This window comes from Streptomyces humicola (genome assembly GCF_024436035.1).
GTDB lineage: Bacteria > Actinomycetota > Actinomycetes > Streptomycetales > Streptomycetaceae > Streptantibioticus_B > Streptantibioticus_B humicola.
On the sequence record NZ_JANFNG010000039.1, the window covers coordinates 1 to 54,861 of the forward strand.

Below are 54,861 nucleotides of genomic sequence, written 5' to 3' on the forward strand. Positions count from 1 at the left end.
CCCACGTGACCCGCCCAGTCACGGCAACGGGCGGGCGGCGGGAAAAACACCCCACGCAAGCCAAGACAACGGAGGGGAACACGCGAACCGACCCAGAACGCCCAGCGCAGCGCCACCGCAACGGACGGGCGGCCGGAAAAACCTACGTAAGCCGCACGCGCGAGAAATAGGCGAACCGCGCCCAGCGAAAAACAACGTCAGGCGAGGAAATCGCGCGCGATCCGCTCAGCCACACGTTCCAGCAACGCCCCGGCATTAGCCATACACAACGCGGGATCGGGTTCGAGCTCAAGCAACGGGTACCCCCGGCGGATGCCGGCCCCGCCGAGCGTCCCCGGCGTCAGCGCCAGCCGCCCGCAGACGGCGACGACGTCGACCCCCTTGGCCCGAGCGGCCTGAGCGACCCCCGCCGGGGCCTTGCCGTGGAGGGTCTGTTCGTCCAGCGAACCCTCGCCCGTGATGACGAAATCGGCCCGTTCCAGGGCTTCCGCGAATCCCAGCAGTTCGAAAAGAACCTCGACGCCGGGACGGAAGCTCGCCCGCAGACCGACCATCGCGCCGTAGCCGATGCCGCCGGCGGCGCCCGCGCCCGGGGCTTCGGCGGCGTCGAGCGCGGCCGGGCCGAGCGCCTCGCCCAGCACCTGCGCGTACCGGCCCAACGCGGCGTCGAGCGCGGCGACGTCAGCCTCGCTCGCGCCCTTCTGTGGGCCGTAGACGGCCGGCGCGCCCTTTGGGCCGCGCAGCGGGTTGTCGACGTCGCTGGCGAGGATCACCTCGGTCTCGGCGAGCCTCGGGTCGAGCCCGGACAGGTCGGCGGCGGCGATCGACGCCAGCGCCCCGCCCCCGGGACCGACAGGTGCGCCTTCCGCGTCGGTGAACCGCGCGCCGAGCGCGGCCAGCATCCCGGCCCCGCCGTCGGTCGTGGCGCTGCCGCCGACGCCGAGCACGATGGTGCGGGCGCCCGCGTCGAGGACGGCACGCAGGAGCTCACCGGTGCCGTACGTGGTCGCGGTGAGCGGCGCGAAGACGCCCTTGGGCAGATGGCGCAGGCCGGAGGCCTCGGCCATTTCCACGACGGCGGTGGCCTCGCGGAGGGCGTAAGCGGCGGTGACCTGATCGCCCAGCGGCCCGGTCACCTGCGCCGTCCGGCGTTCGAACCCGGCCGCGACGGCTGCGTCCACGGTGCCGTCGCCACCGTCGGCGACCGGCAGCGACTCCACCCGCAGCGCGGGGGCGACCCGGCGCAGACCGACGGTGACGTGCTCGGCGACCTCTACGGCCGTGAGCGAGCCTTTGAACTTGTCCGCCGCGATCAGCACGCTGCGAATTTCTGTCACCTTGCACTCCTGATGGACATGTCGCGCCGTTCGGACCCTATCTGCCCGATCGTCCGTTCACCATGGGTGAGATCGACCCGCCACTGACCGTAACGGCGCGGTCACGGACATAGTGGGGCGACATGACCACCGCGGGGACCGACAAGAAACACAGTCGCCCGCCGGCTGGGTCCTCGGGAATTTCGGCTGGCTGTTCGTGATCGCCGCCGATGTCTTCCTCGCGCTGTGCGTGGTGATCGCTTTCAGCCGTTTCGGCCGGATCAAGCTCGGCCCCGACGTCAGCGAGCCGGAATTCAAGAGCAGGCCACGCAGCGGACGGCCCACGGCACAATGAGGATGTGCCGCAGTATGCCGAGATCGAGCTCGCCGACAACACCTCCGTACGACTGGAGTTGACGCCCGTCGGCGATCCGCCGGAGGGTATCGCCGGGCCGTTCCACACCGGGCACGGCCCCGCCGTGGTCGCGCACCTCGCCGAGGACGCGCTGCGCGCGATGCTGCGTCCGCTCGGACCACTGCTGCAGCAGGTGCACGATTCGATCACCATCGCCGACCATCCGCCGAACCAGATCACGGTCCAGTTCGGCGTCGTCGTCGGTGACGATCTCAGCCTCGGGATCGTCGGCGCCAACGGTCAGGCGTGCATGACCGTTTCGGCGACGTGGGGGACCCCCTTCGGCGCGGCCCCGCAGCCCGGTGTGGTGCCCGCGGCTCAGCGCCCCACCGCATAGCCCTGCATGCCGCGCGGGTTGGCGGCCGCGGAGAGCACGCCGGTCTGCGGGTCGCGGGCGACCGCGCACAGCCGGCCCTCGGACCACGGCTCGGCGAGGATGACGTCATGGCCGCGGGCGCGCAGCGCGGCGATCGCCCGTGCGCCGATGCGGGATTCGACAGTGACGCTGCCGGGCCGCATCGTGCGCGGGTAGAAGGAGCCGGGGAAGCTGTCGTTGTGCCAGTTCGGGGCGTCGATCGCGCCCTGCAGGTCGAGGCCGCCGCGGACCTGGGCGCGCAGCGCGACGGCGAGGAAGAAGTGCAGACTCCACTGGTCCTGCTGGTCGCCGCCGGGCGTGCCGAACGCCATGACGGGCACGCCGTCGCGCAGCGCGAGCGACGGGGTGAGAGTGGTTCGCGGACGGCGGCCCGGTGTAAGGGAGTTGGGCAGGCCCTCCTCCAGCCAGGTCATCTGCAGGCGGGTGCCGAGGGGGAAGCCGAGCTGCGGTACCACCGGGTTCGACTGCAACCAGCCTCCGCTGGGCGTCGCGGCGATCATGTTGCCCCAGCGGTCGACGACGTCGAGGTGGCAGGTGTCGCCGCGGGTCAGGCCGTCCTTGGCGACGGTGGGCTCGCCTGCTCCCGCGACGCCCAGCGCGTCCCAGGCGGAGTCGCCCGTTGCCGTGCGCAGGACGTTCTTCGGCAGCTGCGGGGTGCGGCCGCCGGGGGATCCGGGCCGCAGGTCGCCCGAGGCGTGCTCGCCTATGAGGGCGCGGCGGGCGGCGTTGTAGGAGGGCGAGAGCAGCTCGGCGAGGGGGACGGGCGCTGCGTCGCCGTACCAGGCCTCACGGTCGGCCATCGCCAGCTTGCTGCCCTCGATGAGGGTGTGCAGGTAGGGCTCGCTGCCGTATTCGACGTCCGTGAAGTCCTGTGGAAGCAGGGCGAGTTGCTGCAGGAAGACCGGTCCCTGGCTCCATGGGCCGGCCTTGGCGACCGTCCAGCAGTTCCAGTCGTAGGTGACCGGCGTCTCGTAGCCGGCGGACCAGTGGGCGAGGTCGTCGCCGGTCAGCACCCCTTCGTGCCGCTCACCCGAGGTGTCCATCGTGGGACGGGCCGCGGCCTCGGTGAGCGCCTCGGCGACGAAGCCCTCGCGCCAGACGCACCGGGCCGCCTCGATCTGCGTCTCACGTCCGCTCCCGGCCGCCTCGGCCTCGGCGACGACGCGGCGCCAGGTGGCGGCGAGTGTGGGGTTCTTCAGCAGCGCGCCGGGTGCGGGCGCCTTGCCTGCGGGCAGGTACAGCTCGGCCGAGCTGGTCCATTCGGTGGTGAACAGCTCCCGTACCGTCTCCACGGTGGCGCCTATGCGCTCGACGGCCGGATGGCCCGCTTCCGCGTAGCCGATGGCGTAGGAGAGCACCTGGGCGAGCGACTTGGTGCCGTGGTCGCGCAGCAGCAGCATCCATGCGTCGAAGGCACCGGGGACGGCGGCCGCCAACGGACCGGTGCCGGGCACGAGTTCGAGGCCGAGGTCCGTGAAGCGCTCGATGGTGGCACCCGCGGGGGCGGGTCCCTGACCGCAGAGGACCTGCACCTCTCCCCCGGCCGGTGCGAGGATCGCCGGCACCTCTCCGGCGGGTCCGTTCAGGTGCGGTTCGACGACGTGCAGCACGAAGGCGGCGGCGACCGCGGCGTCGAAGGCGTTGCCGCCGTCTTCGAGCACCGCCATCGCCGACTGGGAGGCGAGCCAGTGGGTGGACGAGACCATGCCGAAGGTGCCCTGGAGGGTGGGGCGGGTGGTGAACACGTCGGTCACTCCTTCGTGGGGCGGGCGGTGGCGGCGTCTACGCGGGCACCGCGGATCATGACAAGTCACGCCTTGGGCATGTCGAAGAGCTCCGTCAGCCGCGCGGCCAGCCGCAGATCGCCGTGCGCCCTGAGCTTCCGCAGCAGGAACAGCACGGGTCCTGATGCGTTGCCGGAGGCGAGCCTGAGCAGGTCGGGTGCGGCGAGGGTGACGGTGAGGCGCGGTTCGCGGTCGGTGGTGTGCGGGGTGACGACGAGACAGCCGTCGGCGATGTATGTCTCGTAGACGTCGCACGCATCGCCCTCACCCGTGATGCGCCAGCGCACCAGCGCCGTGCGGTCGCCCGCCGCCTCCGGCCGGAACAACAGCTCCATGCGGCGGAACAACTCGTCGAGAACGCGCCTGCGGTGCGGTCCCGTCATCACCTCGGCCGCCTTGCGCGGCGGTGTGCGCTTCACGATCCGGGCGAACTCGCGCGGCTCGACGGCACCGAGGTCGAGCGCGTCCAGGTCCAGCTCCGGCTCCCGCTCGTCGTCGCTCATCGGGGCGTCCGGTGTTCCCGGCCCAGGCGGTGCAGCACCGCACGTGCCGCGCCGAGACCCGACATCCCGTGCACTCCCGGGCCCGGCGGGGTCGCCTGGGAGCACAGGAAGACCGCAGGATCCGAGGTGGCGTACGCGACGCGGCGCAGCGACGGCCGGATGACGGCGCGCAGCCCGGCCGTCGCGCCGCACGCGATGTCGCCGCCGACGTAGTTGGCGTTGTGCGCGGCGAGCTCGGCAGGCCCGCGCACGGCGCGAGCGAGCACGCGGTCGGCGAAACCGGGCGCGAAGCGTTCGATCTGACGCTCGATGGCGGCGGTGAAGTCACCCCGCCAGCCGTTCGGCACGTGCGCGTACGCCCAGAAGACGTGGCGGCCCTCGGGTGCGCGGGTGGGGTCGAAGAGGCTCGGCTGGGTGGTCAGTACGAAGGGCACGTCGGCGGTGCAGCCGCCGCACACCGCCCGCATGGCGGCGTCGATGTCCTCGTAGGTGGGCGCGAGATGGACGGTGCCGGCGCGCGCGGCCCGCGGGGAGCGCCACGGGACGGGTCCGTCGAGCGCGTAGTCGACCTTGAACGCAGCGGGTCCGTAGCGGTAGTGCCGGTACTCGCCGGCGAGGCCGGCGATGCGCGCGAGGGCGGTGGGAGAGGTGTCGAAGACGTAGGCGCGGGCGGGCGGCAGCTGCGTCAGCGAGGTGACCTCGACGCCGGTGTGGACGGTGCCGCCGAGCTCGGCGAGGTGGGCGGCGAGCGCGTCGGAGATCGCCTGCGAGCCGCCGCGGGCGAACGGCCAACCGCCCTCGTGCCCGGCGAGCAGAAACATCAGCGCCCCGCCGGAGGTGACCAGTCCGGTGAGCGGGCTCACCAGATGGGCCGCCGCACCCGCGAACAACGCCCGCGCCTTGGCCCCGCGGAAGCGCCGCGCGGCAACGGCGAGCGGCAGCCCGCCCACCGCGCCGAACCGGGCGAACAGCAGCGGGCTGTGCGGCAGCCCCGCCCACTGCGGGCGGAAGACGTCCCGGGCGAGCTCGTCCCAGCGGCCGGTGAAGGGCTGAACGAGACGCCGGTACGCGCCGGCGTCACGCGGACCGAGTGATGCCGCGGTCTCCCCGACGGTGGGCGCCAGCACGGCGGCGCTGCCGTCGGGGAACGGGTGGGCCATCGGCAGCTCGGGGTGGACCCACTCCAGGCCGTGCTTGTCGAGTGGCAGCGCCTTGAAGGCGGGTGAGCCGACGCCGAACGGGTGAGCCGTCGAGCACGGGTCGTGCCGGAACCCCGGCAGGGTCAGCTCCTCGGTGCGGGCGCCGCCGCCGACGGTCTCCCCCGCCTCGTACACCTCCACGGACAGACCTGCCCGCGCCAGTTCGACGGCCGCCGTCAGCCCGTTCGGCCCGGCCCCGACCACCACCGCATCAATCGTCACCTCCCTACCGTGCCACGGATCATGACGTCAGTGCGGGGATCACGTTCTCCCCGTAGGCGTCGATGGCCGCCTCGCGGGCGTCGTGCATGGCGTAGAGGGCGAACTGGTCGACGCCGAGCTCGCGCAGCTGCTGCATCCGTTCGATGTGCGCGGCGGGCGGGCCGAGGACGCAGAAACGGTCGACGACGGCGTCGGGCACGAAGGCCGTGTCGGGGTTCCCGGCTCGCCCGTGGTGGGCGTAGTCGTAGCCCTGCCGCTCCTTGATGTACGCGGTGAGCTCCTCGGGGACGAGGTCCGAGTGCTCGCCGTAGCGTGCGGCCAGGTCGGCGACGTGGTTGCCCACCATGCCGCCGAACCAGCGGCACTGCTCGCGCGCGTGGGCGAGCCCGGCCGGGGTGCCGTCGGTGACGTAGGCGGGAGCGGCCACGCAGATCGTGACGGCGGCCGGGTCGCGCCCGGCGTCGGCGGCGGCCCGGCGCACCGCCTTGACCATCCACTCGGTGAGGAAGGTGTCCGCGAGCTGCAGGATGAAGCCGTCGGCCTTCTGCCCGGCGAGGGCGAGCGCCTTCGGCCCGTAGGCAGCCATCCAGACCGGCAGCCGGCCCTCCCTCACCCACGCCAGCCGCACCGGCGTCCCGTCGACGACCGCCTCCCGCCCCTCGGCGAGGTCGCGGATCACGTCGATCGCCTCGCCGAGCCGGGCGAGGGTGTTGGGGCTGCGCCCGGCGACGCGCATCGCCGAGTCGCCGCGGCCGATCCCGCACACCGTGCGGTTGCCGTACATCTCGTTGAGCGTGGCAAAGGTGGAGGCGGTCACCTCCCAGGTGCGCGTGCCGGGGTTGGTGACCATGGGGCCGACCGTGAGCCGGCGGGTGTGCTCCAGGATCCGGCTGTAGATGACGAACGGCTCCTGCCACAGCACGGCGGAGTCGAAGGTCCAGCCGTAGCGGAAGCCGTTGCGCTCGGCGCGGCGCATCAGGCCGACGACCGCGGAACCCGGAGGGTCGGTCTGCAGGACGAGTCCGAATTCCATCGCCCGCCCCTTTCTCAGATTCTCAGATCAGGTTTTCAGATCAGGTACTGGCAGGCGGTGCGCGGCAGGTACTGCCCGTGCCCGGCGTGCCCGGTGTACGTGCGCTGGTCGATGACGAGCTCGCCCCGGGAGAGCACGGTCTCCACCTGCCCGGTGATGCGCCTGCCCTCGTACGCCGAATAGTCGACGTTCATGTGGTGGGTGGCGGCGGAGAGCACCTGCTCGGCGTGCGGGTCGTAGACGACGACGTCGGCGTCGGAGCCGGGGGCGAGGGTGCCCTTGCGCGGGTAGAGGCCGAACATGCGCGCCGGCGTCGCGCAGGCCAGCTCGATCCAGCGGCGGCGGTTGATGTGCCCGTCGACGACGGCCTGGTGGAGGAGGTCCATCCGGTTCTCCACCCCCGGGAGGCCATTGGGAATCTTGGAGAAGTCGCCGCGGCCGAGCTCCTTCTGCTCGCTGAAGCAGAACGGGCAGTGGTCGGTGGAGACGACGGACAGGTCGTCGGTGCGCAGGGCCCGCCAGAGCGCGGCCTGGTGGTGGGCGGGGCGCAGCGGTGTCGAGCAGACGTACTTGGCGCCCTCGAAGCCGGGCCGGGCCAGGTCGTCGGTGGAGAGGAAGAGGTACTGCGGGCAGGTCTCACCGAAGACGTTCAGCCCCATGTCGCGCGCCGTGGCGATCTCGGCGACGGCCTCCTCGGCGGAGACGTGGACGATGTAGAGGGGACAGCCCGCGACGCGGGAGAGCTGGATGGCCCGGTGTGTGGCCTCGGCCTCCAGCAACTCCTTGCGGACCTCGCCGTGGTAGCGGGGGTCAGTGTGCCCGGCGGCGAGCGCCTGCTCCACGAGGACGTCGATGGCGATGCCGTTCTCCGCGTGCATCATGATCAGGGATCCGTCGGCGGCGGCGCGTTGCATCGCGCGCAGGATCTTCCCGTCGTCGCTGTAGAAGACGCCGGGGTAGGCCATGAAGAGCTTGAACGAGGTCACCCCGTGCTCGACGAGCGCGTCCATCTCCTTCAGCGACTCCTCTGTCACATCGGAGAGGATCATGTGGAAGCCGTAGTCGATGGCGCACCGGCCGTCGGCCTTGCCGTGCCAGGCGTCGAGGCCCTCGCGCAGCGACCGTCCGACGCTCTGCACGGCGAAGTCGACGATGGTGGTGGTGCCGCCCCACGCGGCCGCGCGCGTCCCGGTCTCGAAGGTGTCGGAGGCGAAGGTGCCGCCGAACGGCAGCTCCATGTGCGTATGGGCGTCCACCCCGCCCGGGATCACATACTTGCCGGTGGCATCAATGACGCGGTCCGCGGTCCACGCCTGCGCGACCGAGGACTCATGAGCGGCGAGCGCGGCCACCCGCCCGCTGTCGACCAACACGTCGGCGTGAGCCTCTTCGGCGGCCGTGATCACCAGGCCGCCCCGGATGAGAGTGCGTGACATGCGCCCTCCTCAGACCTCGTGGACACATGGTGTGAGGCGTTTCAGCGTAGGCCGCGGGCGGCCTCCCCGGTAGCAGGCCCGCCGAGGTGGCGGGGGTAGGGTCCCCGCATGGCTCTGGAATGGGAACAGGTCGTGGTGGACGCCGCCGACCCGGTCGGGCTGGGACGCTGGTGGACCGAAGCGCTGGGATGGGTCGTCGTCAACGATTCACCTGAGGAGTTCGAGATCCGGCCCGCGCCGGACCGCCTGCCCGGTCTGCTCTTCGTCCCGGTCGACGCCCCCAAGACCGTCAAGAACCGCCTCCACCTGGACTTCCGCCCGGACGACCACACCGCGGAGGTCGCCCGTTTCCTCGCCCTGGGCGCCCGTCCCGTCGACATCGGCCAAGGCGAACAGCCCTGGACGGTGCTGGCCGACCCGGAGGACAACGAGTTCTGCGTCCTGGGCGCCCGCCATGCCTGGCCATGGCCTGCTGCATAGCACTCAGTCGCGAGTCACGTTGCCGGTATCGGGCGCGGGGTGATGACCGCTGATGACGTGCTGCACGTCGTCGGTCTGCTCGGTACGGCCGGGTCGGAGGTCTGGATCTGTGGCGGCTGGGGCATCGACGAATACCTGTGAAGGCGGCGTGGGCGTGGGAGCGACAACGTACGCCATCCCCATCCCGATGCCCGCTCTGAACCAGAACTGACCTGCCCGGGCGAGCGGCAGCGGCGGGTGCCCCGGACGAGGGCACCCGTTCGCCTCAGCCCTCTTCGAGCTGTTTGGCCGCGTCCTGCAGCGCCGCCTCGATGATTTCGGCGCCCTGCTCGGCCTCGGCGACGGTGAGCGTCAGTGGAGGCGCAATGCGGAGGACGTTCGCCGGGCGCCCGCCCTTGCCGATGAGCAGGCCCCGTTCACGCGCAGCCTCCAGGACGAGCTTCGCGGCCTGCGGCGACGGCTCGCCCGTGGACGGTGCGACGAGTTCGACGCCGATCATCAGCCCGCGCCCGCGTACCTCCCGTACGACGGGCGAGGTGGCGGCGACCGAGCGCAGCCGGGACATCAGCAGGCCGCCGACGCGGCGCGCGTTGCCCTGCAGGTCGTGTTCGAGCAGGTAGGTGAGGTTGGCCAGGGCGCCGGCAGTGGTGACCGGGCTGCCGCCGAAGGTGGAGATGGAGTCGGCGCGCAGGCAGTTCATCACCTCCGCGCGGGCGACGACACCGCCCATCGCCAGGCCGTTGCCGATGCCCTTGGCGAAGGTGAGGATGTCGGGCGGACCGGCCTGGGCGTGCGCCTGCCAGCCCCAGAAGTGCTCGCCGGTACGGCCCCAGCCGGTCTGCACCTCGTCGGTGATCCACAGAATGCCGCGGCGGTCGAGCACCTCGCGGAAGGCGGCGAGGAGCCCGTCGGGAGGGGAGGTGAACCCGCCGACGCCCTGGATCGGTTCGGCGATCAGCGCGGCGACCGTCCCGTTGGCCTGACCGAGCATGTCGTCGAGGTCGGCCACGCAGGCCGCGATGAACTGGTCGTCCGTCAGGTGGGCGTAGGGGCCGCGGCTGCGCACCCCGCCGTGGACGTAAAGCGTCTGCAGCGGGGAGAGGCTCGTCGGCGACCAGGCGGTGTTGCCGGTGACGGCGATGGAGCTGAAGGAGCGGCCGTGGTAGCTGTTGCGCAGCGCCAGGATCTGGTTGGAGCGGCGGTAGGTGGTGGCGAGCAGCAGCGCCGTGTCGTTGGCCTCGGTGCCCGAGGCGGTGAAGAAGACCCGGGCGTCGGGGATGCCGCTCAAGTGGGCGATGCGCTCGGCGAGTTCGACGGCGGTGTGGTTGAGGTAGAGCGTCGAGGAGTGCAGGATCTTCCCGGCCTGCTCGCTGACGGCCGCCGTGACCTCGGGGAGGGCATGGGCGGTCATGGTGGTCAGGATGCCGCCGAAGAAGTCGAGGTATTCGTTGCCTTCGGCGTCCCACACTCGGCGGCCCTCGCCGCGGACGATCTCGATGGGGCGCTCGTAGTACGTGGCCAGCCAGTCGGGCATCACGGCGCGGTGGCGTGCGTACAGCGCGGCGTGCGCCGGGCCGCCGGTGCTTTGGGGTGCGTTGGTCATGTGGGTCATAACGATCACGACTCCATGAGGGTGCCGTAGGCGTCGGGGCGCCGGTCGCGGTAGAAGGCCCACAACTGCCTCACCTCGTCGATCATCGCGAAGTCCAGGTCGCGGACGAGGAGTTCCTCCCCCTTGTCGGAGGCGACGTCACCGACGAACTGACCGCGCGGGTCGGCGAAGTAGCTGGTGCCGTAGAAGTCGTTGTCGCCGTATTCCTCCTGACCGACCCGGTTGATGGCGGCGACGAAGTACTCGTTGGCGACCGCGGCCGCAGGCTGCTCCAGCTGCCACAGATAACCCGACAGGCCGCGCGAGGTCGCGGACGGGTTGTAGACGAGCTGGGCGCCGGCGAGGCCGAGGGCACGCCAGCCCTCGGGGAAGTGCCGGTCGTAGCAGATGTAGACCCCGACCCTGCCGACGGCGGTGTCGAAGACCGGCCAGCCCAGGTTGCCCGGCTTGAAGTAGTACTTCTCCCAGAACCCCTTGACCTGCGGGATGTGGTGCTTGCGGTACTTGCCCAGGTAGCTTCCGTCCGCGTCGATCACGGCCGCGGTGTTGTAGTAGAAACCGGACTGCTCGATCTCGAAGACCGGGACGACGATCACCATGCGGAGCTCCTTGGCGAGCGCCTGCATCCGCTGAATCGTGGGTCCGTCCGGGACCGGCTCCGCCCAGTCGTAGTGCTCCGCCTCCTGCACCTGGCAGAAGTACGGGGCATTGAACAACTCCTGGAACCCGATGATCTGCGCTCCCTGCGAAGCCGCCGCTCGGGCGTGCTCCTCATGCTTGGCGATCATCGACTCGGTGTCTCCGGTCCAGGTCGCCTGTACCAGCGCGGCGCGTACAACCGTGGTCATGCGCAGCTCCTCTCCGTCCCACCCCGCTGTGCCCACTGTGACAAGACCGCGGCCGTTACTCAACGAGCATGATGACGTTTCATGCGGTGATCACCCAGTCACGGTCCCGCCAGTGGATTTGACAGGCAAACTTGCAAGCTTTCCTGTCGATCGTTTACGGTGGCTACATGTCCGCTTCCGATCAGTCACGGCTCGCCGACGAGCTCGCCTCGGCCGGCTCGCAGCTGGTCCGACGGCTGCGGATGGCCTCACCCGAGGGCGCTCTGACGCCGTCGCAGCGCTCCGTGATCGGCCGTCTGGGCACCGAGGGGCCTGCGACCACCGCAGCACTCGCCCGCGCCGAGCTGGTACGCCCGCAGTCCATGCGCGCCACGCTCTGCGCGCTGGAGGAGCAGGGGCTGGTCGGCCGCGCCCCGCACCCCACCGACGGCAGGCAGGTCATCTTCTCGCTCACCGAGGCAGGCAGGGAACGGCTCGGCCAGCTGCGCCACGCCAAGCGGACCTGGCTCGCCGACGCCATCGGCTCACAGCTGACCGCCGAGGAACAACGCGTGCTCGCCGAGGCGGTCGGCCTGATCAAGCGGCTGACCACGTCATGAGCGACGCACGCGAGGCCGCCGGGCGGCAGGGCATAACGATGTCTGCAGCGTTGTCCTCGCGGGCGACGGTGACATCAGCCGCTAGCGCGACGGGGCTCACGGAGGGAGGCGCGTGATACACGACGCCTCGGACACGCGGCAGGGACGCGTCTGCCGTGGCACCCACGACCGCACCGGCACCCGCACCACCGAGGGGTTCGGGGCGCGCCTGATCACGCCGTTGCTGCTCGGCTCGGTGCTCAACCCCGTCAACTCCACGATGATCGCCACCGCGCTCGCGTCGATCGGCGCGGATCTGCACGTCGGCGCCGCCGCGACCGCCTGGCTGGTGGCCTCCCTCTACGTCGCCAGCGCGGTGGGGCAGCCCGCGATGGGCCGCCTCGCCGATCTGCTCGGCCCGCGCCGGGTGTTCCTGTCCGGCCTGCTGCTGGTGGGCGCGGCCGGTGTGCTCGGCGCGCTCGCCCCGGACCTGGGCTGGCTGATCGGCTCGCGGGCACTCCTCGGCGTCGGGACCTCGGCCGCCTATCCGGCGGCGATGGCGCTGCTGCGCGCGCAGTCGCAGCGGCTGGGACGGGAGACGCCGAGGCCGGTGCTGGGACTGCTGTCGCTGGCATCGCTCTCCAGCGCGGCGGTCGGGCCTGTCCTCGGCGGCCTGCTCGCCGCCACGCTCGGCTGGCGGGCGATCTTCGCGGTCAACGTCCCGCTCGCCCTCGTCGCCCTTGTCACCGCCGTGCTGTGGCTGCCGGGCGGGAAGCCGCGACCCAGCGGCGAGGAGGGCCCGCGGAGGTCCGCCTCACTCGACCCGCTCGGCGTCACGCTCTTCGCCGTCACGCTCACCACCGCGATGGTCTTCCTGATGGGGCTGGCGAACCCGCGATGGTGGCTGCTGCCGCTCGTCGCCGTTCTTGCGGCCGCGCTGGCCCGTTGGGAGCTGCGCCGCCCGCAACCGTTCATCGATTTGCGGATGCTGACCCGCAATCGCGCGCTGGCGACGACATATCTACGGCACGGACTCGCCTACCTGATCATCTACTGCGTGATGTACGGCTACGCGCAGTGGTTGGAGCAGTCGCACGGTTTCTCGTCGTTCGCAGCCGGGCTGATCATGCTGCCGATGTCGGTGGCCGCAGCGGTGTGCTCGCTGCTCGGTGCCCGGACGAAGGGCATCCGTGCACCGCTCACCCTCGCGGCGGCGCTCCTCGTCTGCGGCAGCGCCGCCCTCCTCCTCGCGTACCGCCGGACGCCCCTGGCGTTGCTGCTGCTCGTCGCGGTGCTCTTCGGCCTTCCGCAGGGCCTGAGTTCAACGGGTAACCAGGCCGCGGTGTACGCGCAGGCTCCCCCGGGAGGCACCGGTGCGGCAGCCGGTCTGCAGCGCACCGCCCAGTACATAGGTGCCATCACCGCTGCCGCCCTGATCGGCCTGTACTACGGCCGGCGGGCGACGGATGCGGGGCTGCACGCGATGGCGGCCACGGTGGCGGTGCTCGGCCTGGCCCTGTTCGCCGTGACCGTGGCCGACCGGGCGCTGCGTCCCGGCTTGCCGACACCACGAAAATAATCACCTCCTGAGAGAAGGCAGTTCATGTCCGCAACACAGCTCGACCCCCGTACCGCCCTCGTTCTCGTCGATCTGCAGAAGGGGATCGTCGGCCGACCCACCGTCCCCCACTCGTCCGCCGAGGTGGTGGAGCGTGGAGCGCGGCTCGCGGCCGCGTTCCGCAAGGCGGAGCTCCCCGTCGTCCTGGTGAACGTCACGGGCGGTGCTCCCGGGCGTACCGATCAGCCCATGTCGCGGGGCGGAGCCCAACTGCCGGCCGACTGGGCCGAGCTCGTGCCCGAACTCGACCGGCAGCCGGGCGACATCACGGTCACCAAGCAGCAGTGGGGCGCGTTCCACGGCACCAACCTCGATCTGGAGCTGCGCCGCCGGGGTGTCACGCAGGTCGTGGTGGCCGGTATCGCGACAAGCATCGGTGTGGAGTCGACCGCACGTGCGGCGCATGAGCACGGCTACCACGTGACGATCGCCACCGACGCCGTGACCGACCTCGACACCGATGCGCACCGCAACAGCGTCGAGCGCATCTTCCCGCGGATGAGCGAGACCGACACCACCGACAACATCCTGGCGCTGCTCGGCTGACGCCGCGTCACGACGGCCGAGAGGGCTCCCCGGTGGCGGACGGCCGCCGGAGCCCTCTCGGCCGTCGGTGAACCCGTCGGTGAACCCGCGCGGAAGCCGACCGTCCGCCAATCGTTACCCGCGCGTGACATGTCGACCTATTACCGGAGGTAAGGGCTCCTGGTTACCCTCCAGTCACTTTTGCAGGAGTGATAGCCGGACGACAGGAGTCATCTGTGCCACCCGTGCCACCGTCCCGGCGCAGGACGCTGCGCGCCGCAGCGGGAAGCGTCTCCGCAGCCCTCGCCGTCTCCGCTGCGCTCGGCGCCTCCCCCGCGGCTCTCGCCGCGACCGCGCCGGCGAGAGCCGCGGCGACGACGGTGGCGGCCGACGCACCGGCCACCTTCCGCTTCGTCGACATCCCCGGCTCCGGCGGCGTCACCCTCAAGGGCAATGTCTTCACGCCCGGCGGCTACGACGCCACGCAGCGGTATCCGGTCGTCATCATGCCGAGCAGCTGGTCCCTGAACGACCTGGAGTACATCGCCCAGGCCAAGAACCTTGCGGACTCCGGCTATGTGGTGGTCAGTTACACACCGCGCGGATTCTGGCTTTCGGGCGGCCGCATCGAGGTGGCCGGACCGCAGGATGTCGCGGACATCTCGAAGGTCATCGACTGGACGCTCGCCAACGCCCCTGCCGATCCCCACCACATCGGCATGGCCGGCGTCAGTTACGGCGCCGGGCTCGGCCTGATGGGCGCCGCCCATGACCGGCGGATCAAAGCGGTGGTCGCGCTCAGCGGCTGGGCCGATCTCATCGACTCCATCTACAGCGGCCGCACCCAGCATCTGCAGGCCGCCGCGCTGCTCGGCGCCAGCGGCTATCTGACGGGCCGGCCGAGCGCGCAGCTCCAGCAGACGCTCGCCGACTTCCTCGCCTCCCGCTACGACAAGGAGGCGCAGATGATCGCGTGGGGCAAGGAGCGCTCTCCCGACACCTACATCAATCAGATCAACGCCAACGGTGCGGCGATCATGATGGCCAATGCCTGGGGCGACAGCCTGTTCAACCCCAACCAGCTCGGCTCCTTCTACGACAGGCTGCGCGTGCCCAAGCGGCTGGAGTTCCGCCCGGGCGACCATGCCACCGCCGAGGCCACGGGTCTGTTCGGGCTGCCCAACGACACCTGGAGCGACGCCGAACGCTGGCTCGACCACTACCTCAAGGGCGAGGACAACGGCATCGACCGCGAGCAGCCGGTGGAGCTGGAGCCGACCACCGGCGGCGGGTACGAGTCGTACGCCAGCTGGGCGGACGTGGCGACCACCACCCGGAAACTCGCTCTGGGCCGGGAGAACTTCTGGGGCACGGGCGCGCTCGGCGGCGACGCCGTGTCCGGCTGGAGCACCCGGATCGGGACCAACGTCGACTCCGGTGCCGACGGCGGCATCATGTTCCTCTCCCAGCTCGCCGACCAGCTCGCCAAGATCCCGCCAATGGCCGAGATCCCGCTGCTGCCGCGCGCCTACGCGGCCGTGTGGCAATCGGGCACGTATGGGACCGGGCAGCGCATCCGCGGCACGGTGCATCTGCACACGACGCTGACCACCACGGCGGACAAGGCCAGCTTCATCGCGTACCTGTACGACGTGAACCCGCTCGGCGTCGGCAAGCTCATCGCCCACGCCCCGCAGACCTACATCGACCGCACACCCGGCCGGCCGTTCGGAGTCGACCTGGATCTGTTCTCCACCGCGTACGACGTGCCCGCGGGCCACCATCTCGCCCTCGTCATCGACACGGTCGACCCGCTCTACATCACCCACAACCCGATCGGCTCGCACCTCACCTTCTCCTCCCCCGCCGACGATCCTTCCTGGCTGTCGATCCCGCTGAACTGACCGACCTGCCGTCAGCCGAAGACGCGCGAGGCGAGCGAGGCACGCTCCTCCTGGGGGATGGAGGTCCAGCGGGTGCCTCGGATGGCGCCTTCGAGTGCGAAGAGGGTGTGGCTGCAGGCGTCTTCGGGGAGGTCGTCGCGGATCTTGGCGAACGCCGCTTCCGCACCGAGGCGGCGTAGTTCAGCCGCGTCGCTGACCCCGGCGTCGCGCAGCCGGTCGGCCAGGATCGAGCCGATATTGGGGAGCTTTTCCAGTGATTCCATGCCGTATCTCCCGGTCTGCGGTGGATGGTATCGCCTTGGGCCATGATGCCCGGCGATCGGCCCGATCCCGCGGATGCGCGGCCGTCGGGACTTTGTGAACCGGGGGTTGTCGGACGATCAGGATTACGGCAGCGTACGGGCCACGGATGATCACTAGCGATCACTGACGATCAGAAAGGGTGATCGGATGGAACGGCGTGGAAGAGCCGGGCATATGAGGCGATGGCTACGGGGGCTCGGTCTTTTCGGCGCGGTGACGGCCCTCGCGCTCGGCGGAGCGAGCGCCCCCGCCTGGGCGGGCCAGACGCCTGCGCCCGGCTCCAACCCGGCGCAGGACTACCAGGATCCGGTCAGCGCGGCGCCCCCTGTGAGCCGGCCCGACACCCGTCACTGCACGGTGACGGTGATGCAGCACGACTTCGCCAACACCATCAGCGACCCGCCCTACCAGAACACGGTGACGCCGCCCAGCGCTTGTGCCGGGCCGTGGACGAAGGTGGTGCTCGACTGGTCGGGCAGCGTCAAGGGGCGGCAGTACGACCGGCTCGCGGGGGTGCGGCTGGGCGGCGCGGAGATCTTCCGCACCAGCACCGCAGAACCGGACGACCCGGGGATCTCCTGGCACGTCGACAAGGACATCACCGAGTTCACCCCGCTGCTGAAGAGCCCTCAGCAGCTCCAGGTGGAGCTCGGCAACGTTGTCAACAGCACGTACACCGGCATCTACCGCATGAAGCTCACCTTCACCTACTACATGGCGGACGCCCGGCACCCGGCGGCGCGGACGGCCGACGAGATACTGCCGGTCGCCCAGCACAAGGCGGGCGCCCCACCCTGGTTCGACCTCGGCAAGGGCCAGTCGGCGACGACCTCGCTCACCTTCCCGCGCAATCTGACGCGCGCCCGTCTCGAGGTGTACGCGCGGGGCGGCGGCTGCGACGAGCAGTGGTTCACCGCAGTGCCCGACGACCTGGCGGCGACCGCGCCCGACTATCTGTGCGGTGGAGGCCCCTACCGCGAGGTGCAGGTCTCGGTCGACGGACATCCGGCGGGCCTCGCCCAGCCCTATCCGGTGGTCTACTCCGGCGGCATCGTGCCCACGCTGTGGCGGCCGATATCTGCGATCGACCAGTTCCGCACGCTGCCGTACGACATCGATCTCACCCCGTTCGCGGGCGAACTGACGGACGGTCGGCCGCACATCCTGACGATCACGCCGTACGGCGACAACGACGACTGGACGCTGGGAGGTTCGCTCTTCCTCGACACCGACCACAAGCGCGCTCAGACCTCGGGCCGGGTCACCCAGGACACCCTCGGCCTCACCCCGGCGATCTCGACGACCGAGACCAAGCAGTCCGACGGATCCACCGATGTGGCGGTGACGGCGCAGCGGTCGTGGAGCATCAGCGGCTATGTCGACACCTCGCACGGACGCGTCATCACCACCGTCGGACAGCAGCTCGCCTACACCAACAGCGATGCGGTGTCGAAGACCGGCCAACGGCAGGTGATGCGGCAGACCGACGCCGGTACGACAACCATACGGACACAGGGTCCGGGGCAGGCGGAGACCACCGCTCGCCACGCATGGTCGTACCCGATCGACGTCGACAGCGATGTGATCTCCGACGTCGACTACAACAACTACGACCTGCAGGCCACGGTCGCCCAGGGCCGGGTGCTGCTCGACACCCTCCAGGACGGCCGCTCCGGCGCCTGGCGGACCACGGGCACCACCGACGACCACCTGAACGCCACGGGTGAACTCGCCCGCAAGGACGGCGCCGTGCTGAGCGCCGACTCCACCTCGTCCGAGCAGTACACCGGCACGACCGACAGCGGTGCGTGCTACGAGCGGACGCTGCGGGCGGCGCACGGCTGGATCACCTCGGACACCGGCGGATCCGGCGGCCGCTGCGTCCGTCCGTAACCGGCTCCCTGAGCCGGGCCGGCGGCCGGCCCGGCTCAGGCGCCGCTGCCCTCCGCGGCCTCCGCGTGGACCTGCGCCAGCTCGGGCGCGCCGATAGCCGCCCACGCCTCGCCTGCCTCCACCACATCGAGCTCGCGTCCCGAGGCGAGCCGGACCATCGGGCGGCCGTCCGGCCACACCTGCCAGCGGGCGCCCGGCACCGTCCGCACGATCACGGTGCCGAGGTAGAGGCCCGCGTCGTTGCCGAGCCCGGACAGGGTCCCGGGCGCATCACGCCAGCGTGGCGTGAGCTGGTCCAGAGCCTCCAAGGAGGCGACGGTGCCGTCCAGTTCGATCCCGGCGTCCACGGCCTGCGCGCGCAGGAGCTCGCACTCCGACAGCAGCTCGGCGACGCCCTCCGCGTCGTCGTCACCGGCGGACGACGCCTGCCCGGCCGACGGACCCGAAGGAGCCGAGGGGCCCCGGCGCCATTTGTCGAAGAAGGAGACTGCCATACGCACAGCCTGACACTCCAGGCCCGCCGTGCGAAGACACGCCCACGTGTCTCACACGTCGAGGTCGAGATCGACCACGACCGGTGCGTGGTCGGAGGCGCCCTTGCCCTTGCGCTCCTCGCGGTCCACGTAGGCATCGCCGACGGCCTTGGTGAACGGCGGGTTGGCATAGACCAGGTCGATCCGCATCCCCTTGTTCTTGGGGAAGCCCAGCTCCCGGTAGTCCCAGTAGGTGTACGGCCGGTCGTACTTCAGCGGGCGCGGGACGACGTCGGCGAGTCCCGCGTCGCGCAGGCCCGCGAGCGCCGCCCGCTCGGCGGGCGTGACGTGCGTGAGCCCCTCGAAGAGCGCCGGGTCCCAGACGTCGTCGTCCGTCGGCGCGACGTTGTAGTCGCCCAGCACGGCGAAGGGCCGCTCGCCCGCCGCGTCCTCGCCGACCGCCGCCCGCAGCGCCTCGAACCAGTGCAGCTTGTAGTCGTAGTGGTCGTGCCCGACATCCCGGCCGTTGGGCACATAGACCGACCAGACCCTGACCGGCCCGCAGGTCGCGGCGACTGCGCGCGGCTCCGTGCCCCCGTCGTAACCCGGCTCACCGGGCAGGCCCCGGGTCACCTCCTCCAGGCCGATCCTCGACAGCACCGCGACGCCGTTCCACCGGCCGGTGCCGTGCACCGCCGCCTCGTAGCCGAGCTCACGCAGCTGCTTGTACGGGAACGACGCCTCGGCGCACTTGAGCTCCTGGACGCACAACACGTCAGTGCCGCTGCTCTGCAGCCAGGCGAGCAGCCGCGGAAGGCGGGCGGTGATGGAGTTGACGTTCCAGGTCGCAATGCGCAGTGCCATGCCTGGCAATCTACCGTCCGGGTGTGACAAGCCGGGAGCTCAGATCAGCTCAACGCTCTCACCAGGGGCGATGCGGGTGTATTCGGTGCGACCGACGCCCGGGCCCGCGGGGCCGAAGTTCCGGTTGTAGATCGCGTGACCGTTGTCGTTGAGCAGCCCGTCGTGGATGGCGTAGGCGCACCGCGGCCCGACCGCACGGACGTAGTCGACAACCTCGGAGAACTTGTTCCACGGCGCGTGCACCGGGAGCATCAGGGTGTCCACGGGCCGGTCCGGCACGGTGAGGGCGTCCCCGGGGTGGAAGACGGTGGCGTCGACGAGGTAGCCGACGTTGGTGACGCGCGGCATGTCGGGGTGGATCACGGCGTGCAGTTCGCCGTGCACCTCGACGCCGAAGCCCGCGTCGATAAACGCGTCCCCGTTGCCGACGGTGTGCACCCGGCCGGGGAACGCGGCGGTCAGCCGGTCGGCGACACTGCGCAGCGTCCAGATGCGGGCCGCCGGGTTGGCCTCCATCGCGGCGCGCAGCCGCTGCTCGTCGAAGTGGTCCGGGTGCTCGTGGGTGACGAGGATGGCGTCCGCTCCGACGGCGGCGTCCTCCTCGCTGAACCCGCCCGGATCGATGACCAGCACCTGTCCGTCCTTCTCCAGCCGGATGCAGGAATGACCCTTCTTGGTGAGCTTGATCACCGGTGCTCCTCGAACTGTGACCGACGGTGCTGCTGCCGCGACCATCCTCTACCCGGGGAGGCTGGTCTCCTCCTTGATGACGCGCTGGGCCACCACGAATGCCGAGTTGGCGGCCGGTATCCCGCAGTAGACGGCGGTCTGGATCAGCACCTCCTTGATCTCGTCGGGTGCGAGCCCGTTGCGCAGCGCGGCGCGTACGTGGAAGGCGAGCTCCTTGAGATGGCCGCCGGCCGCGAGGGCCGTGAGCGTGACACAGCTGCGCGTCCTGCGGTCGAGGCCGGGTCTCGTCCACACCTCGCCCCAGGCGTAGCGGGTGATGAACTCCTGGAAGTCGGCGGTGAAGTCGTCCGCAGCAGCCACGGCCCGGTCGACATGCGCGTCGCCGAGCACCTCGCGCCGCACCTTCAGGCCCGACTCGTACGGGTCCGGGCGGGCGGCGGGCGGCTGGTCCGGCGGCTCGGTGGCGTCCGCGGGCCATGCGGCCTCCTCCGGCGCCGACTGGCGGGGCGGCTGGGCGGCCGCGGCCGGGGGTTCCACCGGCAGGCGTACCGGGGGCGGGTTGATGGCGGCCGTCGCGGGCCGGTCCTGCCATGCGGTGGTGAAGTGCCGGACGATCAGGTCGGTCACCGCGCGCGGCTGCTCGACGGGTACGAGGTGTGCGGCGCCGGGGACGACCGCGAGCCGCCCGTCGGGGATCCCGGCAACCAGGGCGCGTGCGTCGCCGGGCGGGGTCGCCGGGTCCTCGGCGCCCGCGACGACGAGGGTGGGGATGGCGATCCGCGCGAGCTCGGTACGGACGTCGAAGGCGGCGAGTGCCTCGCAGGCGGCGATGTAGCAGTCGGGTTCCGTGGCCCGGACCATCTGGACCGCCCACTCGACGATGGAGGGCTGGGCGGCCCGGAAGACGGGGTGGAACCACTGCTCGGGAGTGGTCTGTGCGATCCGGTCGAGTCCGCCGGAACGCACCACGACGCCGCGCTGCCGCCAGGAGTCGGGGGTCTCGAAGCGCGCGGAGGCGGAGACCAGGCCGAGCGAGGCGACGCGGTCGGGGTGGCGCAGCGCGAGGTCGATGCCGATCGCGCCGCCGAGCTGGCAGCCCACGTAGCCGAAGGTCTCGACGCCCAGATCGTCGAGGGTGGCGAGCAGCCGGTCGGCGAGGTCGGTGACGGAGGATGCGGCGTCGACGGGCGCGCCGCCGTGGCCGGGGAGGTCGTAGCGCAGCACCCGCCAGTGGGCGGCCAGTTCGGGGATCTGGCGGTCCCACATGTGCCATGTGGTACCGAGGGCCGGCCCGAGCACGAGTACGGGGGCACCCTCGGGGCCTTCGATCCGGTGCTGGAGGGTCTTCGGGTCAGTCACCACAACACGCTATCGAGAGACCGGAACCACTCGTTCAGGGGGCCCTAGGGCTCAGTGGAAGGTGATGGTCGAGACGGTGTAGACGACCGGTGCGTCGGGGTTGTCCAGGTTCACGGTGATGTCGTGGCCAGGCTTGCCGTTCGAGCCCGGCAGGGAGACTCCGTCCCAGTCGTGTCCGGCCGGGAAGCTCCAGCCGACCCGCTTCGCCTGGCCCGTCGTGATGGTCAGATGCCCTTGCTCCAGTTCGGCGCGGCTGATGCCCAGCTGCGCGAGGAAGGTGTCGAGTCCGCCGGCGGTGGTGGTGAACTGCACGTACAGCGAGCTGCTCCGCCATGAGTTGGACTCGAAGTACGCGGGTTGGGTGACGCCCGACGGGATCGGCAGCTGGTATATGCGGCGCTGCACCGAAGCCGGTGTGTCGTGCACCAGGCCGGCCATCTCGGCCTGCAGCTGGCGGGCGGCCTGCGGATCGTGGCTCTGTCCGGCGGCGATGACGACGTATCCGGCGGGGATGACGACCAGCAGCGCGATGATGAGCCACTGGATCCAGCCGCGCTTCTTCTTCGCGTTTTTCACGGTGCGCAGGGTGTCGGTCATCGACGTACCTCGCGGCTGCGCGGCGCGAGCCGCGCGTTGAGTGTCGCGTTGAGCGACGAGACTCGCTCCCGGCGCTCGACGCGTCGGCGGTTGGCTCGGCGGAACCTGCGGGCGACCAGCCGGGCGAGATCGGCCGCGCCGACCATCCCGGCCTCGGGCCCGAGCTCTGCCGTGACGATCCGTGCCTCGGGCCGGTAGCCGCGCCCGGTGAGCGTACGGCGGAAGGCGTCCCTGGCCGGGCCGATCAGCAGATCGTCCGCGGCGCTCACCCCGCCGCCGATGACGAAGCAGGACGGGTCGAGGGCGGCGGCGAGGTTGGCGATGCCGACGCCGAGCCACTGCCCGATCTCCTGGAACAGCTCGACGCACATCGCGTCGCCCTCGCGGGCGAGCTCGGTGATGAGCGGCCCGGTGATCTCGTCGATGCGGCCGCCCACGCGCTCGATGATCCCGTAGGCGACCGGCGACTCGGCCGCGGCGAGCTCACGGGCCTCGCGCACCAGCGCGTTCCCCGAGCTGTACTGCTCCCAGCAGCCGCGGTTGCCGCACGGGCAGCGGTGTCCGCCGGGCACGACCTGCATATGGCCGAATTCACCGGCGACGCCGTAGCGGCCGCGCTTGACCTGGCCGTCTTCCAGGATGGCGCCGCCGATCCCGGTGCCGAGCGTGATCATGACCAGGTCGGCCTCGCCGCGCCCCGCACCGAAGCGCCATTCGGCCCAGGCCGCCGCGTTGGCGTCGTTGTCCACCATGACCGGCACCCGCAGCCGCTCGGTGAGCGCGTCGCGCAGCGGCTCGTCGCGCCACGCCAGGTGCGGTGCGAACAGCACTCGGGACCTGTCGGCGTCGACCCAGCCGGCCGCGCCGATGCCGACCGCGTGCACGTCGTGACGCTCGGAGAGGTCGAGGACGAGATCGGCGATGGTGTCCTCGACGACCTTGGGGCTCTTGGACTTGTGCGGGGTCTCGGTCCGCAGCGTCTCCAGGATGTGGCCGTCGGCGTCGACCACCCCGGCCATCACCTTGGTGCCGCCGATGTCGATTCCGACGGTGGGCACCCGGGGCGCCGTCAGGTGGGAGCGGCGCTCACGCCGCCCGACGGTGAGCACGGTGGCGCGCGCCGCGCCGGTGCGGTGCACGCGTTCGCGGTTGGCGCTCAAAGGGGGATCTCCGGGTCAGTGTCGGCGGCAGGGACCGCCATTACGCCCACGAATATACGTCAGCGGCTGGTCAGTGGCTTCAGGGCCGCACGAGGAGCTGGAACTCGAAGGCGTAGCGCGAGGCGCGGTATATGTGGGTGCCGTATTCGACGGCACGGCCGGTGTCGTCGTAGGTGGTGCGTTGCATGGTCAGCAGAGCGGCGCCCTCGGGCTCGCCGAGCTGCTCGCCCTCGTCGGCGGTGGCGGTGCGGGCACCGACTGCCTGCCGTGCGCTGTGCAGGGTGATCCCCGCGCCGCGCATCAGCCGGTACAGGCCGGTCGCCTCCAGCTGCGCGGTGCCGGGATCGACCAGGCCCGGCGGCAGATAGTTGCACAGCCGGGCCATCGGCTCGCCGTGGGTGAGCCGCAACCGCTCGATCACCCGGACGTCGCTGCCCTCCGCGATGCCCAGCGCGCCGGCGACCTCGGCCGAGGCCGGCTCGGTCTCATTGCGCAGGACGCGGGTGGCCGGGCTCTGGCCTGCCGCCTGCAGGTCGTCGTAGAGGCTGCTCAGCTCGAGCGGCCGCTTGACCTGGCTGTGCACGACCTGGGTGCCGATGCCCCGGCGGCGGACCAGCAGCCCCTTGTCGACCAGCGACTGGATCGCCTGCCGGACGGTGGGACGGGACAGGCCGAGCCGCCCGGCGAGCTCGATCTCGTTGCCGAGCAGGCTGCCCGGGGCGAGCCTGCCGTGCTCGATGGCGCTCTCCAGCTGCTGGGCGAGCTGGTAGTACAGCGGCACGGGGCTCGACCGGTCCACTGTGAAATCGACGACCGCGGACTCCGCGGGCTCAGGGGTGGGCACGGGGCGAGAATATCCGCCCGCAAGGGTGACAGGAACCTCTGACATCAGATTGTCCTGACATTCAGTGTTGAGAGATTCGCGGGGTGTCCGCGGCGCTCAGTGGTTGCTGGGGAAACCCAGGTTGATTCCGCCGTCCGAGGGGTCGGGCCAGCGGGTGGTGACGACCTTGCCGCGGGTGTAGAAGCTGACGCCGTCGTTGCCGTAGATGTGGTGGTCGCCGAAGAGCGACTCCTTCCATCCGCCGAAGGAGTGGTAGCCGACCGGGACCGGGATCGGCACATTGACGCCGACCATGCCCGCCTGCACCTCCAGTTGGTAGCGCCGGGCTGCCCCGCCGTCACGCGTGAAGATCGCGGCGCCGTTGCCCCACCGGGAGCCGTTGATCAGGCTGATGGCGTCCTCGTACGTGTCGGCGCGCAGCACGCACAGCACCGGGCCGAAGATCTCGTCGCGGTAGGCGTCGCTGTCGGTGGGGACCTTGTCGAGCAGGCTGACGCCCAGGAAGTGACCGTTCTCGTACCCCTCGACGACCAGGTCCGTGCCGTCGACGACGACCTCGGCGCCCTGGTCGCAGGCGCCCTTGACGTACCCGGCGACGCGGTCGCGGTGCTCCTTGGTGATCAGCGGGCCCATCTCGGAGGCCGGGTCGTCGCCGGGTCCGATGCGCACGGCCCTGGCGCGCTCGGCGATCTTCTCGACCAGGGTGTCGCCGATGTCGCCGACCGCGACGACCACCGAGACCGCCATGCAGCGCTCGCCGGCCGAGCCGTAGGCGGCGTTGACGGCGGAGTCCGCGGCGAGGTCCAGGTCGGCGTCGGGCAGCACCAGCATGTGGTTCTTCGCCCCGGCGAGTGCCTGGACGCGCTTGCCGGCCGCCGTGCCGGCGGTGAACACATGGCGGGCGATGGGGGTCGAGCCGACGAAGCTGATCGCGTCGACGTCCGGGTGCTCCAGGAGACGCTCGACGGCGACGCGGTCGCCGTTGACGACATTGAGCACGCCGTCCGGGAGCCCGGCCCGCGCGGCCAGCTCCGCAAGCCGGTACGCGGCGGAGGGGACCTTCTCGCTGGGCTTGAGCACGAAGGTGTTGCCGCACGCGATGGCGAGCGGGAACATTCACATCGGCACCATGGCCGGGAAGTTGAACGGCGTGATACCGGCGACCACGCCTACCGGCTGGCGGATCGCGCTCACGTCGACCCGCGTCGAGACCTGCGTGGACAGCTCGCCCTTGAGCAACTGCGGCACGCCACAGGCGAGTTCCACGATCTCCATGCCGCGCGCCACCTCGCCCAGCGCGTCGGAGTGCACCTTGCCGTGCTCCGCGGTGATCAGCGCGGCGATCTCGTCGCGGTGCGCGTCGAGCAGTTCGCGGTACTTGAACAGTACGGCGGTGCGCTTGGCGAGCGAGGTGGCGCTCCAGGTGGAGAACGCGGCCGTGGCGGCGGCGACCGCCTCGTCGACCTCCTCGACGGAGGCGAACGCGACGCGCTTGGTCCGCGCGCCGGTGGCGGGGTTGAAGACGGGCCCGTAGGCGCCGGACGTGCCCTCGACGGGCTTGCCGCCTATCCAGTGGTCGATGGTCTTCATGTGCGGGGCCTTCCTGACGTGCTGGTGCGGGGGACGTATGGAGCGGAGGACGTTGTCACAGGTGGCGTCGGCGGTCGGCTGCGTGGCGGTCGTACTCCTCACGGGCCTTGACGGCGGCGGCGCGGGTCGCGGTCTCGGCGACGGGCACGTCCCACCACGCCTGCGCGGCGGGGGCGGTCGGTGCGAGGCCCTCGGCAGTCTCGGTTTCCACGTAGACGCAGGTCGGGCGCCCCGATGCGCGCGCCGCGGCGAGCGCCTCGCGCAGCTCGCGGACGGTGTAGGCGCTGATCACGTCCATGCCGAGGCTCTCGACGTTGGCGGCGAGGTCGACGGGCAGCGGCGCGCCGGTGTAGCTGCCGTCGCCGGCGCGGAACCGGTAGGCGGTGCCGAACCGTTCGGCGCCCGTCTCCTGCGACAGTCCGCCGATGGAGGCGTAGCCGTGGTTCTGGATGAGGACGAGATTGACGTTGATCCCTTCCTGCACGGCGGTGACGATCTCGGTGGGCATCATCAGGTACGTCCCGTCGCCGACGAGCGACCAGACCGGGCGGTCGGGGGCGGCGAGCCGCACGCCGATGCCGGCCGGGATCTCGTAGCCCATGCACGAGTAGCCGTATTCGAGGTGGTACTGGCGCGGCGAACGGGCCCGCCACAGCTTGTGCAGGTCCCCGGGGAGGGATCCGGCCGCGTTGATGACGATGTCGTCGTCGCCGACCACCGAGTCCAGGGCGCCGAGCACCTGGGTCTGGGTGGGCTTGGCCTCCTCGTCGTCCGCGGCGTAGGCGGTGTCGACGATGCGCTCCCAACGGGCCTTGCCGGTGCGGTACTCGGCCTCGTACGTCTCGTCGACGCGGTGGCCCGTGAGCGCCTCGGCCAGCGCCTCCAGACCGGCGCGGGCGTCGGCGACGACCGGGACGGCGCACTGCTTGTATGCGTCGAACGCGGCCACGTTGAGGTTGACGAACCGCACGCCCGGTGCGGCGAACAGGGTGCTGGACGCGGTGGTGAAGTCGGAGTAGCGGGTGCCGACGCCGATGACCAGGTCGGCGGTGCGTGCCAGGTCGTCGGCGATCGCGGTGCCGGTGTGCCCGATGCCGCCGATGTCACAGGGATGGTCCCAGCGCAGCGAGCCTTTGCCGGCCTGGGTCGAGGCCACCGGGATGCCGGTCGCGTCGACGAGCGCCTTGAGCGCGTCCTCGGCCTCGCTGTGGTGGATGCCGCCGCCCGCGATGATCAGCGGGCGCCTGGCGGCGCGTACGGCGTGCACCGCCTCGGCGATCGCGGAGGTGTCGGGTGCCGGGCGGCGCACGTGCCAGATCCGGTCGGCGAAGAACTCCTCGGGCCAGTCGAACGCTTCGGCCTGCACGTCGTGCGGCAGGGCGAGGGTGACCGCGCCCGTCTCGACGGGGTCGGTGAGCACCCTCATCGCCTGCAGGGCGGCGGGGATCAGCGCCTCGGGCCGGGTGATCCTGTCGAAGTAACGGGAGACGGGCCGCAGCGTGTCGTTGACGGAGATGTCGCCCGCAGCGGGGTGTTCGAGCTGCTGGAGCACCGGCTCCGCGGGCCGGGTGGCGAAGGTGTCGCCGGGCAGCAGCAGCACGGGCAGCCGGTTGACGGTGGCGAGCGCCGCGCCGGTGACGAGGTTGGTGGCGCCGGGGCCGATGGAGGTGGTGACGGCCTGGGCGGCCAGCCGGTTCGACTGGCGGGCGTAGCCGACGGCGGCGTGCACCATCGCCTGCTCGTTGCGACCCTGCAGGTACGGCATGCCCGACGGGCCGTCGTGGCCGGCCTGCAGCAGCGCCTGGCCGAGCCCCGCGACGTTGCCGTGGCCGAAGATGCCCCAGCAGGCGTTGATCAGGCGGCGTCGTTGCCCGTCCCGCTCGGTGTACTGGTGGGCGAGGAAGCCGACCAGGGCCTGTGCGACGGTGAGCCGCCTGCTCGGCCGGGAGGAACCGGTCATCGGGAGCCCCTTTCGGGCGCGCTGGTATCGGGGGCGGAGTAGAGGGGCAGGCGGGGGTCGGTGGGCTGGGCCGCCCACGTGCCGCGGATCCACGCCTGGTCGGGGTGGTCGCAGATCAGCCATTCCCGCTCGTCGCCCGGGCCCGCCATCACGTTCAGGTAGTACATGTCGTGGCCGGGCGCAGCGATGGAGGGGCCGTGCCAGCCGTCGGGGATGAGGACGATGTCGCCGGTGCGGACCTCGGCGAGCACGTCGGTGCCGCGGCCGTGGCCGGAGGGTGCGACGCGTTGGTAACCGAAGCCGTCGGCCTGGGGATCGCCTGGTGCCGCGGCGATTTCGAAGTAGTAGATCTCTTCGAGCTCGGACTCCTCACCGGGTCGGTGCTCGTCGTGCTTGTGAGCCGGGTACGAGGACCAGTTGCCGCCCGGGGTGAGCACCTCGACAGCGATGAGTTTGTCGGCCTCGAAGGCGCCGGCCGCGGCGAAGTTGTTGACCTGGCGGGAGCAGGTGCCGCTGCCGCGCAGTTCGACGGGGACGGCGGAGGCCGGTCCGTAGCGTGCGGGCAGGCGGCGGGAGCAGCGGGCGCCGGTGAGCGCGAAGCGGCCGCCGTCGCGTGAGGCGATGGACGCCTGGGCGTCGCGCGGCACGTACGCGAAGTCCGTCACCCCGCTGAACACATTGTCCCGGCCGTGGAGTTGGAACGTCTGCCCCTCGGTGGCGACCGAGCACCCTCCGGCCAGCGGCAGCACGATCCATTCACTGTCGCCGCTGTCGAAGACGTGCCAGCCGCCAGGCGGCAGTTCCAGTACGCGCAGCGAGGAGTATCCCCATCCGGCGCGTTCCGGGTCGATGTCGAGGGCGTACTCGCCGCGCGCGGCCTTGCCCACGGGCACATGGCCCTCGAAGGCCCTGGCGCTCCGTGTGTCCGTCATGGTGCGAACTTCCTCCTCATCTGCGGCATCTGCGCATCTGTGGCCTCATATGCGACTCAGAGCAGACCGACGGCGGTGTCGACGGCGGTCTCGACGGTTCCTTCGGCCGGGTAGAGCAGCGAGCGCCCGACGACGAGCCCCTGCACGGTGGGCAGTCGCAGCGCCTTGCGCCACTTCTCGTAGGCGCCTTCCTGGTCCTTGCCGACCTCGCCGCCGAGCAGGACCGCGGGGAGCGTGGAGGTCTCCATCACCGCGGCCATGTCGTCGACATCCTCGGTGACCGGCACCTTCAGCCAGGTGTACGCGGAGGTGCCGGCGAGCCCGGAGGCGATGGCGATGGACTTGGTGACGGCCTCGGCGCTCAGGTCGTTCTTCACCTTGCCGTCGATGCGCCGGGAGATGAACGGCTCGACGAAGACGGGCAGTTTGAGCTCGGCCATCTCGTCGATGGCCCGGGCGGTCGACAGCATGGTGGTGAGCGAGCCAGGGTCGTCGTAGTCGATGCGCAGCAGGAGTTTGCCTGCGTCGAAGCCGAGGCGCGCGATGTCCTGCGGGCGGTGGCCGGTGAACCGGTCGTCGAGTTCGAAGGCCGCGCCGGCGAGGCCGCCGCGGTTCATCGAGCCCATGACGACCTTGCCGTCGAGCGCACCGAGCAGCAGCAGGTCCTCGAGGATGTCGGCGGTGGCGAGCACGCCGTCGACGCCGGGACGGGAGAGCGCGAGGCACAACCGTTCCAGCAGGTCGACCCGGTTGGCCATCGCGAGCTTGTGGTCGCCGACGGCGAGAGCGCCGCGCGCCGGATGATCGGCCGCCACGATCATCAACCGCCCGCTCTCGCCTATCAGGGGACGGCGGGGGCGGAGGGCGGCGGCTTCCGCGAAGGCCTCGGGGTGCTGTGTCCGCACCTTCACGAGGTCGCTGATGCTGATGCTCAAGGGGTGCTCCTCGCTTTCAGCGATTCAAGTAGGAGGGGCCGAATGCGTGCGGCAGGCGCACGGTGGGGTGCCGGTCAGCCGCGCGCGAGGAGGTCTTCGACCTCGGACTCGGTAGGCATCGCGGAGGAGCAGGCGAGGCGGGAGGCGACGAGCGCGCCGGCGGCGTTGGCGTAGCGCATGAGGCGTTCGAGCTCCCAGCCGGCCAGCAGCCCGTGGCACAGGGATCCGCCGAAGGCGTCGCCGGCGCCGAGGCCGTTGACGACGTCGACGCGGACGGGCGGGACCTCCGCGGTGGTGCCGTCGCGGTGCACGGCGAGTACGCCCTTGGGACCCTGTTTCACCACGGCCAGTTCGACCCCGGCGTCGAGGAGGGCCCGTGCGCAGGCGTGCGGTTCGCGTACGCCGGTGGCGACCTCGCACTCGTCGAGGTTGCCGACGGCGACGGTGGCATGCCGCAGGGCCTGGGCGTAGGAGGTCCGCGCCACGGCGGGGTCCGTCCGGGCACCCTTTTCCCAGAACATGGGCCGCCAGTCGAGGTCGAAGACGGTGATGCCGGCGCGGTCCCTGGCCTGGAGGGCGGTGAGGGTCGCGGTGCGGCTGGGCTCCTCGCACAGGCCGGTGCCCGTCATCCAGAAGATCCTGGCCGAGCGAACGGCTTCGAGGTCGAGTTCGCCGGGGTGGATCTCCAGGTCGGGCGCCTTCGGCAGGCGGTAGAAGTAGAGGGGGAAGTGGTCGGGCGGGAAGATCTCGCAGAAGGTGACGGGCGTCGGGTACTGGGCCACTGAGGTCACCCACCGGTCGTCGACCCCGAATTCCTTCAGCGCCTGGTGGACGTAGTCGCCGAAGGGGTCGGCGCCGGTGCGGCTGATGACCGCGGTGGTGCGCCCGAGACGGGCTGCGGCCACCGCGACATTGGTCGCCGAGCCGCCCAGGAACTTGCCGAAGGTGTCCACCTGCGACAGCGGGACGCCGGTCTGCAGCGGGTAGATGTCCACCCCGATCCGGCCCATGGTGATCAGGTCGTACGGCTCGGTCATGGGCAGGCTCCTCGTGATCCGTCATGCGGCGTCCGGATGCAGCGCTCGCGGCGGGCGTCCGTGAATGCTCTGGCCGGTGGCCCGGCCTTGTCAGGTCTAGCCCTCGGCCGGGAACCATGTCAATACTTTGTCATTACATTCGAACGTCTAGACTCATACCCACCCTAGCGTTACTGTGTCGTTACGTCGAGATGAATGGATGTCCTAACAAAGTCTTGACAGTCACCCCCACCAGCGGTTGACTCCCCTCCTGCAACGGTCGTGTTAACGGCGTCACAAACGCCCCGGCCCATGGCCCCGAGTCTCCGACCAGCGAGTCCCCGACCGCGAGTCCACGACTTCGGAGTCCGTCGGCTCCACCTCTCCGTTCTCCCGTCCCCTCTCCCGCAGCGAGGTGCAGGATCAATGGACAACTCCCCCAGAGCCCGTAAGACCGCCCTTGGCGCAGCCTGCGCGGCAGGGCTCCTCCTCGCCGTCGCAGGCTGCGCCAGCAGCACCGGCGGGGCGAAGGCCGCCCAGGGCACCACCGGCGTGACGGCAGGCCACGCCAACACACCCCGGATGACGATTGCGATGGTCACGCACGCGGCACCGGGCGACACCTTCTGGGACATCGTGCGCAAGGGCGCGGAGGCCGCCGCCGCGAAGGACAACATCAATCTCGTCTACTCCTCCGACCCCGTGGCGTCCAACCAGGCCAACCTGGTCAGCAATGCCATCGACCAGAAGGTCGACGGGCTCGCCGTCACCCTCTCCACCCCCGACGCCATGAGGGGCGTGGTCGCCAAGGCCGAGTCCGCAGGCATCCCTGTCGTCGCCTTCAACCAGGGAGAGGACTACTGGAAGCAAATGGGCGCGCTGGGCTACTTCGGCTCGGACGAGAAGCTGGCCGGCGCGGCCCTCGGCAACCGGCTCAACTCGATGGGCGCCAAGCACGACCTGTGCATCATCCACCAGCAGGGGTCCGTGGCCCTGGAGGACCGGTGCGCGGGCGTGAAGTCCACGTTCAAGGGCACCACCGACATCCTTTACGTCAACGGCGCGGACATGCCGTCCGTGCAGTCGACGCTGACCGCCAAGCTCCGGCAGGACCCGAGCATCGACCAGATCACCGCGCTCGGCGCCCCCATCGCCCTGACCGCCATCAGCTCGGTCAGCGACGCGGGCAGCAAGGCGAAGGTCAACACGTTCGACCTCAACAAGGACGCGGCGGCGGCGATCAAGGAGGGCAAGATCGAGTTCTCCGTCGACCAGCAGCCGTTCCTGGAAGGCTACGAAGCGGTCGACGCCCTGTGGCTGTACAAGGTCAACGGCGACACGATCGGAGGTGGCCAGCCCACGCTGACCGGTCCGGCCTTCGTCGACCCGTCGAACATCGCTACCGTCTACCAGTACGCGCAGAATGGCACCAGGTGAGCAGCATATGAGCGCCCAAGCCACTACCCCCAGCCCCCCGTCCCCGCCGACGCAGTCGGCCACCGGCCTGGAGAAGCGGACCGCGGAGCGCTCGCTCGCGCGCCGGTTCCTGGCCCGCCCGGAGGTCGGCGCACTGATCGGCGCCATCGCCGTCTACGCCTTCTTCTGGGTGGCGGCCCCGACCTTCCGGCCGGCCGACTCGCTCTCCACAGTGCTCTACCAGGCATCGACCCTGGGCCTGATGGCGCTGCCGGTGTCGCTGCTGATGATCGGCGGCGAGTTCGACCTGTCGGCCGGCGTCGCGGTGATCACCTCATCGCTCACCGCGAGCATCTTCGCCTACGAACTCACGCTGAACGTCTGGATGGGCGTCATCGCCGCGCTGGTCGTATCGCTCGCCGTGGGGTTCTTCAACGGCTACGTACTAGTGAAGACCGGGCTGCCCAGCTTCCTCGTCACCCTGGGCACGTTCCTGATGCTGCAGGGCCTGAACCTGGCGGTCACCAAGATCTTCACCGGCAACGTGGCCACCAACGACATCTCCGACATGCAGGGGTTCAGCTCGGCGAAGGCGATCTTCGCGTCCGACATCACCATCGCCGGCGTCCCCGTGAAGATCACGGTGCTGTGGTGGCTGCTGTTCGTGGCGCTGGCGACCTGGATGCTGCTGCGCACCAAGTTCGGCAACTGGATCTTCGCCGTCGGCGGCCAGAAGGACAGCGCGCGTGCCGTCGGCGTTCCGGTCGCCCGCACAAAGATCGTGCTGTTCATGCTGGTGGGTCTCGGCGCCTGGTTCGTCGGCATGCACGAGCTGTTCGAGTTCAACACGGTGCAGTCCGGTGAGGGCGTCGGCAACGAGCTCCTCTACATCGTCGCGGCGGTGATCGGCGGCTGCCTGCTCACCGGCGGCTTCGGCTCGGCGATCGGCCCGGCGATCGGTGCCTTCATCTTCGGCATGGTCACCCAGGGCATCGTCTTCGCCGGCTGGAACCCGGACTGGTTCAAGTTCTTCCTCGGCGTCATGCTGCTGGGCGCCATGCTGCTCAACACCTGGGTCCGACGCCAGGCATCCCGGAGGTGACCACCATGGCTCAGAGCACTGCAGACGACGCGCCCATCGTCGAACTCCACGACATGGGGAAGATGTACGGCAACATCCGCGCGTTGCGCGGGATCGACCTGGCCGTCAGGCCGGGCCGGGTGACCTGCGTCCTCGGCGACAACGGCGCGGGCAAGTCCACCCTCATCAAGGTCATCTCCGGACTCCACCAGCACGACGAGGGCGAGTACAGGGTCGACGGGGAGCCGGTCCGGTTCACCACCCCGCGCGAGGCCCTCGACCGCGGCATCGCCACCGTCTACCAGGACCTGGCGGTCGTCCCGCTGATGCCGGTCTGGCGCAACTTCTTCCTCGGCTCGGAAATCACGCGCGGCGTCTGGCCGCTGCGCCGCCTCGACATCGAGAGAATGAAGAAGATCGCCGACGAGGAACTGCGGGCGATGGGCATCGAACTCGACGACATCGACCGGCCCATCGGCACCCTCTCCGGCGGCCAGCGCCAGTCCGTGGCGATCGCCCGCGCCGTCTACTTCGGCGCCCGGGTGCTGATCCTCGACGAGCCGACCGCCGCACTGGGTGTCAAGCAGTCCGGCGTCGTGCTCAAGTACATCGCCGCCGCCCGCGACCGCGGCCTCGGCGTCATCTTCATCACCCACAACCCCCATCACGCCTACATGGTCGGCGACCACTTCGCCGTCCTGCGGCTGGGGGCCCTGGAGCTGAGCGCCGACCGCGGCCAGGTCTCGCTCGAGGAACTCACCAACCACATGGCGGGCGGTGCCGAACTGGCCGCGCTCAAGCACGAGCTGGCGCAGGTCCGCGGCGTCGACGTCGAGGGGCTCCCGGAGGAGACGGAGCTGCCGGCAACGCCCGCGTCCTCGTCCTGACATCACAGCAACCCGCATCGTGAGCGGGCGCAGAAGCGAACCAAAGGAACAGCGGCCGCCTGGGCCGAACGCGAATCCACCGCGAATCCAAGGAGACCACCGCCGATGACAGACAGCGAAGTGACATCAGCCGACTCCGTCGGCCGACCCGTGCTGGACCGCCTCCGCATCGGTTCCGCACCGGATTCGTGGGGTGTCTGGTTCCCCGACGACCCCCAGCAGGTGCCGTGGCGGCGCTTCCTGGACGAGGTCGCCGAGGCGGGCTACGAGTGGATCGAGCTCGGCCCCTACGGCTATCTGCCGACCGACCCGGCCCGGCTCACCGAGGAAGTGAACCGCCGCAATCTGAAGGTCTCCGCCGGCACGGTCTTCACCGCGCTCCACCGCGGCCCCGAGGTCTGGGACTCCACATGGGCACACGTCTCCCAGGTCGCCGAGCTCACTCGGGCGATGGGCGCTCACCACCTCGTCGTCATCCCCGCCTTCTGGCGCGACGACAAGAGCGCCGCGCAGTTGGAGAGCAGCGAGTTGACGGCGGATCAGTGGGGGCATCTGGCACGTGGCATGAACCGGCTCGGCCGCGAGGTGCGTGAGCGCTTCGGCCTGAACATCGTCGTGCACCCGCACGCCGACACCCACATCGACACCGAGGCGCACGTCGTCCGCTTCCTCGACGCGACCGACTCCGACGTCGTCGGCCTCTGCCTCGACACCGGTCACTACGCCTACTGCGGCGGCGACAACGTCAAGCTCATCGAGACCTACGGGGAGCGGATCGGCTATCTGCACCTGAAGCAGGTGGACCCGGAGATCCTCGCCGACGTGGTCGAGAACGAGGTGCCGTTCGGCCCGGCGGTCAAGCGCGGCGTGATGTGCGAACCGCCGCTCGGCGTCCCGGAGTTGCCGCCGGTGCTGGAGGCCGCGCAAGGGCTAGGCGTCGACCTCTTCGCCATCGTCGAGCAGGACATGTACCCGTGCCTGCCTGGCCGGCCGCTGCCCATCGCGCAGCGCACCCGCCGCTATCTGCGTGGCTGCGGCGCCTGACGACAGCACGATCCAGCACGGCCCAGCACGGCCGAGTCCGACCGAGCACGACGACGACACCGAGCAGAGAGACGAGATCATGACCGAGCAGGGAACACTCCGCGTCGCGGTGATCGGCACCGGCAGGATGGGCGCCGACCACGTCCGCCGCATCAACGACGTGATCAGCGGAGCGCGCGTGACTGCCGTCGTGGACGTCGACGGGGAGCGGGCGAAGTCGGTCGCCGGCTCCGTCGACGACTGTACGGCGTTCACCGACCCGGCAGCCGCGATGGCCTCGCCCGACGTCGACGCCGTGCTGATCGCCTCCCCCGGCCCGGCGCACGAGGAGACGCTCCTCGAGGCGTTCCGCCATGACCTGCCCGTGCTGTGCGAGAAGCCGCTCACCCCCGACTCCGCCTCCGCGCTGCGGGTGCTTCAAGCCGAGCAGAGGCTGGGCCACCGCCGGGTGCAGGTGGGCTTCATGCGCCGCTACGACAAGGAGTACATGCAGCTCAAGCAGCTGCTGGCGAACGGCGACCTGGGCCGGCCGCTGCTGCTGCACTGCCGGCACCGCAACGCCTCCGTACTCCCGTACTTCACCGACCAGATGCTCATCAACGACTCGGTGGTGCACGAGATGGACTGCACCCGCTGGCTGCTGGAGCAGGAGATCACCGCGGTCACCGTGGTGCGGCCGACGCCGTCGGCCAACGCCCCCGAGGGCCTCAGCGATCCGCAGCTGGTGCTCTTCGAGACCGACGGCGGCGCGGTCGTCGACGTCGAGATCTTCGCCACGTGCGGCTTCGGCTACCAGGTGCAGGCCGAGGCAGTCTGCGAGAACGGCACGGCACGCATCGGCGACGCCCACGGCCTGATGACCAACACCGCAGGCGGCTGGGGCGGCGAGATCGCGCCGGACTTCGTGGCGCGGTTCGAGGAGGCGTACGACCGCGAGGTGCAGCACTGGGTCGACGCCACCCGGCGCGGCGAGGTCCACGGCCCCAGCACATGGGACGGCTACGCGGCGGCCGCCGTGTGCGAGGCCGGTGTGCGAGCGCAGGCCGAGGGCCGGCGCGTCGAGGTCGAGATGATCGAGCGCCCCGCCCTCTACGGCTGATCCCCTGTCCGGCCGCCTGACCGCCCGACGGCCCGTCCGTCTCCGACCGAAAGGCAGTCCCGCACCGTGAAGATCGCCCTCGACCCCTACATGCTCCGCAAGGTGCCGCTGCTCGAACTTCCGGCGCTCGTCGCCGAGCTGGGCTACGAATGGATCGAGCTGTCGCCGCGCGACGACTTCATCCCCTTCTTCAAGCACCCGCGCATCGACGACGCCTCCGTGCAGCAGTTCCGCAAGGCACTGGACGCCGCCGACGTGGGCATCTCGTCGGTGCTTCCGCTCTTCCGCTGGTCCGGGCCGGACGAGGACGAGCGGCAGGCCGCCGTCCGCTACTGGAAGCGCGCCATCCAGATCACCTCGGATCTGGGCCTGGACAGCATGATCTCGGAGTTCAACGGCCGCCCCGACCAGCCCGCACGCAGCGAGGCGCTGTTCTGGCGGTCGATGGACGAGCTGCTGCCGCACTTCGAGCGCGAGGGCATCCAACTGGCGCTCGAACCGCACCCGGACGACTTCATCGAGGACGGTTATGAAGCGATCAACATGATCCGCGGCATCAACCACCCCAATGTGAAGTACCTGTACTGCGCCCCGCACACCTTCCACCACGGCAACGACGCCCCGGGAATGATCAAGTACGCCGGTGACCTGCTCACCAACGTGCATCTGGCGGACGCCTTCAACCACACCGCGTCCTCCGGCAACCGCTACATCCTCAACCCGCCCGGCACCCCTGCCCGCGTCCACCAGCACCTGGACATCGGCCAGGGCGAGGTCGACTTCGACGAGCTCTTCCGCGAGCTGCACCGCAACGGGTTCGACGGAACGCTGACGGCCTGCGTCTTCGCGTGGGAGGAGCGTGCCCGCGAGTCGTCCGTGTTCATGCGCGAGAAGATCGACGAATACCTGCGGTCCTGGAGTTGAGCGGCTTCCCGATCTTGAACTCGGCGGCGGGACCGACCTGGACCTTCCTCGGCTTCGTGGTGTCCGGCGTCGCCGCGATCACCTCCACATGGCAGGCGCTGCCCGAGACGAGAGGGCGGACGCTCGGCGCCCTGGAGAACGACTTCCGGGAACGGTACGCTTAGTCAACTCACAAGGAGGAGGGGGAATTTGAAGGCCTCGGCCATTCACCACGTATCGGTCTGCGTCGAGAAACTCGACGACGCCGTCGACTTCTACACGCGGCGGCTCGGGCTGCGGCTGCGCGACGACCGCCCGGACACCCTCGGCCGCGGCGCCTGGCTCGACGCCGGACCCCAGCAGCTGCACCTCATCGAGGCCGCCCCTCCCCCGGGCCGCGGGCAGCACTTCGCCCTGGCCGTGGCCGACCTGGACGCGGCCACCACCGAGTTGCGGGCCGCCGGCGTGCAGGTGAGCGAGGCCATCCGCATCGGTTCGGCGCGTCAGGCCTTCGTCACCGACCCGTCGGGCAACGCCATCGAGCTGCACGAGCCGTCACACGACGCCTGACGCGATCCCAACGGCCACTACGCGCCGCCGTCGCCGCGGACCGGGAGGCTGCGCACGCCGCGTATCAGCGCGCCGGAGCGCCAGCCGAGGGTGGCGGGGTCGGCGTCGAGGGCGAGCCGCGGGAAGCGTTCGAGCAGCGAGCGGACGGCGATCCGGCCCTCCAGGCGTGCGAGCGGGGCGCCGAGGCAGTAGTGGATGCCGTGGCCGAAGGCGAGATGCCCGCCCGCGGGGCGGTGGATGTCGAACTCGTCCGGGGCCGGGAAGCGTCCGGGGTCGCGGTCGGCGGCGGCGATCACCACGAGGACGGGCGCACCGCCGCCGGGGATGACGGTGCCGCCGATCTCCAGCGGCCGGGTCGTGAAGCGGAACGTCGAGGTCTCCACCGGGCCGTCGTAGCGCAGCATCTCCTCCACGGCAGCGTCGAGCAGCGACCAGTCGGCGCGCAGCTCGGCCAGTTGATCCGGGTGGGTGAGAAGTGCCAGCACCCCATTGGCGATGAGGTTGACGGTCGTCTCGTGGCCGGCGACGAGCAGCAGGAACGCCATGGCCCGCAGCTCGTCGTGGGAGAGCCGGTCGCCGTCCTCGTCGGTGGTCCTGATCAGGGCGCTCATCAGATCGTCGCCCGGACGCTCGCGTTTCTCCTCGACCAGCCTGCTGAGATAGGCGCCCATCTCCTTGAACGCGGTCTCCTGGCGCTCGGGGTCGCCGACGGGAGCGATGATCTCGTTCGACCAGCCCCTGAAGGCCTCCCGTTCCAGGAAGGGCACCCCGAGCAGCTCGCAGATCACCGTCATCGGGAGCGGAAAGGCGAGCGCCTCGACGAGATCGACGCGACCGGTGGCGGGCATCGCGTCGAGGAGCTCGTCGGTAATCTGCTGGATGCGCGGGCGCAGCGCCTCCACCCGGCGCGGAGTGAACTCCTTGGCGACGAGCTTGCGCAGCCGGGTGTGGTGCGGCGGATCGGAGTTGAGCATGTGCGTGCCGATGTAGAGCTCGTCGTCATCGGTCCACTGCTCGGAGTTCAGCCAGCTCTTGGAGAGGGTGGGGTCGGCGAGGGCGGCGCGCACCTCCTCGTGGCCGACGACGAGCCACACTTCGTTGCCGTGCGGCAGGCGCGCGTAGTGGACCGGGCTCTTCTCGCGCAGCTCGGCGTAGACGGGGTACGGGTCGGCGGTGAATCTCTCGCCGTACGCCGCAAGGTCGACGATCTTGACGGCTGTGTTCGTGGTCGGCTCCACCATGCGGCCAACGTAACGCGAGCGCGCCTCGAGGGCGTCAGCCCCAAGGAGGAGCCGGGGGCCTGCGGCCTAGGCGATGCGGGCGAGGAGTTCGGCGACGCGCTTGGCCACCGTCTCCCGGTCGCCCTCGGTGAGTCCGGATTCGATCCCGCAGGCCACCGCGCCCGCGCTGATCCAGTCGGGCGCGGTCTCGGTGGTGATGCCGCCGACCGGCACCAGCGCGGCCTGCGGCAGGACGCCGCGTACGTCCTTGACCCAGCCGGGGCCGTAGGCGGAGGCGGGGAAGAGCTGTACGGCGTCGGCGCCGAGCTCCAGGGCCCGGGTGATCTCGGTGGGGGTGGCGGCTCCGGGGAGGACGGGTATCCCGTAGCGGTGGCCGGTACGGATGACGTCGGCGTCGAGGCCGGGTGCGGCGAGAAAGCCGGCGCCCGCCTCGACCGCCATCCGGGCCGACTCGGCATCGAGCACGGTGCCCGCGCCGATCACCGCGTCCTCACCCACCTCGCGCACTAACGTAGTGATGGCTTCCAGCGCGAAGGGCGTGGTCAGGGAGATCTGAAGCGTGGTGAGACCGGCGGAGAGCAGCGTGTCGGCGGCCGCCGCCGCCTGGTCGTAGCTCTCGGCGCGAATGATGGCAACGACCCGCTGGGCCAGTGCGGCCCGGGTGATCTCCCAGCGATACACGGGGGTTCGCCGTCCTTTCGGTGTCCGTGCGATGCTCGGCCGTCGGCCGGAGCGGTCACCAGAACGTTATCGGCCGTCACCGAAACCGGAGCAGGAACGGGGACATCTCCTCTCACATACCTGGTCATGACCCTTTCTCGGGATGATCACGGTCGCTTCTCAGCTGTTTTTCACGCCCGCTTGACCAAGCGCACAGCGGAGGCACAGGGGCCGTTGCGAGGCTCATGGCTCCGATGCGGTCCGATTCGGGTCCTCTTCGGCAGCCGGGCCGCTCTTGTCCGGCGCCGCCCTCAATGGCGAGGTTGCGGCTGCCCGCGGCCGTGATCCCCCCTCGATGTCCGGAGGTAGTGCCCCTTGTCCGCGACCCTTGCCGGTGCGCACGCCAAACCAGCCCGTGCACCACAGGACGGACCGCCGCGGCTGGTCCGTGCCCTGGTCTTCTGGCGCTCACCGCAGGACCAGCCGCGTTGGGCCAGGCCCGTCCTGTTGCTGATCGCGGCGGTGGCGGGCGTGCTGTACGCCTGGAACATCACCTCGTCCGGCTTCGCGTACTACTACTCGGACGCCGTCAAAAGCATGTCGGTGAGCTGGAAGGCGCTGCTGTTCGGCGCGATGGACCCGGGCGCCACGATCACCCCGGACAAGATCGCCGGATCGTTCGTCCCACAGGCACTGTCGGCTCGCCTCTTCGGCTTCCACGCCTGGTCGGTGACGCTCCCTCAGTGCATCGAGGGGGTGATCTGCGTCCTGGTGATGTACCGCGTCGTACGGCGCTGGGCGGGCCCGTACGCCGGGCTCGGCGCCGCCGCGCTGTTCACCTTCACGCCCGTGGTCGCCTCGATGTTCGGCCACTCCATGGAGGACGGCGGGCTCACCTTCTGCCTCGTGATGGCCGCCGACTGCTGTCAACGTGCGTTCCTGGACGCACGGTTGCGCTCCCTTGTGTTCGCCGGGGTGTGGGTGGGCGTCGGCTTCCAGGCGAAGATGATGCAGGCCTGGATGGTGCTGCCGGCGCTGGCGCTCGTCTATCTGGTGTCGGCACCGGGCAGGCTGCGGCGCAGGATCGCGCACGTCGCGGTCGCCGCAGTGGTGTGCCTCGCGGTATCGCTCTCCTGGGTGATGCTGATGACGTTCGTACCGGCGAAGGACCGCCCCTACGTGGACGGTTCCACCAACAACAGCGCCATCGCCATGGTCTTCGGCTACAACGGCCTGGAGCGGTTCGGCATCAACGTGCCGGGTGCTGTCGCGAGCATGGGCGGCGGAGGCGGAACCGCGGGGAAGGGCGGCTTCGCCCGGCTCGGGACCGGCGGCACCGCCGGCACCGGCGGCTTCCCGGGACTCGGTGGCTCCGGTGCCCGCCCCGGCGCGGATACCGCCGGCGCAGGCGCGCCGGGCACGAGCGGCGCCGCGGGCCCGGGCAGTCCGGCAGGCGCCAACGGTGCTGCCAGTGCCGGCAGTACCCAAGGCGCCGCAGGTGTCGGTGGCGCCGCGGGCCCGGCGGCCACCGCCGCCGGCCGGGGCGGCGGGAGCCTCCCGGGCGGCACGGGCGGCACGGGCGCCTCCGGCGCCGAAGGCACCCGGCGGCTCGCCAGCGGGCCCGGTGCCGTGCACGGCGGATCGAGCTGGCTGAAGCTGTTCCAGAGCAGGTTCGGACCGCAGATCGGGTGGATGTATCCGTTCGCGTTGCTCGCCCTCGTCCTGGGGCTGTGGTGGCGGCGCGGCCGGGAGCGTACCGACCGGCTGCGCGGCGGCTATGCGATGTGGGGCAGCTGGCTGGTCGTCGTCGGCCTGGTCTTCAGCAAGATGAGCAACATCCCTCACACCGCCTACATGTCGACCCTCGCCCCGCCGCTGGCCGCGCTCACCGCTGCCGGTGCGGTGATGATGTGGCGCGCCTACCGCAGGGGCGGGGCGCGTGCCTGGGCGCTGCCGGTCGCTGTGGCCGCGGAGGCGGCGTGGAGCTGGTATCTCGGCTCGTTCGACTCCGGTTTCCTGCCGTGGCTGAAGTGGACGATGCTGGCGGCGTCGGTCATCGGTGTCGTGGTGATGGTCCTCGGGCGCGGCACCCGCCGCATGCGATCGCGGCTGCTGACGGCGGGTCTGCTCGCCGGGATCGCCGGGTCGGTGGTCACTCCGGTGGCGTGGTCCGCTTCGGTCCTCGACACCACGTACGCGGGCAGCGCCTTCGACGCCAGCGCCGGACCGTCCGCCATGGGTGGTGGCGGCCGCGGCTTCTCCGGCCCGGGCGGCGACGTCTCCACCTCTCTGACGGCCAGTCAGCGTCGCCTCTACCAGTACGTCAAGGCACACCAGGGCAGCGCGGAGTACGTGATGGCGACCGAGGGCTGGAACCTGGCCTCGCCGTACATCCTGGCCACGGGCGACACGGTGCTGCCGATGGGCGGCTTCAGCGGCTCGGTGCCGCAGCCGTCGCTGGACGACTTCGTCTCCCTCGTGCACAAGGGAGAGGTGCGCTTCGTGCTCACGCAGGGCTCCGGCAGCGCAGGCGCCGGCATGCCGGGTGCGGGGGGCGGCAGCGGGTCCCTGACCGGGATCAGCAGTTGGGTGACGAAGCACTGCGCTCAGGTGCCGTCACAGGACTACGGCGTCAGCGCGTCGAGCAGCACCAGCCGCAGCAGCACAGCCGGTACCGGCCCGGCCGGCATGTTCGGCGAAGCCGGTGCCGGCGGCGGAACGCTCTACCGCTGCTCGCCCTCGTCGTGAACAGGCGGCTGCGGCCGGGGCGGAGAACCCGCCCCGGCCGCGGCGCCGTCAGTGGGTCACAGCTGCGCCGAGCGTTCGGCCAGGCGCTTGGCGCCGACCGCCGTCAGCGAACCGTGCAGCCGCAGACGGGAGATGCCGCCGTCCGGGAAGATGTCGATCCGGACATGGGTTGCGGCGGGCGCGTCGACCAGGAAGCGGTGGACGGTGTCGGGCTGCAGCCGGGTGCGCGGCAGGATCTCGAACCACTCCTCCGAGCCGGCGCTCTGGTCCTGCCCGTAGAGGGCGGCCCAGCCGGCCGAGTTGCCCTTGAGGTAGCCGGTGTCGATCTCCACGGCGCGGATCTCGGCCTGCTCGGTGAGGCGGTAGCGGACCCAGTCGTTGCCCTTGTCGCGGCGGCGACGGGTCTCCCAGCCGTCGTCCATCTTGCGCGAACGGCCCGGCAGGATGGTGTTGGTGGGCGGCGAGTAGAACCGGTCGGAGGCGTCCTCGACGGCGCCGCCGTTCTCCAGCGCGACGAGGTCGAAGGTGCCGAGCGCGGCCAGCCACTCCGGGTCGGGCGCGACATCGCCGTAGACGCGCAGCCGCGCGATGCCGCCGTCGGGGTGCTGGTTGAGGCGCAGGTGGGTGAAGCGGCGCTCGACGGCGATCTCGAAGGCGTTGGCGGCGTGGCCGCCGATGGCGGTGCGCGGGACCAGCTCGGTCCACTCCACACCGTCGGCGAGCAGTTCCTCGGGCGAGGCGGACAGCGGCGCGACGGTGGCCTCGATGGAGACGGCCTGCGGGTAGTTGCCGCGGAAGTGTGCGGTGTCCACGATGATGCCGCGGATCACGCCGGGGGCGCCGAGGCGGATGAGCGCCCAGTCGTGGTCCTCGTCGGCCGGGTGCGGGGTGCCGGCTCCGGTGCCCCTGCGACGGCGGGTCTCCCAGCCGTCCATGATCTTGCCCTTGTGGCCGAAGTGCTCGGGGTCGAAGTGAGCGGGCTCGGGGATGAGCAGGTTCTCGCGCTCGGCGAAGAACTCGTCGTTGGCGGCGACGACGCCCGCGCCGAGGCGGCGGTCGGCCAGGTCGACCAGGTCGACCAGGTCGGCGAAGGGAATCTCCGCGCTGCGGTAGTCGGCGTACGGGTCGCCGCCTCCGTACGGCTTGGCGTCGCCGGTGAAGCGAGTGACCTGCGTCATGCATGCTGCCTTTCGATGAGCCGGCCGGTGGGCCGGGTGGTGAGGCCGTGATCGGCGATGCGCTGTCCGCGCAGCCAGGTGCTGCGCACGACGCCGTGGAGCGTGCGCCCGGCGTAGGCGGTGATCCGATTGCGGTGGTGGAGCACCGCCGGGTCCACGGTGAAGGTCTCCTCGGGTGCGAGGACGGCGAAGTCGGCGTCGTTGCCCGGTGCGATGGCGCCCTTGTTGCCGAGTCCGGCCAGCGCGGCCGGTGCGGACGACATCCAGCGCACCACGTCGGTGAGTGTGTGGCCGCGGCGGCGGGCCTCGGTCCAGATCGCCGGAAGGCCCAGCTGGAGCGAGGAGATGCCGCCCCACGCCTGCCCGAAGTCGCCGGTGTCGAGGAGCTTGAGGTCGACGGTGGACGGCGAGTGGTCGGAGACGATGCAGTCGATGGTGCCGTCGGCGAGGCCTTCCCACAGGGCGTCCTGGTTTCCGGCCTCGCGGATGGGCGGGCAGCACTTGAACTCCGTTGCACCGTCCGGCACTTCCTCGGCGGTGAGGGTGAGGTAGTGCGGGCAGCTCTCGACGGTGAGCCGTACGCCGTCGCGCTTGGCGGCGGCGATCAGCGGCAGGGCGTCGGACGAGGAGAGGTGCAGGATGTGGATGCGGGCCCGCAGCCGCTGCGCGAGTGCGATCAGCGAGGCGATGGCGGTGTTCTCGGCGTCGCGCGGACGGGAGGCGAGGAAGTCGGCGTAGCGGCGGCTGCCGTCGGCGTGCGGCGCGGCCTCGATCAGGTGGGGGTCCTCGGCGTGCACGATGAGCAGGCCGTCGAAGCCGGCGATCTCGGCCATCGCCTCTTCGAGCTCGGCGGGGCTCAGGTGCGGGAACTCGTCGGCGCCCGACGGCAGCAGGAAGCACTTGAAGCCGAAGACGCCGGCGTCGTGCAGCGGCCGCAGCTCCTTGACGTTGCCGGGGATGGCGCCACCCCAGAAGCCGACGTCGATGTGGGCCTTGTCCCGGGCCGTGCTGCGCTTGATGTCGAGAGCGGTGGGAGTGGTGGTCGGCGGGATGCTGTTGAGCGGCATGTCGATCAGCGTCGTGATGCCGCCCGCCGCGGCCGCGCGGGTCGCGGAGTCGAAGCCCTCCCATTCGGTGCGGCCGGGATCGTTGACGTGGACGTGCGTGTCGACGAGGCCGGGCAGCAGCGCGTCGTCACCGAGGTCCACGATGCGGGCGCCTGCCGGAAGCTCGGCCTCGTACGGCAGAACGGCCACGATCCGGTCATCGGCGACGGTCACCGCCGCCGGGCGCTCACCCTCAGGTGTGACGACCCGCGTCGAGCGCAGGACGAGGTCTGCGTGCGACACAGGCTCTCCTTCCTTCTTCCACCTACCGGAATTCAACTTTCTGTTGAAGGAAGTCTTCACGCCGGAGACGTGGAGCGTCAAGGCTTCAGACGTGCGACCCGTGAGCCACTTTGGAGGATTCCACAAAATGGAATCTGCATTCCATACAATAGAAGGTAGCTACGACCAGTTGCGGTGTGGCGACAGGTAGGGCGTAAGCGTCGATCGTGTGGTCCACGGGCCCGCGGACCTCGGATCCGCAGGCAGCGGCCCGTGATCGACCGCTCGGCGCCCGGTAGGCTGCCGTACGCTGCCGAGCCCATACCGGGCCCGGCGGCTCACGCGGCTTCGAGAGGACCGGACGTGCCGTCGATCAGCTCCAGCAGCTCCGCCAACAACACCAGCACCAGCAGTAAGCCCAACGGCACCGCCGCGGGCGCCGGTGGCGTGCAATCCCTGGAGCGCGCTTTCGACCTGCTGGAGCGGATGGCCGACGCGGGCGGCGAGGTCGGGCTGAGCGAGCTCTCCGCGAGCAGCGGACTTCCGCTTCCCACGATCCACCGGCTGATGCGCACGCTCGTCTCCTGCGGCTACGTACGGCAGCAGCCGAACCGCCGCTACGCGCTCGGCCCGCGCCTCATCCGGCTCGGCGAGAGCGCATCGCGGCTGCTGGGCACTTGGGCGCGGCCGTACCTCGCGGAACTGGTCGAGGCGACCGGCGAGACGGCGAACATGGCGCTGCTCGACGGCGATGAGGTCGTCTACGTGGCGCAGGTGCCGTCGCGCCACTCAATGCGGATGTTCACCGAGGTCGGACGGCGGGTGCTGCCGCACTCCACGGGCGTCGGCAAGGCGCTGCTCGCGCACGTCCCGGCCGACGAGGTGCGGGCGCTGCTGGGGCGTACGGGCATGCCCGCGGCGACCGAGAAGACGATCACCGACCCGGAGGAGTTCATCGCCGAGCTGGAGCGCATCCGCACGGCGGGCTACGCGGTCGACGACAACGAGCAGGAGATAGGGGTGCGCTGCCTGGCGGTGACCGTGCCCGATTCCCCGACGGCCGCGGCGATCTCCATCTCGGGCCCGGCGGGACGCGTCACGGAGACGGCACAGGACAAGATCATCCCCGTGCTGCAGGACGTCGCACGCCAGCTCTCCGCTGCGCTCGCCAGCACGGGAACCGCCTGACCTCAGGTGGGGTCGCCGGCCGCCTCGCGGCGTGGTCGTGCCGCCGGAACGGGGCCGAAGAGGTCGATCGCGCCGCGCACCTCCGCCAGGGACGGTGCGAGCGCGCTCACCGAGCCCAGGGCGCTGGTGAGCACCAGCAGCGAGCCGCGGAGGCGTTCGATCACCGGGACGCCCGCCGCGGCGGCTGCGTCGAGCGCCGCGAGTTCGTCCTCGGCGACCTCACGGTCGGACAGATGGGCGCGGTAGCCCGCGAGCTCGCGGCGGAGGCGGGCGACCGCCTTGCGCAGACCCGTCACCCGCGGGTCCTCGGTACCGTCCGCCGCGCCGTCGGCTGTGCCATCCGCGCCGTCGGCGCGTACGACGGTCCGGGCACACTGCCCGGTCGGGTCGTTCGACACTGCTACTCCCCCTCAGACGTCCTGGGGTAGGCCATGCTGGGCCGGACCAGTAAAGGCGACTCTCCGCACATCGCGCCATACGGAGAGCGAAATCGGTCTCAAAAAACCTTCGTTCGAAGGAGACTTGGCGGTATTTCACACGTCCGTGTGGCAAGCCGCCGCTTTCCTCGCAAGCCGGAAAGGGGATATGCAGGCGTCATGAAGCAGTTTGTAGCGGGTGTGGTGCTCGCGGCCGGTACCGGACGGCGGCTGGGCGGGCAGCCCAAGGCGCTCCTCACCTACCGCGGGGGGCTGCTCGTCGAGCATGCCGCCCGCGTGCTGCGCGACGGGGGCTGCGACGTGGTGCATGTCGTGCTCGGTGCGGCCGCCGCGGAGGTACGGGAGCGGGCCACCGGGCTCGACTGGTGCCGGCTGGTCGACAACCCCGACTGGGCGCAGGGGATGGGATCCTCGCTGCGCGTCGGGCTCGCCTCGCTCCGCTCCACGGACGCGCGGGCGGCGGTGGTCTCCCTCGTCGACCAGCCCGGAATCGGCCCCGAGGCCGTCGCACGCCTGCTGTCGTCCGGCGTCTCGCGGGCGAGCCTCGCCGCCGCCGCATACGACGGCAGCCGCGGCCATCCCGTGCTCTTCGGCGCCGATCACTGGCCCGCCGTCATTTCCTCGGCCAAAGGCGATCAAGGCGCTCGCGCATATCTGCGGGGGCGTGAGAGCACAATCACATTGGTCGAATGCGGGGACATTTCCTCGCCCGGCGACATCGACACCCCCGCCGACCTGCGACTCCTCTCCGAGCCTGGCGGCCGGGCCGCCGAGAGGCCCCGCGAAGGCCGTGCACCGGGTGCCACAAACCGTTGATCTTCCACTATGCAGAAACTATGCTCCACGCAGCAGAACGCTCGGGCCCGGCCGCACACCGGCCCGGGATCTGCCGCCGTACCCACAATCCGCGGCACCCCGTGCCGCCATCGCGCCGCCGCCGCACACGGCGCGCGCGTGAAGGAGTGACAGCCATGTCCGCAGCAGCGCCCTCCCCGCTGCCCGTCATCGTCGACGCAGAGCCCGTCCCACGTTCCGAGGAGGTGCTCACCGATGAGGCGCTCGCCTTCATCGGAGAGCTGCATCGCCGGTTCGCACCGCGCCGCGCCGAACTGCTCGCCCAGCGCAAGGAGCGCCGAGACGAGATCGCACGAACCGCCGCACTGGACTTCCGCCCCGAGACCGCGCACGTCCGCGAGGGCGACTGGCAGGTCGCCCGGGCCCCGGAGGTGCTGAACGACCGGCGTGTGGAGATCACCGGTCCGACCGACCGCAAGATGACCATCAACGCGCTGAACTCCGGCGCCAAGGTATGGCTCGCCGACTTCGAGGACGCCTCCGCGCCCACATGGGAGAACGTGGTCCTCGGCCAGGTCAACCTGATCGACGCCTACGAGCGCCGCATCGACTTCACCTCCCCCGAGGGCAAGTCCTACGCGCTGCGCCCGGATGCGGAACTCGCCACCGTCGTGATGCGCCCGCGCGGCTGGCACCTGGACGAGCGGCACCTGACCGTCGACGGCGAACCGGTGCCGGGCGCCTTCGTCGACTTCGGCCTGTATTTCTTCCACAACGCCAAGCGGTTGCTGGCCAAGGGCAAGGGCCCGTACTTCTACCTGCCGAAGACGGAGTCGTACCTCGAGGCGCGCCTGTGGAACGACGTCTTCGTCTTCGCCCAGGACTACACCGGCATTCCGCAGGGCACCATCCGTGCCACCGTCCTCATCGAGACGATCACCGCCGCGTTCGAGATGGAGGAGATCCTCTACGAACTGCGCGACCACGCCAGCGGTCTGAACGCCGGCCGCTGGGACTATCTCTTCTCGATCGTGAAGAACTTCCGCGACGGTGGTGAGAAGTTCGTCCTGCCGGACCGCAACGCGGTGACCATGACGGCGCCGTTCATGCGCGCGTACACCGAACTGCTCGTCCGCACCTGCCACAAGCGCGGCGCCCACGCCATCGGCGGCATGGCCGCGTTCATCCCCTCGCGCCGCGACCCCGAGGTCAACGCCAAGGCGCTGGAGAAGGTCAGGGCCGACAAGGACCGCGAGGCCGCGGACGGTTTCGACGGCTCCTGGGTCGCCCACCCCGACCTGGTCCCGGTCGCCCGCGCCAGCTTCGACGCGGTGCTCGGCGACAAGCCGAACCAGAAGGACCGGCTGCGCGAGGACGTGCACGTCACCGCCGACCAGCTGATCGCCATCGATTCGCTCGACGCCAAACCGACGTACGAGGGGTTGCGCAACGCCGTCCAGGTCGGCATCCGCTACATCGAGGCCTGGCTGCGGGGCCTCGGCGCCGTTGCCATCTTCAACCTCATGGAGGACGCGGCCACCGCCGAGATCTCGCGCTCGCAGATCTGGCAGTGGATCGACGCCGGCGTCGTCTTCGACAACGGCGAGAAGGCCACCGCCGAGCTGGCCCGCCACATCGCCGCCGAGGAACTGGCGGCGATCCGCGCGGAGATCGGCGAGGAGGCCTTCGCGGCCGGCACCTGGCAGCAGGCGCACGACCTGCTGCTCCAGGTCTCGCTCGACGAGAAGTACGTGGACTTCCTCACCCTGCCCGCGTACGAGTTGCTCGGCTGAGCGACGAGACCGTACGACGGTGGCCGGCCCCGGAACACAGGGGCCGGCCACCGTCGTGTGCCAAGCGGTCTCGCGCTCACGCGGTCATATGGGAACGCGCTCCCGCTGCACCGGGACATCCGGCTCCGTGGTCCCGCGCCGGCCCAGGTGATGGAAGATCAGATTAAGGACGACGGCCACCAGACAGCCGGTGCTGATACCGGAGTTGAGCACGATCTGCAGATGTGGGTCCACGTGGGCGTAGAAGCCCGGCGAGACGATCGGGATCATGCCGATGCCGATGGCGATGCCCACGATGAGCAGGTTGTTCCCGTCCGAAAGATCCGCCTCAGCAAGGGTCTTGACGCCGCTGGAGGCGACCGTACCGAACAGCACCAGACCCGCGCCGCCCAGCACTGGGCCTGGCACCAGCGAGATCAATGACGCGAGCACCGGGCACAGCCCGGCCAGCACCAGCAGCACACCGCCCGCGGCGACGACGAACCGGCTGCGCACCTTGGTGATCGCCACCAGGCCGATGTTCTGGGCGAAGGCACTGTTGAAGAAGCCGTTGAACAACGGGCTGATGGCGCTGCCCAGGGTGTCGGCGCGCAGCCCCGCCGCGAGCGTCGCCTCGTCGGCCGGACGCTCCACGACCTTGCCGAGCGCCAGGATGTCGGCGGTCGACTCGGTGAGGCACACCACCATCACGATGCACATCGACAGGATCGCGGGGATCTGGAACTGCGGTGCGCCGAAGTGGAACGGGGTGGGAAAGCCGACGAGGCCGGCCTTGCCGATCGGGCTGAAGTCGGTCTTGCCCAACGGGATGGCGATCAGCGTGCCGACGACCAGGCCGATGAGGATCGAGATCTGCTGGAGGAAGCCGCTGAGCAGCCGCCGCAGCGCCAGCACCACCACCAACGTGATGGCGGCGAGCACGATGTTGGACAGTGCGTCGTATCCGGGGGCCGAGGGATCGCTGCCCGCGATCCATCCGACGGCCACGGGGAGCAGCGATATGCCGATGAGGGTGATGACCGAGCCGGTGACGACGGGCGGGAAGAAGCGGATCAGCCTGCAGAAGTAAGGCGCGACCAGGCATCCGACGAGGCCGGCGACGATGACGGAGCCGAAGATGACGGGAAGGGCGTCATGGCGGCCGGTGGAGTCGGCGATCGCGATCATCGGGGCGACGCCGGCGAACGAGACGCCGTTGACGAAGGGCAGCCGGGCCCCGACCTTCCAGAATCCGATGGTCTGCAGGAGGGTTGCCAGACCTGCGGTGAACAGGCTCGCCCCCACCAGGAATGTCATGTCGGTCGCGGAGAGCCCGACCGCTTTGCCGACGACGAGGGGCGGCGCGACCACCCCCGCGTACATGGCGGCCACGTGCTGCAGGCCGCTGGTGAACAGCTTTCCCGGCGGGAGCTTGTCGTCGACCGGGTGTTTGGGAGGTTCGGATGCGGGAGCCGGGGTGTCGACCACGGTTCTCCTCCTGTCGGTTACACGCCAAAGGCGCGGGTTTCAGGGAGGGTGGTGCGGGTCGTCTGGAGCTCTGCGGAAAGCCAGAGGCAGGACCGAAGAGGGGTTGGGTGCGCCGCCCCCGTACTACTGCTGTCCGATGTACGGGGGCGGCGCTGCCGGAGCCCCACGGGGTCCGGCACCCCGGCCGGGGACCGTCCCCCCCGGCCGGTGGCCTGGCTGTGCGCCGGCGTCAGTCGGTGAGACCGGCGATCTTCGCGAGGCGCTGGGCCTCGGTGCGCGTGCTGCGCGCGATGGCGTCCTCGTCGACGTGGACCAGGTGGCTGTTCTCGACCACCGGCTTGCCGTTGGTGAGGAGCAGGGTGAGCGGTGCCGCGGCGCCGAAGACGAGGGCGGCGACCGGGTCGGCGATGGAGGAGTGCAGCACCCCGTCCAGCTTCCACAGGGCGAGGTCGGCGAGCTTGCCCGGCTCGATCGAGCCGATCTCCTGCTCACGGCCGAGGACACGCGCACCGCCATAGGTGCCCAGCCGCAGCGCCTGGCGGGCGTTGAGCGCCTTCTCGCGGTGGCTGCCGAGGCGGTTGATCAGCAGAGCGTTGCGCAGCTCGGTGCCGAGCTCGCCGGACTCGTTGGAGGCGGTGCCGTCGACACCGAGGCCGACCGGCACACCCGCGGCGAGCATGTCGGGAACGCGGGCGATGCCCGCGGCGAGGCGCGCGTTGGAGGACGGGCAGTGGGCGACGCCGGTGCCGGTCTCGGCGAACTTCGCGATGTCGGAGTCGTTCATGTGGACGCAGTGCGCCATCCACACGTCCTCGCCGAGCCAGCCGGTGGACTCGAAGTAGTCCGTCGGGCCCATGCCGAACAGCTCGTGGCAGAACTTCTCCTCCTCCACGGTCTCCGAGCCGTGCGTGTGCATCCGCACACCGAGCCGGCGAGCGAGCTCGGAGCCCTGCTTGAGCAGCTCAGTGGAGACCGAGAAGGGCGAGCAGGGGGCGACGGCGACCTGGGTCATCGCGTCGAAGGAGGCGTCGTGGTGTTTCTTGACGGTCTCCTCGGTGGCGGCGAGCGCGCCCTCCAGAGTTTCCACGGCGAAGTCCGGCGGCAGACCGCCGTCCTTCTTGCTGCGGTCCATCGAGCCGCGGGCCAGGGTGAAGCGGACACCCGTCTCGGAGGCAGCACGGATGATGGCGCCGGACAGGTCGCCGCAGCCCTGCGGGTAGACGTAGTGGTGGTCCATGGCGGTCGTCACGCCGGACAGCGCGAGCGCGGCCAGCGAGCCCTGGGCCGCCGCGTAGACCATCTGCTCGTCGATGCGCGCCCAGGTCGGGTAAAGGGTGACGAGCCAGTCGAAGAGGTTGCAGTCCTGGGCGAGGCCGCGGGTGATCCACTGGTAGAAGTGGTGGTGGGTGTTGACGAGGCCCGGCGTCAGCAGGTGTCCTTCCGCGTCGATGCGTCGGACGACATTCTCCAGACCGGCGGAAGCAGGACCCTGGCCGACCGACTCGATACGGTTTCCGGCGATGACGACATGACCCGAGGCGTACTCGGTGTCATGGGCGTCCACGGTCGCGATGGAACAGTTCTCGATGACGATGCGGGGGAGTCCCCCCGGCCGAAGGCTAGGGGGAGCCGCGCTGCCGGGGGCTGCCGATGCTGCCATGGTGCTGCCTCGTTCTCTTGGTTTCTTGATCGGCCGGGCGGGCAGTCGGGGAAGGCTGCCCGCCCGCTCCCCGCGGGTGCCGAGGTTCAGATCGAGTTTCGGATGACGGTCACAGGTTGGTGTGGTCGACCGGGATGCGCGCCTCGACGCCGTCGCGCAGCACGGTGCCCTCGATCAGGCCGTACGGGCGGTCGGCCGCGAAGTACACCTCGTTGTCGTTCTTCAGACCGAACGGCTCCAGGTCCACCAGGAAGTGGTGCTTGTTCGGGAGCGACAGACGCACCTCGTCGATCTCCGAGCGGCTGTTGATCACCCGCGAACCCATCTGGTACAGGGTCTGCTGGAGGGAGAGGCTGTAGGTCTCGGCGAAGGCCTGCAGCAGGTGCTTCTTCGCCTCGGCGTACGAGCGCTCCCAGTTGGGCATCCGCTGCTCGTCGCTGGTCCAGTTGAAGCGCCAGGCGGCCTGGACCGTGGTGGCGAGGATGCGGTCGTACGCCTCCTGCAGCGTCGTGTACTTGTCCTTGACGTAGCCCCAGAACTCCGAGTTGGTGGAGTTCATCACCGTCAGGTCCTTCATCCCGGAGATGACTTCCCAGTTCTCACCGTCGAAGGTGATCTGTGAGGTGCGCACCTCCTGGCCCTTGCGGACGAAGGAGTGCTTGACCTCGTCCGAGCCGATGAAGCGGGAGTTGTTGTCGGAGGTCTCGATCCGCTCCCACGTGTACTCCTCGACGCGGATGCGTGCGCGCTTGATCGGCTCCTGGCTGGTCACGAAGTGGCGGGCCAGGTGGATGCCGAACTGCTCGGCGGACTCGATGCCGTGTTCCTTGGCGAAGGCGAAGACGGTGTTCTTCGTGGTGTCGGTCGGCAGCACGTTGGCGTTGCTTCCCGAGTAGTGGACCTCCTCCATGTCGCCGGAGAGGGCGACGGAGACGTTCAGGTCCTTGATGTGGTGCGTGTCGCCATCACGGGTGATCTTGACGACGCGGTTTTCCGCCTTGCCGTACTGGTTCTGGCCGAGAATGGTGGGCATGTCGGTGCTAGCTCCCTCGGTATACGGAGTAGCCGAACGGGTTGAGCAGCAGCGGTACGTGGTAGTGCTCACCCGGCTTGACGGCGAACGTGATCGCCACCTCCGGGAAGAAAGCTCCGCTGTCCCTTACGCGGGGGGCGTCCTGCTGAGCCTCGGCTTCTTGCTTGTGGGTGAAATACGGCTCGACCTCGAAGTAGAGCCGTACGTGGGTGGTGCCCTCGGGGAGGGCGGGCAGGTCCTTGCAGCGCCCGTCCGCATCGGTCTTCGACGCGCCGTGCACGGTCCATGGGGCATCGGCACCGGACCGGACCGACAGTTCGACGGCGACGCCCTCGGCGGGGCGTCCGACGCTGGTGTCCAGGATGTGCGTGGATACGGACGCCGTGAGCGCCGTGGCCGTCATGGTCATTCTCCTTCTGCGAGGCGGGTCAGCCGGATGCGGTTGATCTTCCCCAGCTCGGTGCGGACGATCTCGCGTTCCTGCTCCGGCGTGTTGCCGATCCGGGCCGTCGCGGCGTCCCGCATCTGTTCCCCGGTGAGGCCCGTGGCGCAGATGAGGAAGACGTGCCCGAACCTGTCCTGGTAGGCCAGGTTGAGTTCGAGCAGCTCCGCCTTGAGCTCGTCCGACGCTCCGGCCATGCCGCGCTGCTCGCGCGCCGAGGTCGGGTCGCCGGGCTTGGGCCTGCCGATCGGCGGGTGGCCTGCCATGGCCTCACCGAGGTCCTCGGGGGTCAGCTCCCGCATCGCCGCGTCGCTCGCCTCGCACAGCTCGTCGAGACCGGCGAACGGGCGCTTGGCGAGCACCGCGCGCGCCCAGGCAGTGCTGGTGCAGACCTCGTGGAGGAGGTCGGCGGCAGTACCGTCGTCGGCTGTGTTGAGGCGGGCGATCCCCGCGGGGGTAGGAGATGTCATGGAGCGGCCTCCGAGGCCTGCGTTGGACCGGGCTTGCCCGAAAGCTGTGTACTCCGGGCTTGCTGGAAAGCTAAAGGCCCGCGCCACACGTCGTCAACACTTTGTTGAACTTCCTGCAATACAAAGGCCGCCGCCCGGGAGATGCCGGGGCGGCGGCCGAGTCAGCGCTGGTCACACCGCGCTCAAAGCCGGTCACGCATTGTTCTTGGCAGCACCTTCACGGTTGAGGTAGTTGTACACCGTGAAACGGCTGACGCCGAGCGCGGAGGCGACCGTCTCGACGCCGTGGCGCACCGAGAAGGCGCCGCGCTCCTCGAGGATCCGCACCACCGTCTGCTTCTCCTTGCGGTCCAGCTCGGCGAGGGGCCGGCCCTTGCGCCGCTCCAGGTCGGCGAGGATGTGGTCGAGGGAGTCGGCTATGTGCGGCAGCCGTACGGCCAGCACCTCCTCGCCCTCCCAGCTGAGCACGACGTCATCGCCGCGCGCCTGATCGGGGGGGACCATGACCCCGCCCATGGCGTCGACGAGCGGTTTGACCGCGTCGACGAAGGGGTGACCGGTGCTCGTCACGCCTCGCCCTCCTCATCGACCACGCTGACCTGCAGCGACACCCGGGTGGCGCCCGCCGTGAGGGTGCGCTGCAGCAGGTCGCCGACGGCGGCGAGCACCTGCTCGGCGGAACCCTCCACCGTGTTCCCGAACGGGCCGACGTCCACCTTTTCCAGGTCGGCGGCCTGGACGACCTCGCGGGCCACGAGCGCGTGGGCCGGCGCGTGGTCCAGGTCGAACGGCTCCGTCGTGAATTCCACCTTCAATCGCACGCGCCCAACTTAGCCGGTCGTCCCGCCGACCCCAAGATTCAACAAAGTGTTGACATCGCTCGCGCGAGGTCCTTAGTGTCCGCGATACGGAACTTCGCTTTCACCTCCCATACGGAAGGTCGCAATGCCCAAGCA

At 70.4% G+C, this 54,861-nt stretch carries 51 protein-coding genes and 2 pseudogenes; 20 read left to right on the forward strand and 33 right to left on the reverse strand.

The features are described 5' to 3' along the window. Positions 1-197: 197 nt before the first annotated feature. Positions 198-1,337 carry a glycerate kinase gene (locus NGB36_RS29845; protein ID WP_372509565.1) on the reverse strand — a complete coding sequence of 380 codons (1,140 nt, stop codon included), beginning with the start codon at positions 1,335-1,337 and terminating at the stop codon, positions 198-200. Positions 1,338-1,446: 109 nt separating this feature from the next. Between NGB36_RS29845 and NGB36_RS29850 the strand changes: the two are divergent. Both NGB36_RS29850 and NGB36_RS29855 read left to right on the forward strand, forming a co-directional pair. Then, positions 1,447-1,632 (forward strand): annotated as a pseudogene (locus NGB36_RS29850) (BCCT family transporter); the annotation flags it as partial. A gap of 43 nt (positions 1,633-1,675) precedes the next feature. After that, positions 1,676-2,068: a CU044_2847 family protein gene (locus NGB36_RS29855; RefSeq protein WP_255923708.1), complete on the forward strand. Its 393-nt coding sequence runs from the start codon at positions 1,676-1,678 to the stop codon at positions 2,066-2,068. Here the strand turns inward: NGB36_RS29855 and NGB36_RS29860 are convergent. From NGB36_RS29860 to hydA, 5 genes are all read right to left on the reverse strand, one after another. Further along, the gene (locus NGB36_RS29860; RefSeq protein WP_255923709.1) at positions 2,050-3,852 is read right to left on the reverse strand and encodes a gamma-glutamyltransferase family protein; all 1,803 of its coding nucleotides are present in this window, start codon (positions 3,850-3,852) and stop codon (positions 2,050-2,052) included. The two genes, NGB36_RS29855 and NGB36_RS29860, sit on opposite strands and share 19 nt — an antisense overlap. A 65-nt stretch (positions 3,853-3,917) precedes the next feature. After that, positions 3,918-4,394, reverse strand: coding sequence for an SCP2 sterol-binding domain-containing protein (locus NGB36_RS29865; protein ID WP_255923710.1), 477 nt, complete (start codon positions 4,392-4,394; stop codon positions 3,918-3,920). Further along, positions 4,391-5,815, reverse strand: a complete 1,425-nt coding sequence (locus NGB36_RS29870; RefSeq protein ID WP_255923711.1) for a phytoene desaturase family protein — start codon at positions 5,813-5,815, stop codon at positions 4,391-4,393. Before NGB36_RS29870 ends, NGB36_RS29865 begins: the two co-directional genes overlap by 4 nt. Before the next feature lie 19 nt (positions 5,816-5,834). Further along, positions 5,835-6,848: a TIGR03842 family LLM class F420-dependent oxidoreductase gene (locus tag NGB36_RS29875; RefSeq protein WP_255923712.1), complete on the reverse strand. Its 1,014-nt coding sequence runs from the start codon at positions 6,846-6,848 to the stop codon at positions 5,835-5,837. Positions 6,849-6,883: 35 nt separating this feature from the next. Beyond that, entirely contained in the window at positions 6,884-8,284 is a 1,401-nt protein-coding gene (gene hydA, locus NGB36_RS29880; protein WP_255923713.1) for a dihydropyrimidinase, read from the reverse strand. Positions 8,285-8,392: 108 nt separating this feature from the next. On the opposite strand from hydA, the gene NGB36_RS29885 reads away from it, so the two are divergent. Next, the gene (locus NGB36_RS29885) at positions 8,393-8,764 is read left to right on the forward strand and encodes a VOC family protein (protein ID WP_255923714.1); all 372 of its coding nucleotides are present in this window, start codon (positions 8,393-8,395) and stop codon (positions 8,762-8,764) included. 265 nt (positions 8,765-9,029) lie between these two features. Here the strand turns inward: NGB36_RS29885 and NGB36_RS29890 are convergent, their stop codons facing one another. Both NGB36_RS29890 and NGB36_RS29895 read right to left on the reverse strand, forming a co-directional pair. Beyond that, positions 9,030-10,376, reverse strand: a complete 1,347-nt coding sequence (locus NGB36_RS29890) for an aspartate aminotransferase family protein (RefSeq protein WP_255923715.1) — start codon at positions 10,374-10,376, stop codon at positions 9,030-9,032. 5 nt (positions 10,377-10,381) lie between these two features. Then, entirely contained in the window at positions 10,382-11,224 is an 843-nt protein-coding gene (locus NGB36_RS29895) for a nitrilase-related carbon-nitrogen hydrolase (protein ID WP_255923716.1), read from the reverse strand. A 167-nt stretch (positions 11,225-11,391) separates the two neighbouring features. Here NGB36_RS29895 and NGB36_RS29900 point away from each other — a divergent pair, with 167 nt between their 5' ends. From NGB36_RS29900 to NGB36_RS29915, 4 genes are all read left to right on the forward strand, one after another. After that, complete coding sequence (locus tag NGB36_RS29900) at positions 11,392-11,823, forward strand: MarR family winged helix-turn-helix transcriptional regulator (RefSeq protein WP_255923717.1); 432 nt, start codon at positions 11,392-11,394, stop codon at positions 11,821-11,823. A 112-nt stretch (positions 11,824-11,935) separates the two neighbouring features. Further along, positions 11,936-13,381, forward strand: a complete 1,446-nt coding sequence (locus tag NGB36_RS29905; RefSeq protein WP_255923718.1) for an MFS transporter — start codon at positions 11,936-11,938, stop codon at positions 13,379-13,381. 24 nt (positions 13,382-13,405) lie between these two features. After that, positions 13,406-13,966 carry an isochorismatase family protein gene (locus NGB36_RS29910; RefSeq protein ID WP_255923719.1) on the forward strand — a complete coding sequence of 187 codons (561 nt, stop codon included), beginning with the start codon at positions 13,406-13,408 and terminating at the stop codon, positions 13,964-13,966. Positions 13,967-14,190: 224 nt separating this feature from the next. Next, a complete protein-coding gene (locus NGB36_RS29915; RefSeq protein ID WP_255923758.1) occupies positions 14,191-15,849 on the forward strand; it encodes a CocE/NonD family hydrolase in 1,659 nt (552 codons plus the stop codon). Between the two features lie 11 nt (positions 15,850-15,860). Here NGB36_RS29915 and NGB36_RS29920 read toward each other — a convergent pair whose 3' ends face one another. Then, entirely contained in the window at positions 15,861-16,112 is a 252-nt protein-coding gene (locus tag NGB36_RS29920) for a TfoX/Sxy family DNA transformation protein (protein ID WP_255923720.1), read from the reverse strand. A 214-nt stretch (positions 16,113-16,326) separates the two neighbouring features. On the opposite strand from NGB36_RS29920, the gene NGB36_RS29925 reads away from it, so the two are divergent. Next, on the forward strand, positions 16,327-18,045 hold the full coding sequence (locus NGB36_RS29925) for a peptide-N4-asparagine amidase (RefSeq protein WP_255923721.1): 1,719 nt from the start codon (positions 16,327-16,329) through the stop codon (positions 18,043-18,045). 35 nt (positions 18,046-18,080) lie between these two features. Here the strand turns inward: NGB36_RS29925 and NGB36_RS29930 are convergent, their stop codons facing one another. The 12 genes and pseudogenes from NGB36_RS29930 to iolC all read right to left on the reverse strand — a co-directional run bounded on the left by NGB36_RS29930 (position 18,081) and on the right by iolC (position 30,486). After that, the gene (locus NGB36_RS29930; protein WP_255923722.1) at positions 18,081-18,539 is read right to left on the reverse strand and encodes a DUF6278 family protein; all 459 of its coding nucleotides are present in this window, start codon (positions 18,537-18,539) and stop codon (positions 18,081-18,083) included. 51 nt (positions 18,540-18,590) lie between these two features. Then, a complete protein-coding gene (locus NGB36_RS29935; protein ID WP_255923759.1) occupies positions 18,591-19,376 on the reverse strand; it encodes an exodeoxyribonuclease III in 786 nt (261 codons plus the stop codon). 45 nt (positions 19,377-19,421) lie between these two features. Next, positions 19,422-20,069, reverse strand: a complete 648-nt coding sequence (locus NGB36_RS29940; protein WP_255923760.1) for an MBL fold metallo-hydrolase — start codon at positions 20,067-20,069, stop codon at positions 19,422-19,424. Between the two features lie 51 nt (positions 20,070-20,120). After that, on the reverse strand, positions 20,121-21,431 hold the full coding sequence (gene pcaDC / locus NGB36_RS29945) for a bifunctional 3-oxoadipate enol-lactonase/4-carboxymuconolactone decarboxylase PcaDC (protein WP_255923723.1): 1,311 nt from the start codon (positions 21,429-21,431) through the stop codon (positions 20,121-20,123). A 51-nt stretch (positions 21,432-21,482) separates the two neighbouring features. Further along, a complete protein-coding gene (locus tag NGB36_RS29950) occupies positions 21,483-22,028 on the reverse strand; it encodes a hypothetical protein (protein WP_255923724.1) in 546 nt (181 codons plus the stop codon). After that, entirely contained in the window at positions 22,025-23,188 is a 1,164-nt protein-coding gene (locus tag NGB36_RS29955) for an ROK family glucokinase (RefSeq protein WP_255923725.1), read from the reverse strand. The genes NGB36_RS29950 and NGB36_RS29955 overlap by 4 nt, the downstream gene beginning before the upstream one ends. 79 nt (positions 23,189-23,267) lie before the next feature. Beyond that, positions 23,268-24,077 carry a GntR family transcriptional regulator gene (locus NGB36_RS29960; protein ID WP_269470735.1) on the reverse strand — a complete coding sequence of 270 codons (810 nt, stop codon included), beginning with the start codon at positions 24,075-24,077 and terminating at the stop codon, positions 23,268-23,270. A 51-nt stretch (positions 24,078-24,128) separates the two neighbouring features. Then, a pseudogene (locus tag NGB36_RS29965) lies at positions 24,129-25,622 on the reverse strand (CoA-acylating methylmalonate-semialdehyde dehydrogenase). Between the two features lie 55 nt (positions 25,623-25,677). Beyond that, the gene (iolD, locus tag NGB36_RS29970; RefSeq protein WP_255923727.1) at positions 25,678-27,582 is read right to left on the reverse strand and encodes a 3D-(3,5/4)-trihydroxycyclohexane-1,2-dione acylhydrolase (decyclizing); all 1,905 of its coding nucleotides are present in this window, start codon (positions 27,580-27,582) and stop codon (positions 25,678-25,680) included. After that, positions 27,579-28,514 carry a 5-deoxy-glucuronate isomerase gene (gene iolB / locus NGB36_RS29975; RefSeq protein WP_255923728.1) on the reverse strand — a complete coding sequence of 312 codons (936 nt, stop codon included), beginning with the start codon at positions 28,512-28,514 and terminating at the stop codon, positions 27,579-27,581. Before iolB ends, iolD begins: the two co-directional genes overlap by 4 nt. Positions 28,515-28,570: 56 nt before the next feature. Continuing rightward, positions 28,571-29,449, reverse strand: a complete 879-nt coding sequence (locus tag NGB36_RS29980; protein WP_255923730.1) for a Cgl0159 family (beta/alpha)8-fold protein — start codon at positions 29,447-29,449, stop codon at positions 28,571-28,573. A 74-nt stretch (positions 29,450-29,523) separates the two neighbouring features. Beyond that, a complete protein-coding gene (iolC, locus tag NGB36_RS29985; RefSeq protein WP_255923731.1) occupies positions 29,524-30,486 on the reverse strand; it encodes a 5-dehydro-2-deoxygluconokinase in 963 nt (320 codons plus the stop codon). Positions 30,487-30,891: 405 nt separating this feature from the next. Here iolC and NGB36_RS29990 point away from each other — a divergent pair, with 405 nt between their 5' ends. From NGB36_RS29990 to NGB36_RS30025, 8 genes are all read left to right on the forward strand, one after another. Beyond that, positions 30,892-31,902 (forward strand): substrate-binding domain-containing protein, encoded by a 1,011-nt coding sequence (locus NGB36_RS29990; protein ID WP_255923732.1) that lies wholly within the window; start codon positions 30,892-30,894, stop codon positions 31,900-31,902. Between the two features lie 7 nt (positions 31,903-31,909). Next, positions 31,910-32,983, forward strand: coding sequence for an ABC transporter permease (locus NGB36_RS29995; protein ID WP_372509566.1), 1,074 nt, complete (start codon positions 31,910-31,912; stop codon positions 32,981-32,983). Between the two features lie 5 nt (positions 32,984-32,988). Further along, positions 32,989-33,849, forward strand: a complete 861-nt coding sequence (locus NGB36_RS30000) for an ATP-binding cassette domain-containing protein (protein ID WP_255923734.1) — start codon at positions 32,989-32,991, stop codon at positions 33,847-33,849. A 105-nt stretch (positions 33,850-33,954) separates the two neighbouring features. Next, the gene (locus NGB36_RS30005; RefSeq protein ID WP_255923735.1) at positions 33,955-34,893 is read left to right on the forward strand and encodes a sugar phosphate isomerase/epimerase family protein; all 939 of its coding nucleotides are present in this window, start codon (positions 33,955-33,957) and stop codon (positions 34,891-34,893) included. 79 nt (positions 34,894-34,972) lie between these two features. After that, positions 34,973-35,992 carry a Gfo/Idh/MocA family protein gene (locus NGB36_RS30010; RefSeq protein ID WP_255923761.1) on the forward strand — a complete coding sequence of 340 codons (1,020 nt, stop codon included), beginning with the start codon at positions 34,973-34,975 and terminating at the stop codon, positions 35,990-35,992. Positions 35,993-36,058: 66 nt separating this feature from the next. Continuing rightward, positions 36,059-36,916, forward strand: coding sequence for a sugar phosphate isomerase/epimerase family protein (locus NGB36_RS30015; protein ID WP_255923736.1), 858 nt, complete (start codon positions 36,059-36,061; stop codon positions 36,914-36,916). After that, on the forward strand, positions 36,913-37,080 hold the full coding sequence (locus tag NGB36_RS30020; RefSeq protein ID WP_255923737.1) for a hypothetical protein: 168 nt from the start codon (positions 36,913-36,915) through the stop codon (positions 37,078-37,080). The genes NGB36_RS30015 and NGB36_RS30020 overlap by 4 nt, the downstream gene beginning before the upstream one ends. A gap of 25 nt (positions 37,081-37,105) precedes the next feature. Then, positions 37,106-37,465 (forward strand): VOC family protein, encoded by a 360-nt coding sequence (locus NGB36_RS30025; protein ID WP_255923739.1) that lies wholly within the window; start codon positions 37,106-37,108, stop codon positions 37,463-37,465. Positions 37,466-37,482: 17 nt separating this feature from the next. On the opposite strand, the gene NGB36_RS30030 is transcribed toward NGB36_RS30025, so the two are convergent. Beyond that, the gene (locus NGB36_RS30030; RefSeq protein ID WP_255923740.1) at positions 37,483-38,706 is read right to left on the reverse strand and encodes a cytochrome P450 family protein; all 1,224 of its coding nucleotides are present in this window, start codon (positions 38,704-38,706) and stop codon (positions 37,483-37,485) included. A gap of 66 nt (positions 38,707-38,772) precedes the next feature. Beyond that, complete coding sequence (locus NGB36_RS30035) at positions 38,773-39,387, reverse strand: bifunctional 4-hydroxy-2-oxoglutarate aldolase/2-dehydro-3-deoxy-phosphogluconate aldolase (RefSeq protein WP_255923741.1); 615 nt, start codon at positions 39,385-39,387, stop codon at positions 38,773-38,775. 354 nt (positions 39,388-39,741) lie between these two features. Here NGB36_RS30035 and NGB36_RS33270 point away from each other — a divergent pair, with 354 nt between their 5' ends. Then, a complete protein-coding gene (locus tag NGB36_RS33270) occupies positions 39,742-42,114 on the forward strand; it encodes a mannosyltransferase YkcB-related protein (protein ID WP_269470736.1) in 2,373 nt (790 codons plus the stop codon). Positions 42,115-42,170: 56 nt separating this feature from the next. On the opposite strand, the gene alc is transcribed toward NGB36_RS33270, so the two are convergent. Both alc and allB read right to left on the reverse strand, forming a co-directional pair. Next, positions 42,171-43,292 (reverse strand): allantoicase, encoded by a 1,122-nt coding sequence (gene alc, locus NGB36_RS30045; protein ID WP_255923742.1) that lies wholly within the window; start codon positions 43,290-43,292, stop codon positions 42,171-42,173. Then, positions 43,289-44,641: an allantoinase AllB gene (gene allB, locus NGB36_RS30050; protein ID WP_255923743.1), complete on the reverse strand. Its 1,353-nt coding sequence runs from the start codon at positions 44,639-44,641 to the stop codon at positions 43,289-43,291. Before allB ends, alc begins: the two co-directional genes overlap by 4 nt. A 426-nt stretch (positions 44,642-45,067) precedes the next feature. Here allB and NGB36_RS30055 point away from each other — a divergent pair, with 426 nt between their 5' ends. After that, positions 45,068-45,808 (forward strand): IclR family transcriptional regulator, encoded by a 741-nt coding sequence (locus tag NGB36_RS30055; RefSeq protein ID WP_255923762.1) that lies wholly within the window; start codon positions 45,068-45,070, stop codon positions 45,806-45,808. A gap of 2 nt (positions 45,809-45,810) precedes the next feature. Here the strand turns inward: NGB36_RS30055 and NGB36_RS30060 are convergent, their stop codons facing one another. Further along, positions 45,811-46,104, reverse strand: a complete 294-nt coding sequence (locus tag NGB36_RS30060; protein WP_255923764.1) for a DUF5955 family protein — start codon at positions 46,102-46,104, stop codon at positions 45,811-45,813. A gap of 300 nt (positions 46,105-46,404) precedes the next feature. Here NGB36_RS30060 and NGB36_RS30065 point away from each other — a divergent pair, with 300 nt between their 5' ends. Beyond that, on the forward strand, positions 46,405-47,061 hold the full coding sequence (locus tag NGB36_RS30065; RefSeq protein ID WP_255923744.1) for a nucleotidyltransferase family protein: 657 nt from the start codon (positions 46,405-46,407) through the stop codon (positions 47,059-47,061). A gap of 155 nt (positions 47,062-47,216) precedes the next feature. After that, positions 47,217-48,833, forward strand: coding sequence for a malate synthase A (aceB, locus tag NGB36_RS30070; RefSeq protein ID WP_255923746.1), 1,617 nt, complete (start codon positions 47,217-47,219; stop codon positions 48,831-48,833). An 84-nt stretch (positions 48,834-48,917) separates the two neighbouring features. Here aceB and NGB36_RS30075 read toward each other — a convergent pair whose 3' ends face one another. From NGB36_RS30075 to NGB36_RS30105, 7 genes are all read right to left on the reverse strand, one after another. Then, a complete protein-coding gene (locus tag NGB36_RS30075) occupies positions 48,918-50,300 on the reverse strand; it encodes a nucleobase:cation symporter-2 family protein (RefSeq protein ID WP_255923747.1) in 1,383 nt (460 codons plus the stop codon). 229 nt (positions 50,301-50,529) lie between these two features. Continuing rightward, positions 50,530-51,960: an 8-oxoguanine deaminase gene (locus NGB36_RS30080; protein WP_255923749.1), complete on the reverse strand. Its 1,431-nt coding sequence runs from the start codon at positions 51,958-51,960 to the stop codon at positions 50,530-50,532. Positions 51,961-52,069: 109 nt separating this feature from the next. Next, positions 52,070-52,993 (reverse strand): factor-independent urate hydroxylase, encoded by a 924-nt coding sequence (gene pucL, locus NGB36_RS30085; protein ID WP_255923750.1) that lies wholly within the window; start codon positions 52,991-52,993, stop codon positions 52,070-52,072. Between the two features lie 7 nt (positions 52,994-53,000). After that, positions 53,001-53,396 carry a hydroxyisourate hydrolase gene (gene uraH / locus NGB36_RS30090; RefSeq protein WP_255923752.1) on the reverse strand — a complete coding sequence of 132 codons (396 nt, stop codon included), beginning with the start codon at positions 53,394-53,396 and terminating at the stop codon, positions 53,001-53,003. 2 nt (positions 53,397-53,398) lie between these two features. Beyond that, the gene (gene uraD / locus NGB36_RS30095) at positions 53,399-53,905 is read right to left on the reverse strand and encodes a 2-oxo-4-hydroxy-4-carboxy-5-ureidoimidazoline decarboxylase (protein ID WP_255923754.1); all 507 of its coding nucleotides are present in this window, start codon (positions 53,903-53,905) and stop codon (positions 53,399-53,401) included. A 192-nt stretch (positions 53,906-54,097) separates the two neighbouring features. Further along, the gene (locus NGB36_RS30100; RefSeq protein ID WP_255923765.1) at positions 54,098-54,421 is read right to left on the reverse strand and encodes a helix-turn-helix domain-containing protein; all 324 of its coding nucleotides are present in this window, start codon (positions 54,419-54,421) and stop codon (positions 54,098-54,100) included. Positions 54,422-54,471: 50 nt separating this feature from the next. Further along, the gene (locus tag NGB36_RS30105; RefSeq protein ID WP_255923755.1) at positions 54,472-54,726 is read right to left on the reverse strand and encodes a thiamine-binding protein; all 255 of its coding nucleotides are present in this window, start codon (positions 54,724-54,726) and stop codon (positions 54,472-54,474) included. Positions 54,727-54,861 lie beyond the last annotated feature (135 nt).

What these genes read in the sequence shown, in the direction of transcription:
- NGB36_RS29865 (WP_255923710.1), bottom strand. Translation starts at nt 4,394, where the DNA reads ATGAGCGACGACGAGCGGGAGCCGGAGCTGGACCTGGACGCGCTCGAC.
- NGB36_RS29875 (WP_255923712.1), bottom strand. Translation starts at nt 6,848, where the DNA reads ATGGAATTCGGACTCGTCCTGCAGACCGACCCTCCGGGTTCCGCGGTC.
- hydA (WP_255923713.1), bottom strand. Translation starts at nt 8,284, where the DNA reads ATGTCACGCACTCTCATCCGGGGCGGCCTGGTGATCACGGCCGCCGAA.
- NGB36_RS29885 (WP_255923714.1), top strand. Translation starts at nt 8,393, where the DNA reads ATGGCTCTGGAATGGGAACAGGTCGTGGTGGACGCCGCCGACCCGGTC.
- NGB36_RS29890 (WP_255923715.1), bottom strand. Translation starts at nt 10,376, where the DNA reads ATGACCCACATGACCAACGCACCCCAAAGCACCGGCGGCCCGGCGCAC.
- NGB36_RS29895 (WP_255923716.1), bottom strand. Translation starts at nt 11,224, where the DNA reads ATGACCACGGTTGTACGCGCCGCGCTGGTACAGGCGACCTGGACCGGA.
- NGB36_RS29900 (WP_255923717.1), top strand. Translation starts at nt 11,392, where the DNA reads ATGTCCGCTTCCGATCAGTCACGGCTCGCCGACGAGCTCGCCTCGGCC.
- NGB36_RS29910 (WP_255923719.1), top strand. Translation starts at nt 13,406, where the DNA reads ATGTCCGCAACACAGCTCGACCCCCGTACCGCCCTCGTTCTCGTCGAT.
- NGB36_RS29920 (WP_255923720.1), bottom strand. Translation starts at nt 16,112, where the DNA reads ATGGAATCACTGGAAAAGCTCCCCAATATCGGCTCGATCCTGGCCGAC.
- NGB36_RS29925 (WP_255923721.1), top strand. Translation starts at nt 16,327, where the DNA reads ATGAGGCGATGGCTACGGGGGCTCGGTCTTTTCGGCGCGGTGACGGCC.
- NGB36_RS29930 (WP_255923722.1), bottom strand. Translation starts at nt 18,539, where the DNA reads ATGGCAGTCTCCTTCTTCGACAAATGGCGCCGGGGCCCCTCGGCTCCT.
- NGB36_RS29950 (WP_255923724.1), bottom strand. Translation starts at nt 22,028, where the DNA reads ATGACCGACACCCTGCGCACCGTGAAAAACGCGAAGAAGAAGCGCGGC.
- NGB36_RS29960 (WP_269470735.1), bottom strand. Translation starts at nt 24,077, where the DNA reads ATGTCAGAGGTTCCTGTCACCCTTGCGGGCGGATATTCTCGCCCCGTG.
- iolD (WP_255923727.1), bottom strand. Translation starts at nt 27,582, where the DNA reads ATGACCGGTTCCTCCCGGCCGAGCAGGCGGCTCACCGTCGCACAGGCC.
- iolB (WP_255923728.1), bottom strand. Translation starts at nt 28,514, where the DNA reads ATGACGGACACACGGAGCGCCAGGGCCTTCGAGGGCCATGTGCCCGTG.
- iolC (WP_255923731.1), bottom strand. Translation starts at nt 30,486, where the DNA reads ATGACCGAGCCGTACGACCTGATCACCATGGGCCGGATCGGGGTGGAC.
- NGB36_RS29990 (WP_255923732.1), top strand. Translation starts at nt 30,892, where the DNA reads ATGGACAACTCCCCCAGAGCCCGTAAGACCGCCCTTGGCGCAGCCTGC.
- NGB36_RS29995 (WP_372509566.1), top strand. Translation starts at nt 31,910, where the DNA reads ATGAGCGCCCAAGCCACTACCCCCAGCCCCCCGTCCCCGCCGACGCAG.
- NGB36_RS30000 (WP_255923734.1), top strand. Translation starts at nt 32,989, where the DNA reads ATGGCTCAGAGCACTGCAGACGACGCGCCCATCGTCGAACTCCACGAC.
- NGB36_RS30005 (WP_255923735.1), top strand. Translation starts at nt 33,955, where the DNA reads ATGACAGACAGCGAAGTGACATCAGCCGACTCCGTCGGCCGACCCGTG.
- NGB36_RS30010 (WP_255923761.1), top strand. Translation starts at nt 34,973, where the DNA reads ATGACCGAGCAGGGAACACTCCGCGTCGCGGTGATCGGCACCGGCAGG.
- NGB36_RS30030 (WP_255923740.1), bottom strand. Translation starts at nt 38,706, where the DNA reads ATGGTGGAGCCGACCACGAACACAGCCGTCAAGATCGTCGACCTTGCG.
- alc (WP_255923742.1), bottom strand. Translation starts at nt 43,292, where the DNA reads ATGACGCAGGTCACTCGCTTCACCGGCGACGCCAAGCCGTACGGAGGC.
- NGB36_RS30065 (WP_255923744.1), top strand. Translation starts at nt 46,405, where the DNA reads ATGAAGCAGTTTGTAGCGGGTGTGGTGCTCGCGGCCGGTACCGGACGG.
- aceB (WP_255923746.1), top strand. Translation starts at nt 47,217, where the DNA reads ATGTCCGCAGCAGCGCCCTCCCCGCTGCCCGTCATCGTCGACGCAGAG.
- NGB36_RS30080 (WP_255923749.1), bottom strand. Translation starts at nt 51,960, where the DNA reads ATGGCAGCATCGGCAGCCCCCGGCAGCGCGGCTCCCCCTAGCCTTCGG.
- pucL (WP_255923750.1), bottom strand. Translation starts at nt 52,993, where the DNA reads ATGCCCACCATTCTCGGCCAGAACCAGTACGGCAAGGCGGAAAACCGC.
- uraH (WP_255923752.1), bottom strand. Translation starts at nt 53,396, where the DNA reads ATGACGGCCACGGCGCTCACGGCGTCCGTATCCACGCACATCCTGGAC.
- uraD (WP_255923754.1), bottom strand. Translation starts at nt 53,905, where the DNA reads ATGACATCTCCTACCCCCGCGGGGATCGCCCGCCTCAACACAGCCGAC.
- NGB36_RS30100 (WP_255923765.1), bottom strand. Translation starts at nt 54,421, where the DNA reads ATGGGCGGGGTCATGGTCCCCCCCGATCAGGCGCGCGGCGATGACGTC.